This window comes from Irregularibacter muris, assembly GCF_024622505.1.
Classification (GTDB): domain Bacteria; phylum Bacillota; class Clostridia; order Eubacteriales; family Garciellaceae; genus Irregularibacter; species Irregularibacter muris.
The window spans coordinates 1-57671 of sequence record NZ_JANKAS010000003.1; the positions used below are offsets into that span (position 1 = coordinate 1).

The window sequence follows — 57671 nt, forward strand, 5'->3', positions numbered from 1 at the left end:
GTATAACCTCCTTCGCCACGTAAATATGCATCTACAACTTTCTTTTTAAACTCATAACTGTATACAGCCATAAAAATACCGACCTCCAATCGTTAGATTTTTGGTCTAACTTTTGGGGGTCGGTACAATTAAGAATGCCTTTTTATTCTTTTTCCAACAAATTTATATGCAATGGCTGCCCTAAGAAATTTATTGAAATTATCCTGGAATATTCAATTTATTCATTTTTCTCCACAAAGTAGTGGTACTTATTCTCAGATACTCAGCAGTTTTAGATTTTATTCCATCATTTAGTTTAAGAGCATTTTCGATGATCTCTCTTTCATATTCTTGCAACATTTCTTCCAGTCCATTTTCCTCCACATCCTTGATATTAAAACTCGCCTTTATATTTCTTGGTAAATGCTCTACTCTAATCACTCTTTCATTGCCAATAAGGTTGAAGGATTTTTCAATACAATTCATAAGTTCTCTCACATTTCCAGGCCAACTGTAATTCACTAGAATATGAAGGGCATCCTCTTCTATATCCTCCACAAATTTTCCAAAGGTGATATTCATTCTTTTTATCCCGTTTCTAACAAGCAAGGGGATATCTTCTCGAATATATCTTAGAGAAGGCAGGGGGATGTCCAACACATTGAGGCGGTAGTATAAATCCTGTCTAAATATTCCTTCTTTAACCATTTTATCTAGGTCCTTATTGGAAGCAGAGATTACCCGGATATCTAGGTCAATCTCGTTTTGACTTCCTATCCTTCTTACCTTTCTCTCTTGGAGTACCCTTAGAATTTTCGATTGAAGGTCAAGATGCATTTCGCTAATTTCATCTAAAAATAGAGTTCCCCCATTGGCTTGTTCAAAAACTCCCTGGGTTCCCCCCTTTTTCGCTCCCGTAAAGGCTCCATCTGCATAGCCAAAGAAACTACTTTCCATAAGATTTTCAGGAATTGCTGCACAGTTAATCGCCACAAAGGGTTTATTTCCTCTGTTGCTGGCATTATGAATGGATTGAGCAAAGACTTCCTTGCCTGTGCCCGTTTCTCCTAGAATCAATACATTTGAATTGGATTGGGTGGCAATATGAGCAATTTCCTTTGCTCTTTGGATTTCTCTAGATTTCCCGATAATATCCGAAAAATTATATTTTGCATCCTGATATTTTTTCATTTCGTTCATCAGGCTATGGCTTTTTTCTACATGGTTTTCATTGTTAAACCCAAAACCAAAGCTTTCTCCTAGGGGTATTCGCACGGCACTTGCCCCATCAATATAATTGGATTCTCCAATAATTGGTTTTTGTTTACTCATGGCTTCATTGGCATCTTTACTTATGGTGCCAATGAATTTATCATTTACTTCTCCATTGGCATTGACTGAGGCTAACCTCTTTCCTTCAAAATCAAATACCACAGCTTCTCCCCCCGCCACTCTGGCGATAAAGGGCAGAGTATCTATAATAGACTTTTTAAGAGAATTCCTGTAGTTCACCCGTTCTACATTACTGCAACACAAAACATAATCTCCTATAGGAATGCACCAGGTCTCTGCTCCATCTTCCAATTGAGACATTCCGTATACCGCTTTTTGCTTCTCTGCGGACTTTTTGGCTAGTTCATAAAAAACTCCTCTAAGATTATGCTTCTCATTTCCTTGAGAATCTATGGTCATTATTCTTTCACCATTTTTATAGGTAAGGGCTGCATATCCAGTGGTGACCCTAGCAATAATAGGAAGAGAACCTAGAAGCATATCTTTTAATTGATCCATCTTTAACATTCCCCCGCTGAAATATAATATTGAGTACTACTATTTGTCTTCTTTTTATTATAACAAAAGGATAGGATTTTGAATACAAACTGTATAACTTGCTGTATAACTTGCTGTATAACTTGCTGTATAACTTGAAACCGATTGTTTTATCCTATGGAAAGTATCATCGTGTTGCTTCTAAGATGGAATTCACAGAAGCTAGGCTAGACTTTTTCTTTATCCTAATAATAAATCCTTGGATAAAGTCAATATCCAAGGATTTATTGTTAGGTTCTCTATTGATTTCCTTAAAAAGTAGGTTCAATTAATCCGTAGTTTCCATCTTTTCTTTTATATATCACATTAATGTCATCGGTTTCTCCGTTAGAGAATACAAAGAAGTTATGTCCTAATAATTCCATTTGAAGAATAGCTTCTTCTACGGGCATTGGTTTCATGGCAAATCTTTTGGTTCTTACAATTTCAGGTTTACTTTCCTTTTCCTTTTCGGAGATAAACTCTGTTGGATCAAATTTAAAAGTACCACTTTTTGTCTTTTTTTCTATTTTTGTTCTATGTTTTCTAATTTGTCTTTCTAATTTCTCTGTTACATTGTCAATCGTTGAGTACATATCATCAGTTGATTCCTCTGCCCTTATGATTGCACCATTGATAGGAATAGTGATTTCTAAAATATGTCTGTTTTTTTCGACGCTAAAGGTAGCAATTACCTCGGTAGAAGGATCAAAATATTTGTTTAACTTTTTGAGTTTCCTTTCTAGCACCTCTCTGATCCCCTCTGTAACGACCATGTTTTTTCCACTAATTGTCATACGCATCTTCAACAACTCCTTTCAATGCCTTTCTATACAATAGTATTCTATCTTCTTCCTCTAAATTCCTTTATGATCTTGTACAAATTTAGAGTCTGTAAATACTGCTTGTATATCCTTTATTATACCCAGGGAAAAGCCTATCAATCATGGGATGAAAAACTTTTTAAATAAACTTATACAAATATCGACAATTTTCTGCCAAGTTGTTATGTGAATAACGTGGATAACTCCATAGTTGTGGACATTTTATCTGTGGATAAAGTGGATAACCCTGTTGATAAGTTGGGAATAGGGTGTTTATTCTGTGGAAAAGATGTTAAAAAGGTGGATAGTCCCTCTCCCTTTTTCTACATTTTTTGCAAGAAAAAAGCGTGTACCCTTACACGCTCTTGCTTACATATGTATTTAGCTGACCTGGTTTTTTCCCCCACACTCGCCAGCTGGAAGGTTAGCTTGGGGGTTACCCTCACCATTCTTCTCTCAGTTTTATTACTGGCTGGTCTTACTTCTAAGCCGCACCATGATCAGTAATTCATTTTGATTACCTTACGTGGATCGTTTCGCCTGCGACTGGCATCGACTTTCAACCACAGACCTAGATACATATGTCTATCCTATTATAAACTTTATTTATTCTTTTTTCAAATTTTTTTCTCATATAAATGGACTAGTATTCTCCTATATTCTATGGTAAGATGAAAACAATAATTGAATAACAATATTTAAGGTGTTCATTTTAAAGAATGAATGAAAAGGGAAAAGGGTGAAAAACCCTTACAGCCCCCGCTACTGTGAGTAGTTATGCCTATATCATACCACTGAAAACCGGGAAGGGATATAGGATAAAAGCTGCAAGTCAGGAGACCTGCCTCAAATATTCATGCTATTCCTTCGGAGGGAAGGATTGGGTACTTTTACATATTTTGTCTCTGAGACCAATCTTTGCTATTGGTCTTTTTCTTTTTAAAAGGCTCTTTTTCCCTGTGGGAAAAAGAGCCTTTTTTCTTCCCCTACAAGAAATAGCCACCTATCTATGGAAAGGAGGATGGCCCAGTACAACTTAAAGTTCTGAATGACTATAAAATTTAGGAGGAAAAAAATGAAACTTTGCAAATCTTGGTTGAAAAAAAGTATTTCTTTGTTAGTTGTTTTAATGATGATGATCTCCATCCTAGCCCCCAGTTTTGTCTTTGCTTCAGAGGGCACAGGGGAAATAATAGAAGAGAATGAAACTCCTATGGAGGGCTTAGAAGAAGAGAACTTAGAAGAAACTGAAGAACCTCTTACTTCTACTCCCATAGAGGAAATGGAAATTAAAGAAGAAGAAAGCACCCCATCACCTATAGATGAAGAAAAAAGCCTAGAAGAAACTAGTGAGGTAAAGGCTATAAAGGAGCAGGAAACGGTTTCCTTGTTCTCAGAAAATTCCACAGAAGACAATGAAGAGCCATCTACTCCCTCTTTAGAAGAAGCATTAAAAAAGACAGTAGACTATTATAAAGCCAATCCTCCCCAATCTCCTAGTGGAGCGTGGGAAACTTATGTTGGCCTATGGGGTGCTGGAGAAAATTTAAATAACACCCCTTGGCCAGAGCAGGCATGGGTATCTACAGATCCTGATTTAAAAGCAAATACTACGAGTAATGATTATATTTATTATGGATATAGTTTATTGGCTCTTGGTAAAGACCCTTCTACAATATGGGGCAGAAATTTATTTGCCGAACTATCCACCCAGCAGAATGATAGTGGACTCTTCTCTACCCCAGGCAAGCATATCTTTGCCATGTTACTCCTAGATGCCGGAGAAAAATTAGGCGCTGATGTAGGAATGTGGAACCAAGAAAATAAAGAAAAAGCCTTAAATAGTTTGTTATCCCAGCAAAAATCAGATGGTACTTTTTCACCTTTTAGCAAGCCTGATTATGTTGGTTGGGCTTTAATAGTTTTATCACAATATCGTGATTATCCAAGGGTAAATGCATCTATAGATAAAGCTTTAGCTTATCTACATAGTATCCAAGATGACAATGGTAGCTTTCCTGACACAGGTGGATGGGGAGCAGGAGAAAACGCAAATTCCCAAGCCTGTGTAATCCAAGGCCTTGTCGCTGTGGGCGAAGATCTACTTAGCCCTCAAAGCCCATGGATTAAAAATGGAAATACCGCATTAGATGCTCTATTGGCATTTCAAAAAGAAGATGGATCCTTTAAATGGAGTAAACAGTCTGATGGAGCTATTGGTATGTCCACCAAACAAGCTCTGGTAGCCCTAGTAGATTTACAAAGTGGAGAGTCCACTTGGAATAGGATAGGAAAAGAAATGTATTTGCCCTCTGTAGGAGAAAAAGATGTGGAAGAATTAATCGCCCAAATCAATGCCTTCCCCTCTCTATCTAGTCTTTCTTTAAAGGACAAGGTACAGGTAATGGGAGCTTATAATCGATATCTACAACTCCCTGAATACTATCAGAATCAAGTTACTAATAAAGATATTTTACTGGCTTCCCGGGAAAAAATAGTCAAAACTGAAAACCTTATTCAATCCATTGAAGAGGCCATCTGGAATCTTCCTGGAGATATAGAGGACATTACCCTGGAACATAAAGAAGCTATCTTAGCCATTATGAAAGACTATGAGTCTTTATCCCCTGAGGATCGAGAGTATGTACAACATTATGCCGAAGTATTAGATGCTAAAAATAAAATAGATGAATTAGAAGAGCAAAAGGCCAAAGAAGAAGAAAAGAAAGATCAGGAAGATCAAGAGGATACAGAAATTCCTAAAACCGAAGGGAAAAATCCTTCCCCTGAAAATCCAAAACCTCAAGATAAGGGTGAGATAGAAGAGTCAGAAAACAAAAGCCCTATTTTGGCTGGTTCAGACAATAACCAAGGCAATACCAAAGGAAATAATCCAAAAACTGGGGATCAATATCTATTCCTTCCCCTATTGTTATTCATTTCATCCTTAGGAACCACTTCCTACTTGGTCTTTCAGAAAAAAAATGCTCTGTCCCAAGATCGTCACTAATTTTTATGTTTTAAATCTCCTAGGGCAAGGGTAACTTGCCTTAGGAGCAATTATAGGAGGGTAGCCATGAAAAACAAACTCTTTATTTTTACTCTTATTGTATTTCTTCTTTTTTCCCTCTTTACGGGTTGTAAAATCCAATCTGTAGAGGAGTATCACAAAGCTGAGGATGCTGTAAGCCAAGAAAATCTTTCAGATACATCGAAAGATTCCTCCAATAGTATAGAAAAGGATACTTCTTCTGCCCAGAAGGAGGATAAACCTTCCTCTAAAACCCAGGATGAATCTTCTAAGGACAAGGCTTCCAAAACAGAAGCTTCTTCAGATAAGAAAACAGCACCAGTAAAATCAATATCTGAAAAAAGTAAAACATCAAATTCCACAAAGAATTCTTCAACAACTCCCTCTTCTTCTAAAGGAAATGGAGATACAACCGACAATAAAAATACCAATACTTCAACCCCAAAACCAACTTCACCCAACAAAAATACATCTAAGCCTTCTACTCCTCCCAAAGAAGACTCTCCGCAATATGTCACTCTAGAGATTCGGGTAGATACTATATTGAAAAACTATGATAAATTAGATCCTGCTTTAAAGAGCGAAAAGTTTGTTCCTTCTAATGGGGTGATTCTAAAGAAAACCAAATTTCCTTTAAAGGAGGGAGAAAGTGTCTTTGATATTTTGGTTAAGGCCACTCGTAAATCTAGAATTCATATGGAATATCAAGGGGCAGACAAAAACCAATATGGTAGTGTCTATATCCAAGGAATCAATAATATCTATGAATTTAGCTGTGGAGACTTAAGTGGATGGATGTACAATGTCAATGGCAGTTATCCTAATATAGGGGCCAGTGTCAAAAAGGTAAAAAATGGTGACCATATTCAATGGAATTATACCTGTGATTTAGGAAGGGATTTATGAGAAGATTGGTAAAAAAATTCATTTCTAAAAAGGAGGGGAAAAAATGAGCGCTTTTGCATCTTATCATCCCATTGTGTTATTTTCCTATTTTACTCTAGTGATTTTATTCTCTATGTTTTATATGCACCCTGTTTATCTAGGCATATCTCTTTTTTCTTCTATCCTCTTTTTAGGAAGTTTAAAGGGGATATCTGCCCTTAAAAAAAGCATATTCTTTTCCATCCCTGTTTTTCTCCTCATTGCCCTTAGTAATCCTCTCTTTAATCATAAAGGGGTTACTCCATTGTTTTATATGAATCATAATCCCATCACTCTAGAAGCCATCCTTTATGGCCTGGGTATGGCGACCATGATCCTGACAGTGCTTTTTTGGTTTGGCTGTTATCATGAGTTCATGACATCGGATAAGTTTATTTGTCTCTTTGGCCCCTTCCTCCCCTCTATGGCCCTTGTTTTATCCATGACTTTACGATTGGTCCCTAAGTTTAAACACCAGATACAGCTCATCACTAACTCTCAAAAAACCTTAGGGATGTATATCACTTCAGGAAGTATCTTAAAACGGGGGAAAAGTGGTATGCGTATCCTGTCCATCTTAATTACCTGGGCTTTAGAAAATGCTATAGATACGGCGGACTCTATGAAGGCTAGGGGATATGGTTTAAAACCCCGTTCTTCCTATTCCCTATTTCGATTTTCCAAAAGAGACGGTCTTTTCTTAGGAATCACCCTTCTCTTGGGAGGCCTCATTATTTTAGGAGAAACCTTAGGTTGTTCTTCTTTTCTCTATTATCCCTATGTCTCTCCCTTAGAGTTTTCTCCCCTCGCCCTATTTTTCTATTTTTGTTATTTTGTACTCATGATATTACCTGTAGTGGTTGAAAGTAAGGAGGAAATGACATGGCGTTTATCCATATCCAAAATTTAAGTTTTTCTTATCCCCTTCAGGCAAAGAAAACCTTAGATGATATTTCCCTTTCTATAGAAGAGGGGGAATTCATTGTTTTATGCGGTAGCACTGGTTGTGGCAAAAGTACTTTATTAAAGCATCTAAAAAAAGATCTCGCTCCCCATGGAGAAAAAACAGGAGAACTCTTTTATCAAGGGATAAATATCCAAGAGATAGATGAAAGAACCTTGGCTTCTGACATTGGATTTGTCATGCAAAATCCTGATCATCAAATTGTCACAGATAAAGTATGGCATGAATTAGCCTTTGGCTTGGAAAACTTGGGTCTACCCTCCTCTATAATTCGCCGAAGGGTAGCTGAAATGGCAAGTTTTTTCGGCATTCAAAATTGGTATAGAAAAAGCACCGCCGATTTATCTGGAGGCCAGAAACAATTATTAAACCTAGCCTCTATCATGGTGATGAACCCTAAGGTTTTGATCTTAGACGAGCCCACCTCCCAGCTAGATCCCATTGCGGCCTCAGAATTTATAAATACTTTAGTGAAAATCAATAAAGAATTATCCCTCACCATTCTTTTGGTGGAGCATCAATTAGAAGAGGTTTTTTCCCATGCGGACAGGGTAGCCCTTCTAGATAAGGGAAAGTTAATAGGTTATGACAAACCCGAAAAAGTGGGAGATATTTTAAAAAGTTCTCAAAACCCTCATCATCCTATGCTTTGGGCTCTTCCCACCCCCATAAGAGTGTATAATGGTCTCCATGGCTCAGATTCCTGTCCCCTAACCCTTCGTCAAGGTAGGGATTGGCTCTCTAAGAATTTTTCCCCTGTCCCGGCTCCTATAGAGATCCAAAAACAAAAGGACTCTTCTAAAGAGGTTGTCCTAGAGTTAAAAGAAGTATGGTTTAGGTACAAAAAAGATCTTCCTGATGTATTGGAAAACCTTTCCTTGAAGGCTTATCAGGGAGAAATTTTGAGTATCTTAGGGGGAAATGGGGTGGGCAAAACCACTGTGCTCGGTCTTTTATCCGGTCTATATCACCCCTATCGGGGAAAGGTTCTCCTAAAGGGGAAAAATATAAAAAAATATGGAGAAAAAAAATTATATCATAGGAATTTGGCCATGCTGCCACAAAACCCTCAGAATATCTTTGTGGAAAATTCTGTAGAAAGAGAATTTAAAGAAATGACCAAAGCAATGAAGTACTCTAAAATAGAGGCCCAGGAAAAAACCCAAAAGATTATTCGACAATTAGGCATTGAAGAACTCCTTTCCAAACACCCCTATGATTTAAGCGGAGGAGAACAACAAAAGGTAGCCTTAGCTAAAATATTATTATTAGAACCTCAAATTCTCCTTTTGGATGAACCTACCAAAGGGATAGACGCCTATTATAAAAGAGAATTTGCAGAGATTTTATTTCAATTAAAATCCCAGGGGGTGACCATTATTATGGTGAGCCACGATATTGAATTTTCTGCCCAATATTCTGATCGCTGTGCTATGGTCTTTGATGGGGATATCGTCTCCCAAGAGGATGTTTTTACCTTCTTTCGAGAAAACCATTTTTATACCACTGCAGCCAATCGAATGGCCAGACATATCTTCCCCCATGTCATTACCTGTGAGGATGTGATTCATTCATGCAAGTCCAATCAAAGAAAAGTCATCTAAATAAAAAAAAATATCAGCTACTCTCTTGGATAATCCTTCTATTGGGTATACCCATTGTGATTCTCCTGGGCGTCAAACTTTTTAATGATAGAAAATATAATCTTATCTCGATTATCATTGCCTTTTTTGCCTGCGTGCCTTTTTTTCTCCAATTTGAAAGGAGAAAACCTAGGGCTCGAGAAGTCATGGTCATTGCTGTGATGTCAGCTATTTCCGTTACAGGGCGATTAATTTTTGCAGTCCTACCAGGATTTAAGCCTGTTACAGCCATCACTGCCATTACGGGAATAGCTTTGGGCCCAGAAACAGGCTTTTTGACTGGAGCCATATCGGCTATAGCTTCTAACATGTTTTTTGGTCAAGGTCCCTGGACTCCTTTTCAAATGCTTTCCTGGGGACTTATGGGGTTTATAGCAGGGATTTTAGGAAAGTTTAATATTATGCAAAATAAAATTATTTTAAGTCTTTATGGCATATTCTCTGGCATACTCTATTCTCTTTTAATGGATATTTGGTTTGTTCTCTCCATAGATGGTTTATTTTCCTGGGACAAATATATCTTCGCCATTGCCTCTGCCCTCCCCTTTATGGTGATTTATGCCCTCTCTAATGTGTTTTTTCTCCTTCTTTTTTCCAGGCCCCTAGGAGAAAAGTTACAAAGGATGAAAACCAAATATGGACTTATGGAATAAAAATAGTAGCAAAGCTGCTTCCGCTAGGGAACCCTTTCCCTTCGACGATGGCAAAAATGCTATTCTCCACCACCCTCCTAATGCGGCAGGGGAGATTCCCCTACAACTCCTTCTTTCCATTCAATAAAACAAGGGATTGCCCTTCTATAAATCATGGAGAAGCAATCCCTTTGCTTATTTTTTTCGTGCATGTACTACAGTTCTAGCCTCTTTAAATTCATAACTACAGGTAGATAGGGTAATGATTTCTTCCTCTCCTGCAAAAGCAATATCCCTATAAAATTTTGCATTGTCTTTTAATTTTTGTATATGAGCTAAAAACTCTTCCTTTGAGGAAAAGGAGGTTTTCAGGTAATCTTCATTTCCGCTGAGGACAGAAATTGCGAAAATTTCATAAGTAGATTTTTCTCCTAGAAGATTTATATCAAACTCTCTATTTTCATCAAAAAAATCCTTGTTTTTATACTGGACCAAATTTTCAAACATAGTTCCATCCTTCATATGATGGCCATAGACAATAAGATTTTGATCCTTGGAAAAATCATTTCTATAGTCCATGAAAATGGAACCGTGAATAGACTTTTTCCCTTCAACATCATGGGTTAAATAAAAATCATTATCCTCTCCCTGGACTATTGGATAATCTATTTTCGTCCCTTCAATCTCTATCCAACCTATAATATTTTGATTTTCCCCTTGGAGTTTTTTAAAGCCTTCTTCCCCTTTTCCTGGAGTATGATAAATTTGAGATAATTCTTGGGCAGTTTGTTTGTTTTGAAAGCTTTTATAAAAATAATTGATTATCATTCCAGAAGAAAATAATAAACCTGCTATAGATAGAATCAATAAACTCTTTCTCACTCTTCCTTCTCCTTTTCATGAAGCCTTTCACCAAAATCCTGCTTTTCTCTATATATTTTTCTGTTTCCTATTCTATCTGCCTTCCTCCTGCAGCTGTAGCAAAATAAACTTCTCCTGCTCCTGCTGTCTTTAGCACTTTTGCACAGGCATTAATGGTTGCTCCCGTAGTATAAACATCATCTATGAGCAATAAGGTTTTCCCCTTTAATAATTGCTCATCACTGACTTTAAAAACTCCTGCAATATTTTTCTGCCGCTCCCACTTGGTCAAGTCGGTTTGATGAGGGGTATCCTTTGTTCTCATTAACCCATTTTTCAATAACTTGATATCTACTATGGATATTATCCCTCGGGCCAGTTCTTCTGCTTGATTGAACCCTCTTTCCTTTAATCGGTTGGGATGTAGGGGAACGGGGATAATAAAATCAATATTATCCTGCCAAGGCATAGTCCCTATCTGTTTGGCCATTTCCCGTCCTACCCATCTTGCCAACTTGATATTTCCCTCATATTTAATTTCCTGAATAATCTTCTTTCCCCCAAAAATATAGGTGAATAAGGATATGCCTTGCTTAAAGTCCTGCTCATAAAAGGTGCAATCGTGGCAAAGACCGGTATCTGCATTTCCCTCTTCCTTACCGCATTTGACGCATCTTTTTTCTCCTATCCAAGGAATTTTCTCCACACAGGGATAGCAAAAGGGCCCCCTTTCAAACAGCAAAAGCTTATGACAAAAAAGACAATATCCATCCCTTGGGAAAATGGTTTCAAGGAAAATATTTTTTAAATAGCGGAAAGTGGCCATGGTCTTCCCCCTTTACAATTCCTGTTCATTCAATAGAAAATTCAACTTATCTCGGATACGTTGACTTAGACCGGTATAGCGTTTATTGATGTGATTATTTTTAATCATATCTAAAAGATATTTTTCCAGTCCTACCAAGACCACCAAGGACTTGGCTCGGGTAACAGCAGTGTAGAGAAGATTTCTAGTCAATAACATAGGAGGACCCCAACTCATGGGCATAACCACCACAGAAAACTCACTTCCTTGGCTTTTGTGCACAGTAACGGCATAGGCCAGCTCTAATTCGTCAAGTTGGTTAAACTCATATTCCACTAGTTTTTCTTCATCGAATATTACCCTTAGTTTTCCCTCCTCTAAATCAATGGATTCTATTATCCCAAAGTCTCCATTAAAAACCCCTTCTCCTTTAAGTTCCTCCCCATCGGCAATGTTTTCCCAACGAATATTATAGTTGTTTTTGATCTGCATGACCTTATCCCCTTCTCGAAAGATAACTTCCCCCATTTGCTTTTGTTTCTTGTTTTTATGGGGTGAATTTAGTTTTTCTTGAAGGCTTTGGTTTAGTTGATGTACCCCCAATATACCTTTTTTCATAGGACTTAGTACCTGAATGTCCTGTAGGGGGTCGAATCCTTTGTATTTAGGTAAGCGTGTACTACATAGATCCACAAGGGTACTTAATACCTCTTCCTTTGTATGAATACGATGAAAAAAGAAATCCTTGTTCTTTACATTGAGTAGGGGGAGTTCTCCCTTGTTGATGTGGTGGGCGTTGACCACAATCATACTTTCCTGGGCCTGACGAAAGATTTCATTTAATTGGACCACCTTTACTACACCACTTTCAATAATATCCTTCAATACATTGCCTGGTCCCACCGAAGGCAGCTGATCTACGTCCCCTACTAGAATAAGCCGGGTGCCCGGCTGAATGGCTTTAAGTAAATGATTCATCAATAAAATATCTACCATGGAAACCTCATCGATAATCACGACGTCGGCTTCTAGGGGTGCCTCTTCATTTTTCTGAAAATATTGATTTTCCTCTTCCTTAGCAAAGCCATATTCCAATAACCTATGGATGGTTTTGGCTTCTCGTCCTGTGGCCTCTGCCATTCTTTTGGCTGCCCTACCCGTTGGGGCTGCCAGCAGCACCTCTTCATCCATTTCTTCGAGAATATCTAAAATACTATTAATTATGGTGGTCTTGCCTGTACCCGGGCCTCCCGTAATCACCAATACCCCTTTATCCATAGACTCCTCTATGGCCTGTCTTTGTCTTGCCGCTAATAGAATATTATTTTTCTTTTCTACCCCATTGATTTTATCCTGTAAATCTATAATATTTTCCTCTGATTCTGTCATGGAGAGAGCGACTATTCTCCAAGCAACCTCCTCTTCGGCACGATAAAAAGCTATGGAATAGTAGACCCTTTCCTCATCTATCATTTCTAGTTTAATATGTCCCTTCATTACCATATCCACTAAATAGTTTTGCACCTCTTCTCTGGGGACTTCTAATAATTTAGCTGCATTGGCAATAAGTTGCTCTTCAGGATAATAGATATGTCCATTATTATGGACTTGGTATAGGGCATATTTCACCCCAGCTGTAATACGATAGTTGGATCTAGGGTCTATTCCCATATTCATCGCTACTTGGTCGGCTATCTTAAAACCAATCCCGATAACATCTTCCGCCATTTTATAGGGATTTTCTTTCAATGTAGCGATGGTTTTTTCTCCGTACTTTTTATAAAGTTTCACTGCATAGCGGGGGGTTACTCCATAATTTTGTAAAAACAACATGACTTCCCGTAGGCCCTGTTGTTCTTCATAGGATAGAATAATTTGTTCGGCTTTCTTTTCTCCAATCCCTTCCACCTCTGTCAAACGATAGGGATGAAATTGAATGATGTCTAAGGTATCCTTTCCGAAGTGCCGTACCATCCTTTTGGCAGTAACCGGCCCAATGCCCTTAATCACCCCTGAAGCTAGGTATTTTTCGATGGATTCTTCTGAGGATGGAATTTCCACATGAAAGGATTCTGCTTTAAATTGCATCCCGTATTCAGGATGAGTAACCCATTTCCCTGAAAGACTTACTTGTTCTCCCTCCTGTAGTTCAGGGAAAAATCCAACCACAGTTACCAATTGTTCTTCCCAATCCATATCCGCAACGGTATAGCCATTATGTTCATTATAATAAATAATCGAAACAATCTGTCCTGTTATTCTTTCTAAGCCGCTCAATCCGAATTCCCCCAAACCTTTGGTTATCCTTTGATTATATCATTACCTTCTAATTATTTACAATTCCTTATATACCTTCACAAGCTTTCCTATAATCTGCTGTAATTCCTCCCTACATACACTTTCCTCTTTATTTGCCCCCGTAGGATAAGTAAATCTAGGCAGAAAACAATCCCTCAGCCAAGTGCCTTGCATCATTTTTCTGTTAATGCTTTGGATATGTTGTAATACGTCTAAATAGCATCCATCTCTAAAGTAAATTCTAGAATATTCCCCCCGCTTTTCAATGGATTTTATCCAAATAAAATTAATATAACCATAGGCTCCATCCTTTTTTAATCTTGGTCTTCTTACCTTCATGGGAATGAAAATTAATTCTGAATGTATGGGATAGGGTAAGATGTTTTTTTGGCCTAATTGTTCTTGAAGGATTTTTTTTAGTGAAAAAATATCTATATAGTTTTCATAGGCTACTTTTTTAATAAAGGTTCTAATATGAATGGATCTATATCTCTTCCTTCCACCCTGAAATAAAATCTTGGTGATATCTCCCCGACCATCTTTATATACAGGGATGGCATATAGGATTTCCTTACTCCCCATTTCTTCCCTTTCCTCTATTATTGTTTCCTGCATAATATCTCCCCTAGACTTTTTATTTTCATCTTATCACGAACATATGTTCTAGTCAAGTTAGGTAGAATTGTACAGATAGGAAAAAAGCCCCTAAGGGCTTTTGCTCAGAAACTCAAGGAGACGGTTCTTCCTTGCTGTTTTAAAGGGCTAGATTATATGAAGGACAAGATGATAGGGATGGTTATGATAGATAAAATATGGCTAACCACTACACATTTTGAGCCAAACAAAGAATCGCCATTAAACTTTTGGGGAAATATTACCGTAGTTATGGCGGAAGGGAGGCTGATGAGCGTGACACAAACCTGGATAAGCAAAGGGTCTTGAGTCAAAAATTTTACTAAGACCATAGTAAGTATAGGTAAAACAACCAACCTATATAAAGAGCCATAGTAAACATCTTTATCCGAAAAAATATCCCTGAAATATATTTGAGCAATTTTATCCCCTACAATCATCATGGCTAAGGGTGATGTAAGGGCTCCCAGCATGCTCATAGGCATAGATAAAAGATAAGGAATTTTAATAGAAAAGATAAATAATATAAAACCGATTATAACGGCTAACACAGCTGGATTTTTGATATGCTTTAGAATGTCTATCTTTTTCTCTTTTTGATCTTCCTTCATAAAGAGCCCCTGACCATAGGTCCATAATAAAATGTGATGGGGAATTAAAAACACTGAAGCATAAAGCACAGCCATTTCTCCATATATCGCCTGAATAAAGGGTAATCCCATAAAGCCGGCATTGGGGAAAATAAAAAAGATATGAAATACATTCTTTTTATTCTCAGGATATTTTTTAAATATACTCTTTGCTAACAGCACAAACAAAAAATGTAAAACAATAGAAATCAATAAAATAAGTAATACTTTTTGAAACATTTCTTTTGAAAAGCTAATTTCAAAGGCAGAAATGATCATAGCAGGTAAAGCAATGTTCACCAGAATATTGGACAACCCTTTTGATATGGTATCATTGATTATCTGCGTCTTTCTTGCTACCATTCCTACTAACATTAATACTCCTAATACTGCTACTTGTGTGATAATAATTCTGTTCATAATTCCTCCAATAAATGTAAATATCCATTTTTCTACATAAGCTTCTTAATTTTGCATCGTATTAATCTATCTTCTCTATTACCCCAAAAATCCTTCTTTAATCCTTCACCCAATCCTTTAACTCCTGATAGACTTTTAGCGTTTCTTCTCTCTGTCTATAATTTACAATGATCTTTCCACTTTTTGTGATGATCACAATATAAGGAGGTTTGTTTTCATAAATAGATAAATTTACCTCCTCCTTATTCTCTAGAGTAAAACTCCCCCTTAGGATATAGCCTAAATCAAATCCGCCTACCTTACCCATTATTTTAGGAATTTCCTCTTGAAGAGTGATTTCTTTTATATTCTCTTTCTTGACATAATTGCTATACATCCCCCCAATAGTTAGGTCTTTCTGGTTCATCTCTATCTGGGGATCTTTCATTGCATATATAAATAATATAGAGACTATTCCTAGCACAAAAATTACAATGCCTAGAATAAATCTTTTTTCTATAGTTTTAGAGGTGGTCTTTTTGCTATGGTCATACTTTTGACTATGAAAAACGAAAAGAACAGCGAGGGGCAAGATAGCCAATAGGGATATGGAAGACAATCCTCTATAACCGTAGTGACTTGTTATGGCTGATATTATCATAAATAGGGCCATGATGAGAAGAAAATTCCCCATTGCTCTACGCAAACCTTGGATATTCACATTTTTCTTTTGTTCTTTCCCCATGGTATTATATCCAGCAATGAGAAAGTCCCATTTTAAATATTTAATCCCTAGGGCTAAAAAGAAAAACAAACCTGCTATACTATATAAAATCCCCATCTTTTCTCTTCTCCCTTTACATGAAGTTTTTATCTACAAATAAATTATACTCTACTACATCTAAATGATATCATATAAAAGTATTTTTAACTTATTTTACTCTGTTTTTCTGAAAGTACTTTCTTTGTCAATTTTTATTATAGAATAAAAGGACCATCATAAAAATAGCTCCAAAAACTGGGGCTATTTTATGATCAGGAACAACTGAGAAAATTCCTCAAGCTGCCCAATTGTATTTTATTTGCGATAAATCCTATTTCTCTCAGGCATTAACCAATATTAAGTCTTTCAATTTCTCTATCAATTAAGTTAATTTCTTCTTCGGATAAGCTCCAATCAAACGTAGCACAGTTTTCATTGGCCTGTTCTGGCGACATTACCCCTGTAAGGGCAGTTCCTACATAGCTTTTTTGGGTGCTCCAATTAATAGATACTTGTGCCACTGGTCTATTATGTTCAGCTGCTATTTTATCAAGGGTTTTTAGAAGTTCCATAATTTTTGAAAACTCTGGTTCTTTAAAGAATGGATAGAATACTAATCTCATATCCTTTGGATCATATTCTGGGCATTTTCGTATGGCCCCTGTTAATATTCCTGCCCCTAAGGATCCATAACTCATCGTAGAAATCCCTTGGGTCTCAGCCCATTGCATAAGTTCCTTATGGCTTTGATTTACCATGGAATAGGGCGGCTGTATAACATCAATTTTAGCATATTTCTGGGCAGCCATAATCAATTCCTTAGGGGAATTGGACATTCCGATAAACCTAATTTTTCCTTTTTCCTTTAACATATTCAGGGCAGCCATTGTTTCCTCAATGGGAGTATTGACATCTGGCCAATGCATCATATAAAAATCAATGTAATCTGTTTGAAGTCTTGTTAGGGATTCTTCCACCTCCCTTTCAATGGAATTATATTTGCAATCCCTAACTGACTTACCACTAAAGTGGTTTATATAAGTGCCAAATTTTGTTGCTAACAAAACCTTATCTCTTCTACCCTTTAATGCTTCTCCTACCACTATTTCTGAATGGCCTTCCCCATAAACTGGTGCCGTATCAATTATATTAATTCCATTATCTAGCATAGCATGAATTGCCGCTACAGATTGTTTTGTATCCACTTCTCCCCAGCCTACACCAGCTGAATTGGCTCCCCCTATTCCCCAGGTTCCAACCGTAAGAGCAGAAACGTCCACACCTGCATTTTTAAAATATTTATATCTCAAATCTATTCCCCCTGTAATGATTTACGATATTTTGCTTCCTCGTAGTGTTTTTTTACTAACTCCTTTAAAAGCCAGTCTTCCTCCTTTAATCCACAATACTTATCTATGGCATTTTCTATACCTTTTTCTTGCACATAGTTTGTTATGTCTATACTTTCTTGATCTTCTTCATCTCTATATAAAAATCCATAAGCTATTCCTCTGGCAAGATAAAATGGTACGATATGATGCTTTATACACATTAAAGCTGGCCCAACAAATCGATTATGGTATGAAAGTTTACCCATTGGATTTGCTGCTACCCGAGAAATAGGATCCTTTAGCTTGGTATTTTTTATATTCAAAATCCCATTAATCCAGTCTTGCCTTTCTTTAGAGCTAAAGTTAAATTCCCTTTGTATGGCTTCTTCTGCCTCATAAAATGCCTCTGTAACACATTTTTGAATATAGGGATCCTTATTACAATCTGCGATAAACTCATATTCCTTAGCCTTTCCCATAAAAGCTGTCATGGTATGTTTCATATTCCCTGTATAAACTTTCCTATAAATTTGAGCATTTGCTTTTTCTACCCTACTAACCGATTCAACTTCAGGAAACTGTCCCTTAAAATGTTCTCTGTCAATTCCTACATATCCCCCAAGTCTTGTGGTTACAGCAAAGGGATCCGCTGCTAGAAGTTCTTTAGGAGAGGGTAATCCTGCCGTTCCTACTAATACTTGGCATATTCCAACATTGTTATGAAAATAATTTAATGCTTCAGCATTTTGTACTAGGTTATTTTCTATCTGCTTATTGAAATATTCCGGTGCCCCCAATGCATTAACACATAATAATACATTTAAGTAGCTCTTTCCTACTGTTACTCTTCTTTTTATAGCTTCAGATATATTCTTGCAGATACTTTCAAATGCTCCTTCATATACACAACAGGCAACCAGATCTATAGTGGTTATTCTTTCAATTAGTTCCTTTGTATCGGAACAGTCCAACACCTCAAAATTGTCCACTATAATACGTTGGGTTTTCTCTTCTCCCACACGCTCAACAAGATATTTCCCTTGTTCCGCCAATTTTTTCATTCTTTCCGCCATAATATCATATATCACAAGCTTATATCCTGATTGATAAAACAAGCTCCCTATAACCCCTCTACCAATATTGCCTGCCCCTATAATAAGTATTGCTTTATCCTGATTTTGCATACCATCCCTCCAGAAACCTTACTATCCGATTATTCCTACCGCAAATAAAGCTGCCCCTACTACAAGGGTCCCAATTAATAAGGGCACAATCTTTATCTTCTTACTTAATAGCCGATATTCTATCCCTACTAAAATTAATGAAAGCATTTTAGGCATAATAGAGTCTAGGGATTGTTGTAAAGCTAGTCCTCCATTTTCAATATCTCCTATAGTGATGGGTGTAGATACACTTACATTAGAAGCAACCATAGCTCCTATAGCCATTAGTCCAACGACTGAACAAGCATAGGATATCTTATCCATTACTCCTGATTTTTCTGACTTAACTAAAAACTCAGAACCCATATTGTATCCATAGTTAAGGCTATAGTACCGTGCTAGAAAGTTAGGAATATTGTACATAAGAAAAAATAGAATTGGTGCAAGTACATTCCCCTGAGCAGCCATTGTAACGACTAAAGAAGTAGCTAATATTCTTAAAGTTGCAGGAAATAATGTATCTCCTATGGCGGATAACGGTCCCATAAGTGCTGTTTTTACTGCACTTATATTGGTTGGATCAAAATCAGGGTCCTCCGCATTCTTTTCTTCCATAGCTACAGACATTCCCAATGCAAATCCTGCAATATTAGGAGTAATATTGAAATACTCCATATGACGTTTCATTGCATCAATACGGTCTTCTTCTTTATCATATATCTTCTCAATAGCAGGAAGCATAGCGTATGTATATCCATTGTGCATTTGTCCTGGATAATCATTTAATCCATTCAGTGGTATGTATCTCCGGAATATTCGTTTTAAATCCTTTTTTGTTATCTTAGAACTCATTATCATCACCTCCGAAAGAATTAACTAATACTGCATTGTCCTCCTTAATGGATGAAAGTATTAAAACAACAATTACTCCTAAAAATGTGATTGCCAATGTTGACATGCCTAAATAAGCAGCTAGCATAAATCCTAGAAAGAAAAAAGGGGCAACTTTTTTATTGATAATCATTTGTAATAATAGTGCAAATCCAATAGCCGGTAATAAATTAGCAGCTGTAGCTAGACCATTAATGACTACCACTGGTAATTTATCAACTATAGCATTCACCGCCGTATATCCTATGGATAATGAAACAAATCCATAGATAAAATAGGGTACAAAACTGACAAACCAACCTCCAAATAAATATGTTCTCGAAACTGCCTTCATATTGCCTTTTTCAATTTGATTACTCATTAAACGGGAGAAGAAAGAAGCCATCAATTTGCATCCTATAAAAATAAAACCACCTAATAAAGCAACTGGTACCGCCAATGCTGTAGCTATTGCAGTTCCACCTTCGGTTAGAATCGCGAATGCTGTACAAATAGCCCCCGCTGAACCATAATCAGGAGATACAGCTGCACCTATAGGAAAAGAACCTATAAACATTAATTCGAGCACGCTACCAATAATGACGCCCTGAGATGCGTCTCCTAAAGCCCATCCTACAGCAGTTGATATAACTATAGGACGGCATATTTGAATATATCCAAGCATAAACTCCATTTTAAATAAACCCAATATTAATGCTACTAATAGGGCTTGCGTTAACATTATTCTCATCTCCCTTTTATTTATCTAAAATTTCATTAGTAACAATGGTTTCTGATTCTGTTGGTACTTGCTGGATAATCATTTTTATGTTATTTTCTAATAGTCTTTTCATACATCCGATATCCTCTTGATTTGCATGGATTGCCTTACTAATGGCTTTAGTTCCCTCTTTTGCTGGCATTACTCCCAGATTTATTTCTTTTATAGAAAGACAACCGGTCAAAAGTCTTTCAGCATCTTGGACGCAGTTAACAACAATGAGCAACTTATATTTATCTGTTACTCCAGAATTTATAGCTTTGATAGAGTCCTCAATAGACTTTATAACTATTTTTACCCCCTGTGGTTTTGACATTCTAATCATCGATTGTCTCATGGGATCTGCTACTACTGCATCATTAGCTACTAAAATGCAGTCAACCCCTAAAGCTCTGGTCCAAGATATGGCTACCTGCCCATGCACAAGCCTGTGATCTACCCTAAGCAGTTTAATCATGATTTCCCTCCCCTTTATTCGTCATTCGATATTTTTATCAAATACCACGCTTACCCTATAGGAACCTGGTACTATAGCAGCTTCAAAGGCTTTTTCTACATCTTCAAGTTGTACTTTCTTTTCCACTAATTGTGATAATTTTATTTTCTTTTGGTTAATGAGTTCTGCTGCTCGTGCAAAATCACAATTATCAGCAGAAAAGGTGCCTATTAACTCCATTTTTCTATAATGAATTAAATTTGAGTCTACATGGAGTTCAGGTGCTGGATAGCCTGCTGCAAACATCAGAACTCTTCCATGAAATCTTTTTAGCATAGCTATCGCTTGATCATTGGCAGATGTTACACCAACAGCAAGAATTACTGCATCTGCACCTTTCCCATTGGTTAATTCCATCACCTTTTCTACAGAATCAACCTTTGATGCGTCAATGACATGAAGCCCCATTTCTTGAGCCGCCTTGATCTTCTTTTCCATTAATTCTGTAATAAACACATTACAACCTTCAGCCTCTGCCACTAATGCATTGATTATGCCCATAGCTCCGGCACCAATAACAACAATATCTTCTCCGGGCTGAACACGAAGCTTGCGTATTCCTTGACATACTGTTCCTACAGGTTCTACAAAGGCTGCTTCTGATGCATCAATTTCCTTATTGATTTTAAATAATGCATGATATTTCTTGATAACATATTCAGAACAACCAAATCCACCATGATAGCCATCCTCAGAAACTTTATTTCTTCCTTCTCCAATAAGTACACATTCACTGGTAAGTCCCTTTTGGCAGGCCTCACATTTACCGCACATGTCATAACCTATGCCGACATAATCTCCAATCTGAAAATCAGGCACCTTACTTCCCTTGTCAACTATAACACCTGCAAACTCATGTCCCCATGCCATTGGAAAATTTAAATTCTTTCTAGCCCCTGACCATAATCCATAGTCAGCAGTACAAATATTGCAAGCCAGATTTTTAATAAGAACTTCTTCATCCTTTAACTCCGGTACCTTTCTTTCATGTATCTTTACCACCTTTTCCTGTTCAATAACTGCAAATCGAGTACTTTCTATTTTTCGGGGCAAAATTATCTTCCTTTCTTTATTTTATATAATGTAATCCTTAAGTAATGTCCAAGTATTTTCATAAACCTTAGCTGGTTCCTTAAAATATTTACTCAAGGTGTATTCCAATGTAAAATGTCCCTTATAATTATTTTTATTAAACTCTTGAAAGTCCTTACCAGGAATACTTTCTCCATCCCCCCAGGCCAAGTGCCCTGGAAATCCCCTCCTATTATCCATATAATGACAATGGTTTACTCTTTCTCCAAAGACATCGAAATATTGCTGAATGCACTCTCCTGCATTTGTTATGGTATCTAAATCAATAGTAACTGTAAAATTCCTTGAGTTAACTTCCTCTATCATTTGTTCCATATCATTGATGGTATTTACTAGTGTGGTACTCTGAGGTGATAAGGTTTCCATAGTAAGATATACACCATACTTTTCCGCAAAATTACATAATGTGCCCACCATTTCTACAGATCTATTCCAAGCCTGCTCTCTAGGTTCAGATAAAAACTGCCATCCTGATGATATGGAAATCTTTGAACATTCTAGCTCGCTTGCAGCTAAAATAGCATTTTGAAAATATGCTCTGGTCCTTTTGATTAATTCAGGGCTCTTTGATGCCATATTGTGAGGCTTTGGACAGGTCTGTTCTGGAGTAATGCAAATTACAGACAGTCCATATTTTTTGAGCATATCCTTTATTGGTTTGGTCTGTTGATAAGAATTATAATCCAGTAGATAATGTGCACCACAGGTCCAAAGATCAATACTTTTGTAACCAATATCACTTATTGTTTTAAAATAATCCTTTAGTTCATAAAACCTGTAGATGTGATTCATTGGAGCTATTTGTTCCAAGTGAACCTGTTTCATGCTATCTACCACCTATTTTCAGAGTTAAATAACTTCATGTATCTCTTTAGTTCTTCTTTATATCCTTCTACTCCCAAAGCTATTGTTTGTTGTAGATTTAACTTCTTGGATGCAAATTCTCCAGTAGCACTTTTATCTAATGCAAATTCTATTGTACCCTTTAGAGCATCTCTTAAAGCCCCTTGCCCGGCCTTGCTTATATCTGTATTTAGATTCACCTTTTGAATTCCTTCTTTTATTGCTCTAGCCAGATTGTCATCGCCAGTCCCTGATCCGCCATGCAATACAAGGGGAATATCTACTTCTTTTTTAATCCTATTTAATAAATCAAAATCAAGATAGGGAGTACCCTTATAGGTTCCATGGGAAGTACCAATAGCAACGGCCAAACAATCTATACCTGTCTCTTCCACATATCTTGCAGCCTCTGAAGGATCCGTAAGACCAGAGTCTCTAGTTGTTTCATATTCTTCCCCCTGTCCAACATGGCCAAGTTCAGCTTCTACCGAAACACCTACGGCATGGGCAATTTTTACTATTTCTTTCACTTCTTTTACATTTTCTTCGTAAGAAAGGGTAGATCTATCGATCATTACAGAACTAAATCCCGCATGAATTGCCTGGATGATGTATTCATAGGGCCCACCATGGTCTAGATTTAGTGCGACGGGAACCTCTGGATATCTTCTTTCATAAAAACGGGCAATATCTGCACATTCATAAATTCCATGGACAGCTGCTACATCTAATATCATCGGCGCCCTTAACTCTATTGCTGCTAAATAAGCTGCCTCTATGGTTTCTCGATTAAATACATTTGGGGCTGCAATGCCATAATTCTCATTTTTTGCCCTTTGTAGCATTTCTGACATTGATATAATCATTTTTTAACTCCTTTCAAATTATAAAATGTTAAGTTCATGGTATTATCATTCTGTCAATTATAAATAAAAGCAAAAAGCGTGCCAATATAGAGTCACGCTTTTTGCTCATAAAAAGATACTGATAAACCTTATAATTCATTAAGGATATCATAGATATAACCTATCTCTGCAATAGGTATTTTGACACTATAAGCTTGTTCTATCCCACTAAAGGACTTTTGTATTAATTCTATGTGCTTTTTTTGACACTCTTGAAATTGCTCTTTATTTGGATACTCTTCTATAGGAGATCTTCGAATTAATCTTTCTATCAAGCATCCTACGTGTATTAATATGCTAATCTTTTTATTATTTGATATTTTCGAATTAGCTAGTATTTCATATTGCCTTAGACACTCTTCAATATGTCCTATAACTTTATCAGTATCTAAAATTGTCAAATTCTCTATTAAACGTCTCAGGGAAAAATTATGAATAATATTATTGTTCAACTCATCAAATTTTTCTTCATTCAGATGAGTAAAAATTCTTGTCATTTTTATTTCTGCATTACCTGATACTAGTTCATCTAAAGCAATATATTCTACTTCCTCTATTGCTGGGTTATCCGTTCCTACAATTCCAATAATCTCATACCCTTGAAATATTGAGTTCTCTTTTCCCATTTTCTTTAATTGATTGTAATCGCAGGAAATAACCTTTATATCTATTCCATCGGGCATACTTTCCTCTAATAAGGATTTAATCTGCTCTGCAGTGCCCATCCCAGTATAACAACAGGTTATAATGGCTCTTTGTTTATTTTTCTTAGGATATATAATTTTATAATCTGTATAATTATAATTTCTTGACTTTTTAATAATCTCTGCCAAGTTCAAGCCATTCTTTATCATTTGACCAGTATTTAAGGCCAATTGTGTGGAAACATTATTGATAATTGCAATAGGTACCTTTATCACAGTTTCAAGGGATTGATATACATTTTTTAAGGATCCTGTATCTACTAAAAGTAATATTCCATTGCTAATATCATTATATTTTATATAATCAATTACCCATTCTATGACATCATCAATAGTCTTATTCAAAGGCATATCTACAGCCTCAAATATATTTTCTTCCAATAGTCTATTTGCAACATTTGCTATACTACTAGCCGTTGCATATCCATGGGCTAAAATAATAGCCCTTGGTCTATTATTGATATTTTTAATATGCAAACGATTAAAATATAGGGCCAAAGGAATTAGACTTTCTTCATTGGGCAAGATATCCATTTTAAAAGATAGCATATCCATTATTCTTTTAGCAATTTGCATTTCTTTGCTATAGTTAGTCCTTACATATTCTATAAATCCCTTGGAAATTTTATTTTTATCCTGGAGTACTACGGGATTATTACTTAAATAGAAAAAATAAGCTACAATTGCATGAAGACTATTCCCTCCAAATTTAACATTATAACTATATTCTGCATAACGAAATGCTTCCTGAACACTATTTACTACATATTTCATTAGCATGCTATCCTTTTCAGAGGTTTGATTATAAATTAAGGTATCTATAGTCTTATTAATGCAAAGGGCCGTTCTTCTTTCAAATTTCTCTTTACTTATCTTATCTTTTTTTAACTTTCTATATGAACTTGAAAGCTGTAGAAATAATTCATCATATATATTTTCTTCCTCTGTTTTTTCTTGAAGGATATCTTGTATTGTTGTATTTGGAGTAATTACTATATCCTTTCGCTTTTTTATTTTACTCTCATTTCTCTCCGCAATCTCCCTCAATATATCTTCTGTTAAATCTGAAAGATTAATCTCTAGAGGATCATTTTCTTTGTGTCTTGCGTAGAGTGCAGCGCATATATACTTTATTGAATTTTGCAACTCCCCTACATTTCCAATGTATTTATGGAATATCAAGGCTTCTATTCCATTCCCTGATATCTTTATATTCCGATCTAATACTTGACTTTCATTAATAAAAAATTGGTAAATAAATTCTAATTTTTCTTGATATCCTCTATCTTCTAAAGAAGGGATATTCACTATAATAGGTATTCTCCTTAAAAATGTCTCTAAAAAATTAGACTCTAAATCCTCCGTGGTGGCCATTATAATTCTAACATCAGCTTTATGCCAAACATCATTTTCACCTATTCTTTTATATATACCTTGATCTAAAAAAATAAATAATTTTTCCTGACTCTCACTATTTAGTCTATGAACTTCATCTAGAAAAAGCATGCCTTCATTTGCTGATTCTATTAAACCTTTTGTCGTAACATGGGCACCTGTAAATGCTCCCTTAACATGTCCGAAGAGAATACTGGATAATAGTTCCGGATTATTAGCATATTGTGCACAGTTTAATGTTATAAAAGGTGAATTTGGCTTTAATATTTCATTTTCTACAGAGAAGCGGTGTATTTGTTTTGCTATATAACTTTTTCCAACCCCTGTTGCTCCATGTAGTAAAATAGTTAAACTTGAATTTGGATAAAATACCGATGTTTTTATTTGCTCTATTGATTTTTTTAAGCTCCCCTTTGCCCCAATCATCCCCAATAACGAATCGTCTAAGCTTTTGCTGGCCTCTACTTCTTTAGTCTTCCCTGCACGATTCTCTGCAAGTAATTCATCAAAACTATTATAGATAAACTTAGATGTCTTAAAAAATTTCTTCTCAAAGGTCTTTCTGTGCACAAAGCATACTGGTCTTGTATTGATTTTAAAGAGTTCGGTACCAATTAATTGATTTAAGTAATGACTTACTGTATTGCGTTTGACATTGTATTTTTTTGCTAATTCTTTCGCCGTACATCCAGTACCCAAGTTTTCAATCTTCATTGAATCTGTAGATTTTTTAATATCTTCCATCAATGACTCTTTAAGCAAATCATATCACCCTTTAAATTTGAATTTGTCTTTAGTCTTTATTATTAATAATGGTTTAACAATTGTCAATAATTCATATTTTCTAAATATAATTAAGGGTATCGTTAAAAATAGGATTATCAGCTAAAATTGAGCATAATTTATACACTATGATACAATTCAAAACATATGGTATTCTTCTTTCACTTTTTTCATATTTAATTTTGACACTAATTTGGCATGTTTTTTGCTTCTTAAAGTGTATTATAAATTCAAAATCATAGCTGAATAGTTTTACGAAAGGTGGTTCTTATGACTAGAAAATTATTAATCGCAACCCATGGAACTTTTGCTGAAGGAATTAAATCTTCATTGGAACTAATTATAGGAAAACAAGATTTCATTCATGTACTATGTGCTTATACTGAGGGAATATCCGAGATAAAAAAGCCAATAAAAAATATAATTTCCTCTTTGAAACCTGATGAGGAAATTATTATTGCAACAGATTTACTGGGAGGAAGCATAAATAATGAATTTATGAATTATATTTCATTCCCCAATGTTCACCTCATATGTGGAGTTAATCTTCCCTTATTATTGGAGATTGTTTTAAATATTCAAAACGAAAATATAGAAAAGCTAATTGGAGATTCTATAAAGATAGCTCAGGAGCAAATTCAATACTGTAATTGTCTTTTGGAGAAAAATAGAGAAATATCTGAAGCTTTTTAGTTCTTATTAAATTAAATTGCAACTGTTAAAATTATTAAAAAATAATACACTTAGGGAGAGGAAGTATTGGTTATTATGTCATAACAAGAATTCCCTGGATATAAATTATTCTACCCAAGGAATTTCTTATTTTGTCAATATTTATTATCTAACTGCCCTATTTCAGCTAAAGAGTTATTTCATGGTCTCAATTACCTTTGCCAGTTGATAAATACTTTGAGTTAAATTGGTGATTTTCCCTTCAAATCTCACCAATAGATAAATGGAAATTACCATAGGAAAACCAAAGTTTCCGATCTGCACCAATAATTCTTCCATTTTTCATCCTCCCTTCTCTATTTTCTCTATATCTTTTTACCTCCCGTCCCACATGAAGCTTATCCCTTGCCCTAATAAAACAGACCTGCTGGTAAAAAGCAGGTCTGTTTTATTGCATTACTCTATCTCAAATTCTTTGACTTCTGTTGTGATAAGCTCTGCTTTAGATTTTTCTACCAAGTCTCCACCGGTAGTGATGAAGATATTGTCCCCTAAAATGCTGTCCATTGCTTCTTTAACTTCTATATCGGTTAGATCATCTCTAGCGTTGTCTACTGCTATTTTGCTGGTTCTTCCCTCTGTGTTTTTAAAGGTCATTTCTAGTCTTAATGTTGCCATAGTTTACCCTCCTTTCTCTTTGAATTTTTCCTAGTCCCTTCTAAAGGTTGATAAGCAATACGTCATCTACTCTGTGGATTTCTTCTAAGGGATAGTTTTGTAACCCTGCTAGCTGATTTGCTACACCATAGATGGATTGATTCTCGCTACTGACCTTTACGTTGGAATAGGTCTTGGTTCGGATGATGTCCTTACCACTTTCATTTACTCCGGTTTTTAACTTTAGTTGCATTCTTGAGCTTACTACATTTGCATCTACTGCCATTTTTCTCACCTCCTCTCTACACTTCATAAATGGAAAAGGAAAGAAAAAGTAACCCATTAAAATTTTAACTTTTGGGAATAGACATAGGGAAAACCTTAAAATCTTAGGTTTTTCACTATGTTCATAGAATGACAAAATAGACTGCTATTTTAAAAAAAGAATTCACAAAATATTATCCTTTCATCATCTTATTTAATTGTGTTAATGCTCTTGCCTTTCGCTTTACTATGGCCTGATAAGATAGATTTTTCTCTCTGGCCAGAGACTTTAGTTTTTTTCCTTCTACATAATAGGCAAGAATCACTTCTCTTTGTTTCAGGGAAAGTAAGCTCATGGCCCTATCTAGGGAATTTCTCTGTTCCTTTTCCTCCATCCTTTCCTCCACTTGCTCTCTATCATCAGATAACAAATCCAAATAGCTTGTATTGTCCTCTCCTAGAGGTTGGTCTAATATCACTACTTCTCTTGTCTTTTTTCTTTCATTGACATAATAATAAAAAACCTGTTTTTGCACATAGGCAGCAAAGGGTACTCCTAAAGACTCTTTGTACTCTTTAATCGCTTTGAGGATGACCACTCTCCCCTCCTGTAACCAATCCTCAGTATCTTGGTTTATTCCAAAGTATTTTCTGATACTCTTCACCAGTAAAGGATGAAATAATTGTACTAATTCTTCCTTAGCTCCTCCATTCCCCCTTTGGGCTTTTCGTACAAGATGTTCAATATTTTGTTGTTCAATCATTTTATCACCCCACATTTTTGTGAGGCCGGCCCTTTTCCCCTGCAGGTATGGTTAAGTATAAGCTTTTAAGGGCAATGGGGATATGTTGAACTAAGGGAAAGTATCTGGAGACTTAACCATAGTTTGTGAAAAATGAAGTGACTAAGGGCTAGAACTGAAGAAAGAACAATAGGGTTTTAGGGAAAAGTTAATCTATCCTAAAACTTTAATATAGCAAAAAGGACAAAAAAAGTAAAAATTTAAAGACTCCATCTTATATAAGATGGAGTCTTTAAATTTGATCAAAGGATAGACTGGAAAATACTTTATATCCTATTTACTCTAGTTTTTACAGCTGCCTCCCTTACCGCTTTTGATATATGATCAACTACTCTTTTATCAAAAACATCGGGAATGACATAGTCTTCTTTTAATTCTTCCTGGGAAATGAGATTGGCTATGGCATAGGCAGCCGCTAACTTCATTTCTTGGTTGATTTCCTTTGCCCTGATGTCTAATGCCCCTCTAAATATTCCCGGAAAAGCCAATACATTGTTAATTTGGTTGGCAAAATCAGAGCGTCCAGAGCCTACCACTTTGGCACCAGCCTTTATCGCTAAATCAGGCATAATTTCTGGTATAGGATTTGCCATGGCAAAGACAATGGGATCTTTGTTCATGGATTTAATCATATCCTCTGTAACAATATTGCCTACAGACACTCCAATAAATACATCAACACCTACTAGGGCATCCTTGAGGTTTCCCCTTTTCTGATCTTTATTGGTTATCTTTGCAATTTCATTTTTATATTTATTGTGGGAATAATCTTCATAAAGGATCCCCTCTTTTCCACAAACCAGAATATTTTGTACCCCAAGGTTTAAAAGCATTTTTACAATGGCAATTCCTGCTGAGCCATCACCACTGACAACTACTTTTATGTCTTCAATCTTTTTATTAACAATTTTTAGTGCATTAATTAATCCTGCAGAAACCACAATTGCTGTACCATGCTGGTCGTCATGGAAAACAGGAATATCTAATTCCTTGTTTAATCTTTCCTCAATTTCAAAACATCTAGGGGCACTAATATCCTCAAGGTTGATTCCGCCAAAAGTAGGTGCAATGAGTTTTACTGCCTTTACAATTTCCTCTACCTCATTGGTAGCTAAACAAATGGGAAAAGCATTGACATCGGCAAACTCTTTAAAAAGAATTGACTTTCCTTCCATTACTGGCATAGCTGCCTCTGGTCCAATATCCCCTAAACCAAGTACAGCGCTTCCATCGGTCACCACTGCCACAAGATTTCCCTTTGTGGTATACTTATACGCATCCTTTTGATCCTCATATATTTTTCTGCAAGGTTCAGCTACCCCAGGAGTATAGGCTATACTTAAATCCTCTCTATTTTCTACTTTAATCTTAGAAGTGACTTCTATTTTCCCTTGATTTTCTTCATGCATGATTAAACTTTTTTCTGAAAAATCCATGGTAACACCTGCCCTTAGAAAGTAAATGACAATTTTTATGTCCTTTGAATATTCTCCCTGTGATGTCTAAAGTTTCACTTTGTTTTAACCGTCATAATGGTATCCTCTATTGGATTGATTTCTCCTTCTTTTATTTCAATGGCTTTCATCTCTTGATAATTGGTGATGAGAACAGGGATAATTAAAGATTTTGCCTTTTCTTTTAATATCTCTCTATCAAAGGTAACTAAAGGATCTCCAATCTTTACTTTATCTTGAGCCTTAACATGAACTTCAAAACCTTCACCCTTTAAATCTACTGTATCTAAACCAATATGAATAAGAATTTCCACATTGTTCTCGGTTTTTAATCCCAAGGCATGTTTAGTAGGAAAGACCTCAATGACTTCTCCATCAATAGGAGATAGTACTTTGTTTTCTTTAGGATCAATAGCCACGCCGTCTCCCACCATTTTCTGTGCAAAAACTGGATCATCTACATCTTCTATTTTTATTAGTTTTCCCTTTATAGGAGCTTTAATTTCTAACTTTTTATTTGATTTCTTTAAAATCCCAAACATTGTTTGACCTCCTATTCATTTATATTGCTTACCTGCTTTTTGGTCATAATTTCTCTATGCCACTGAAAGACGTTTTAAAAAAATTGGCTATTGGGTAACCCCTCGGCAGATTATATTTAAAAACATCATTTTAAGCAGAGCCTCTTTAATACACTATTGAATATCTTGCTTTACTCCCTTTACATAAGTATCCAATAAATTCCACTCATCGTCAATAATAATAACATCTGCATCCTTACCTGCCTCTATAGAACCCTTGTAGCTATCTACTCCAAGATATTTTGCAGGATTTTCTGAAGTCATTTTTACAATATCACTTACAGAAGCTTTTACATTCTTAACCACATTTTGTATCGACCCTAAATAACTAAGTTCTACATCCTTTACATTGTCATACTCATATTTATTGATGATTTCTTCTCTGCCATCATCATAAACACATTTTAGAGAATCTTCACCATAGGGACTAAATGTACATTTGCGAATATAGTGATAAAAAGGCTCCTTAACCTGGGCCAATCCAGTACAGTCAGTAGATAAAATAATTTTTTCTGGACCCTTTAGTCTATAGACTATGGCAAAGGCCTCTGGCTTTACCGTCATCCCTGTCTGTTTACTAAATTCAGCATACATATCCTCAAAATACATAGCCGCCCCAACTACCCCTAATCTTCTATGATGAAATCCTCTCATGCCACTGAAGGTATGAGTAAAGCCACCTACCCCCAAATCCTTTACTCTTGCAATGTCCTCAAATTCTGCAGCACTATGACCTATAGAAACCTGAATTCCTTTTTCATGGAGATAAGTAATTACTCTATCTGCATTGGGCAACTCTGGGGCAAGGGTCATTAGTTTTACATTTCCTTCACCGGCACTTTCCAACAAGCTTTCTGTAATTTCTATGGAAGGATCTATACAATATTCTTCTTTTTGCATTCCTTTGTATTCTTTATTGATAAAGGGACCTTCAAGATGAATGCCCAATACTTGGGAGCCCTTTTCTGGTATCCATTCTTCCATAAATTCTCTAGCATCACTGGCTTGTTTCTTTAACTTCTCTACTGCATTTGTTGCTGTACTTGCTAAGTAGGAAGTTACCCCTACTTTGACAAGTCCTTTAGACATATTCTGAAGGGCTTTTTTATCCCCTTGGAACTTAAAGGAACCCGTTGCCCATCCATGAATATGCATATCAATAAAACCTGGTATGATAATCCCATTGGTATAATCCACCACATCTTCTTTTTCATCAACTTCTTGAACAATGCCCTTGATTTTTCCATGTTCAATATTTAAATACCCTTTTTGAAAGCCCTCAGGTGTATAAATATTTTCAGAGTATAAAAACATATAATTTCCCTCCCCTGTTTATATTATAGAAATATCGTGACTATCTTTTTCTGTCCTAGTGCAAAGACCAATAGTCTTTATTGGCTTCTAGTAAATCATCTAATACAGCCTTTGCTTTTTCAGGATTAACAATGGTTCGATTTAAGGTTAAAGCCTGTAGTGCTTTTGTATAATCTTCTTCCAGATAGGCTTCTACTGTTAATTTCTCATAAGCATATTGTCCTTCAATAAGTCCCTTGTAGAAGGTGCCAATCTTTCCTATCCGATAAGGCTCTGCCCCATTTTGAGTCAATGCCGCGACTACTTCCACCATAGCATCGTCAGGTAAGTTATTGATGACGCCTTCATTTCTCATAATAATGACATATAATTGCTTTAAATCATAGGCAATAGATTCAGCTACCTCCACCATCATATTTCCATGTACAGCTCCACTTAAAAAAGGAATATTTTCTAAAGATTGTTGCTCTCTTGCCTGCTTGCAGATATCTAATATTTTCTTTTCTCTACCAACTAAAGCCTCATCAGAACGTGTAAAGTTTGGATCACTCTCGGCTACAATTTCCTCTGGAAAAAGATAATATTGGAGATAGGTATTGGGTAAATATTCTGGGAAGAAGGATAGAATTTTATTTACATTTTTATAGGTATTTAACCATGAAGCTTCTCTTTGCTCTGCATTATATGGTTTAAAGTCATTTCCTTGCATAAGGTATGATTTTAACTTTGGTAACAAGTCTTCTCCTGTTGGCTTATGGTATAGGTGGGTAAACCAACCAAAGTGATTCAATCCAAAATATCTTGGCTCAATATCATACATATCTACATTCAATACTTTTCCAAAGGATTTAATCATAGAATAGGGCTGGTCACAAATGTTTAATATTCTTTTATCCTCTGGAAACACCTTATCTAAAGCTACAGCTACGATGGCAGCTGGATTGGTATAATTTAAAATCCATGCATCCGGTGCATACTCTCTAATCTTTTTCACCATATGAATCATAGCCCCTATAGATCTCATTCCATAGGCAAATCCTCCTGGACCACAGGTTTCCTGCCCAACCAAACCATGTTTCAGAGGAATCTTTTCATCTAAGGATCTCATCTCAAGATTTCCTGCCCGCATATTGCAAAGGACAAATTCTGTGTCTATATAGGCTTCGTCCTCATTGTCTGTGAATAAAACCTCTACCCCTGGATAGTACTCCTTCATGGTGAGTTCTATATAATTTCTCATGGAATTCATTCTCTCCATGTTGATATCAAATAAAGTTAGCTTTTTTAATGGGAACCTGTCTTTATATTCAATAAGGCTTCCAATCAAAGCAGGAATACGAGTACTCCCACTTCCAACGATTGTTATCCCTAATTTTCTTCGCTTCATAACATTACCCCTCTCTGCATATTTATATATGAAATTAAGATTTGTACTAAAGCATGCAAACCTACTCTTGAGATTAGATCATTGTATTTGGTTTCCACTTGATGTGCAAAACAATACATCTTATGATTGGCGATGCGTTGTAGGCTATTGTTGGAAAAAGCCACTAAAGCAATAACATCTATTCCTTTTGCCCTAGCTCTTTTGGCAATATTTTTTATAATTTCAGTTTCCCCCGATAGAGAAATGGTTAATAGAGTTTCATCCGGTGTTAGACTATCCCCTAAGGCTCCAATGAGGTTTTGATCATCAATAAATATAGAACGTACTCCTAGCATTGCCAGTCTAGAACTTAATAAATTCCCTATGGGCTTTGAAGCTCCTCTTGCCATAATGTAAACTACCTTTGACTTCAATAACCTATTCGCAATAGACTTTACATTATCTTCCCTTTGAAGAGACAAGGTTTTGCTTACTTCATCATGAATAGAGCTCAATATATCATCATAGGAAAAATCTTGAATACTTTTTTCTTTATTCTGTATATGTTGTTTAAAATAATATCTCAGCTCACTATAGCCATCAAAACCAAGTTTCTTGGATAAATTAATGATGGAAGTTTTTGAAACATACATACGTTCAGCAAGTTCATTGGCTGTTAAATGCAATATTTCTTTTGGATTCTTCATCAAAAATTCAATAATTTTTTTCTCCAAATCTGTTAGCTCTTCATAGTTTTCTGTCAACCTGCTTAAATCCATTTTTCACCTTTCCCTTCTCAAAATTGTAAATTCCTCTACTGCATATCTAGTTCCTCTCCTATTTGATCAAATACGTTGGAATATCCTTTTTCAATAGGTAAATTCATCTGGTTATACTCCTCCACTTGCAGGTCTTAAGTTCATGGTACCATAAGAAAATAGCTTTTTAAGCATTTCAGCCCCTTTAAGACTATATACAAGAGATTTTCCGTTGGTAAATTTTTTCGACCAAAGTATATCCATTACTTAATAAATAAAAATCCCCAAGATTCCCGATAAAACCAATACAATAATAGGGTTCACCTTCTTGATGGCTACCAAAAGAAAAACCACAATAGCAATAATTATGCCATAGACATCGATTATGGCTTCTTCCACCAATAATAGAGCTGCTGAAGCAATCAATGCTAAAACCGCAGGTCGGATACCCCCTAGGGCATTTTGAATGGTTTGGTTTTGTTGAAATTTTAAAAATAAATGAACTAAGATTAAAACAATAATAAATGAGGGTAGCACTACTCCTAAAGTGGCAAGGGCTGAACCAAGAATCCCTCCTAATTCATGTCCTACAAAGGTTGCCATGTTAATAGCAATAGGTCCAGGGGTCATTTCTGCTATGGCCACAATATCCAAAAATTCTCCTTTGGTCAGCCAGCCATGAGCACTTGTAACTTCCTCTTGAATGAGAGAAAGCATAGCGTATCCTCCCCCAAATCCAAAGGAGCCAATTTTAAAAAATGTGAAAAATAAGTCTACGAAAGTACTGATCATTTTCTTTCCCCCTGTCTTACTGTTGAATGGGTTGAAATGAAAATTCCTAAAGCTGCTGATCCTAAAATTAATACTATAGGATGAATATCTAAAAATATAATCGCCAGTAAACTAAATATAGAGATAATGATTCCTGCCATAGAAAATTTTGAGGATTTCACTAGCTTATACACCGCTGCCGCAATTAGGGCAACCACCGCTGGCCTGACACCCTTAAAAATACTATCTACAACAGAATATTCTCTAAAATTTCTAAAAAACATTGCAATGATTAGAATAATGGTAAAGGATGGAATAACTGCTCCTAATGTAGCCATAATAGATCCCTTTACTCCTCCAACCTTATACCCTAGAAACACCGCACTATTAACGGCAATAGGACCAGGAGCAGATTGAATCACTGCAAACATATCCATAAATTCTTTATCGGTAAGCCATTTTTTCTTGTCTACAATTTGCTCTTGAATAAGGGGTACCATAGCATAACCTCCCCCTATGGTAAAAGCACCTATTTTTAAATAAATAAAGAAAAGTTCCCATATTTTTTTCATATTTTTATTGCATCCCTTCCCTTTGGTTTTGAATCTTGTAAGTCAGGTAGGCTGGGTTTAAAATCATGATTTTAAACCCAGCCTACCGCCTATTTATCTAATATTTTGCTTGACGCCCTTTACATAAGTGTCAATTAAATTCCATTCATCATCTATGACAATAACATCTGCATCTTTACCTGCTTCTATAGAGCCCTTATAGTGATCTATTCCTATATATTTCGCAGGATTTTCCGAGGCCATTTTGACAATGTCCCTAATGGAGGCTTTTACATTCTTTACTACATTTTTTACTGAGCCTAAATAGCTAAGTTCTATATCCTTTACCTGCTCATAATTATTTTTATCCATAATTTCTTCCCGTCCATCATCATAGATAAGCTTTACATCACTACCAAAGGGAGTAAATGTGCACTTGCGAATATAGTGATAAAAAGGCTCCTTGACCTGGGCTAATCCAGTACAGTCGGTAGATAAAATAATCTTCTCCGGACCCTTTAGTCTATAGACTATGGCAAAGGCCTCTGGCTTTACCGTCATCCCTGTCTGTTTACTAAATTCAGCATACATATCCTCAAAATACATAGCCGCACCAACTACCCCTAGTCTCCTATGATGAAATCCTCTCATGCCACTAAAGGTATGGGTAAAGCCACCTACCCCCAAATCCTTTACTCTTGCAATGTCCTCAAATTCTGCAGCACTATGACCTATAGAAACCTGAATTCCTTTTTCATGGAGATAAGTAATTACTCTATCTGCATTGGGCAACTCTGGGGCAAGGGTCATTAGTTTTACATTTCCTTCACCGGCACTTTCCAACAAGCTTTCTGTAATTTCTATGGAAGGATCTATACAATATTCTTCTTTTTGCATTCCTTTGTATTCTTTATTGATAAAGGGACCTTCTAGATGGACACCGATGACTTGGGAGCCCTTAGTCGGCTCCCAATTTTCTATGAATTTTCTTGTATCCTCTAATTGCCCCTTCAATGTATCTACAGCATCTGTGCCTGTTGTTGCTAAGTAGGAAGTTACCCCTACCTTGACGAGGTCCTTGGACATGTTTTTTACCGCTTCTTTGTTTCCATTTAACCACAGAGAGCCTGTTGCCCAGCCATGCATATGAATATCGATAAAACCAGGTATGATAATCCCATTGGCATAATCCACAACATCCTCTGCATCAACTTCTTGAAATATACCCATTATTTTTCCATCGTGAATATTTAAATACCCTTTTTGAAATCCTTCAGGAGTATAAATATTTTCTGAGTATAGGAACATCTCATTCCCTCCCATTTTTTTATTTCTATGCAGCTGGGCGACAAAATCTCGCCCCTCTATTTTATATAAACTTCTATTGGATTGTATTTTATCCTCTTTTTAAACAGCCTTATCGCTGGCTAAAAAATCATCTACTGCATTTCTTACAAACTCAACATTGGGTCCAAATACCACGTGGATATGATTTTTCGTTGGGAAAAATACTCCTGAAGTTCCAGACTCTTTTATCTTGTCCGTATCCACTAGCTTGTAATCTTTCAAGTCTACTCTTAGTCTAGTGACACAGTTTTCTACATAAAGAACATTTGATTTTCCACCTAAAGCTTCCACAACAATTTTAGCCACTTCATCATATCGTTTTTCTTTTAGTAATGTATTATCTCCTACTGTCTCCTCTTCTCTACCTGGGGTTGCAACATTCCATTTCTTAATGGCCCACATAAATACAAAATAGGTAGCAATAGCCAGTGGAATCCCTACAATCAATAGGTTATACCATTTGGTATTTTCATAAAGAAGACCAAAAATGGCAAAGTCGAAAATAGTTCCTCGAATATACCCTACTGCCGTTCCCATTAAATGTAGGGCAACAGCTCCTATTGCATTTAATAATACGTAAATTCCATATAATACAGGTGAAATAAATAAGAAAGAGAATTCAAGGGGCTCTGTTACATTGCCTAAAAAGGGTGTTAATACCATAGTTAAGATAAGACCTTTAGTATAAGGTTTATTTTCAGCATAGGCTGATCTATACATTGCAAAACCAACAGCTGGAATCATAAATAAAGTTAATAACATTTGATTTTGAGCCATGAATCTTGTTAACTCAGGTAAAATATTCCAAGCTTCGTGATTTGGTCCCAATTCAAATAAAATCTTGTTCATTGTGGGAATGACTCCTACAAACTTTTCCCCATCTATCATATAGGTCCCCCCTGCTTCACTAAAGCGTATCAAGGAATTCCACACATGGTGAAGTCCAAAGGGAATCAATATTCGATTCATTATCCTAAAAATAAACGTTCCAAAGGGTCCACTAATCAAAATGAAAGATAATGCGATTAAAGCTTTGGTAATATATTGCCAAAAGAATGGAAGAATCAATCCAACAACGATACTGATTCCAGTGGAGATAATAGGAACAGATTTTTTCCCACTGAAAAATGCAAGGGCCAAGGGAAACTGCAAATTATAAAAACGATCTGTAACTAAGGCTCCAATAATCCCACTGATGATTCCGCCTAAAGCTTCCAATCTTATGGTTTGTATTCCCAGTACTATACCCTGACCTACTTGACCCATAACCTCTGGGTCTGCCAGATTACCTGTCGCCGATAACCAAACATTAATACTTGCATTTAATACCAGATAAGAAATAATAGCGGAGAATACCGCAATCCCCTTGTCTTTTTTGGACAAACCGTAGGCTACACCCATGGCAAATAAAACAGGAATATTGCTAAAGATGATATCTGCGATCCCCTTTAAACTATTTAAAATAAGTTGCAAAGTTGCATTTCCTAAAAAAGGTAATCGTTCAATCATATAACTTTGTGTTAATGCTCCGGTAAGACCTAGTACCATTCCTACTGGTGCCATTACAGCGATTGGTAATAGTAAGGTTCTACCAAATCTCTGAATTTCTTCACTTGCTCTTTTTCTAAATGACATATTTCCACCCCTTTTTAAATTTATTTTGTTCTGATTATTCTACAAATATCCCTGAAAACTACTATAACCTGGGTGGCGAAGAGTGTAATTGATTACAGCATACAATAAAAAAAATAGATATGAAAAGAGTTGTAAATTCTTTGTAGAATCATCCTATTAAAATGATATCACAGAATAAACCCTTTTTTGATCATTCCAGATCTGAAAGGACCAAGTACAAGGTGATTTTCCGCTGGTAAGTTTTTGTGACTAAAGTAAGCTTATAGAAGATAAAGGCTTAAACATTCATCAAGATATAGGATAAACACGAAAAGGATTCTTAGTTTTTCTAAACTAAGAATCCTTTTATTGAAGTCACAATATGTCACCTCTTATAATATCTATGCACCTAATCCTTCTTTTCTTAACATCTCTGCTCTATCGGTCCTTTCCCAAGGGAGGTCTACATCGGTTCTCCCAAAGTGTCCATAGGCCGCTGTTTGACGATAAATGGGCTTTCTTAAGTCAAGCTCTTTAATAATACCAGCAGGCCGTAGATCAAAATGTTTTCTAATCAATTCTACAATTTTATCTTCACTAATTTTAGCTGTACCAAAGGTCTCTACAAAGACAGAAACAGGTTGGGCTACCCCAATGGCATAGGCTAATTCTACTTCACATTTATCGGCTAAACCTGCTGCTACAATATTTTTAGCTACATAGCGAGCTGCATAGGCTCCAGATCGATCTACTTTGGTTGGATCCTTTCCCGAGAAGGCTCCCCCTCCATGACGACCGTAGCCACCATAGGTATCTACGATAATTTTTCGACCAGTAAGTCCTGCATCCCCCTGAGGACCACCTATAACAAAGCGTCCAGTAGGATTGATAAAGTACCGAGTTTTTTCATCTAATAATTCTGTAGGTACCACCGGCTTAATCACATGCTCTATCATATCTTTTTCGATAGTTTTTCCTTCTACCTTGGCATTGTGTTGGGTAGAAATAACAATAGTATCTATTCTAACAGGCTTGTCGTCTTCATATTCAACAGTTACTTGAGTTTTTCCATCGGGACGTAAATATTTTAAAGTTCCATTTTTTCTTATTTCGGTTAATCTAAAGGCTAGTTTATGAGCCAATGAAATAGGTAAAGGCATTAATTCTGGGGTTTCATTGGTAGCGAAACCAAACATCATTCCTTGATCTCCTGCACCTATAGCCTCTATTTCCTCATCATTCATTTGCCCTTCCTTAGCTTCTAAGGCTTTATCCACTCCCATGGCAATATCAGCCGATTGCTCATCAATAGCTGTCAATACTCCACAGGTATCTCCATCAAAACCGTATTTTGCTCTGGTATATCCAATATCCTTTATAGTTTGTCTCACAATTTTTGGGATGTCTGCATAACAATTGGTGGTGATTTCTCCAGCCACTAATACCAAACCAGTAGTCACTGAAGTTTCACAGGCTACTCTTGCATTAGGGTCTTTTTCTAATATAGCATCTAAGATAGAATCAGAAATTTGGTCACAAATTTTGTCTGGATGTCCTTCAGTAACTGATTCTGACGTAAATAATTTTCTCACCATAAATAAACCTCCTTTATCCTTAGTAAAAAATAGCAGCAAAGCTGCTTCCGCTAGGAATAGGAAACCCTAGATTCCTCTGGGCAATGGCAAAATCCTCCATTCTAGAGCCCCCTCCTGACTACCATAGGGGAAATAACCCCTCCCTTTTTATTTCATAGGAAGTTTTGCTTTCCTACTGAATAAAAAAAGAAAAACCCCTTCTGGTCAGAAGAGGTTATTTTTAGTAGGCAACTAACTCATCTTGCAGAATTTCTTCTGTAGGAATTGGCACCGTGCACAATGCTGGTTGCCGGGTTTCATAGGGCCCATTCCCTCCACCTCTCTTGATAAGTTTTCCATATTCAGCTCGTTTTTAATCATAGCATAGTTGATTTTTTGTGTCAATAGAAGTATATGCATTTTTTTGTGACTTGTAAACCCTGATTTTACTATGGTTATAGTGATTGGGGTAGGCGCTGAATAAATATTTACACCATCAAAGTCGCATGATAGGAAAGCAAGAGAATAATCATTCCTGCGACTATTGTACCCGCAAAACATGTTAATAATGCATCTTTAAAGGGGATTCTCAAAAGAGCTGCCACCGCACTTCCTGTCCAGACTCCTGTCCCCGGTAAAGGTATTGCCACCAATAAAAATAATCCCCATAATTTATAGGTTTCGAGCTTTTTGGACTTTTTGATAGTGCGCCTTGTAATCCAATGGGCTATAGTGGAAAACCCCCTTTTTTTCTTTAAATAACTCAATACCGAGGGTAAAAACCATAATATAAAGGGTGCAGGTAGTATGCTCCCCAAAACAGATAGGATAAAAGCATGAAAATAGCCCATATCCAGTACAAATATTCCATAGGGCAAGGATGCCCTGAGTTCTAACAAAGGGGTAGCCGCCATTAAGAATACCATGAGTTCACTTTTTAGTAGTCTCAATAAAACCCTCACTAGACCCTTTCCCCCCTTTTTTTCTCTCTAAACTTTTATTATACTTTTCTTTAAAATGTATTTTCCTTGGGGAAAACTCCCCATTGTTCTATAGATATGATCGGTGAGTAATAATAATACGCATATTCCCATTAAATGGTCCCATAAAGGATGTCTTTAATGTGTTTAAAATTATTCTTAATATATTACTACAAATATACATGATTAAATACGTGTATACTATACGTTGCATTTTAATCAAACTTGTTATAAGATAGTATGCAGAATGCAAAATGAGCCGGAGGTGACAAACCCAGTGAGCTTTGTTTTATAAATGAAATGTTTGTTGGACATTTGGTGTAATTTGCCAAGTACCAAACTTTCTTAAAATCTAAGTGTGCAGTAGACACTTTTTTTATTTTTATCATTGTTTATTATTAATTTTGGAGGGAAATATGAATTGAATATGCTTGTAAAAATTGGTATAGTATTAATGGTAGGAATCATGGGTGGTAGGGTGGCGAGATTTTTCAAGCTTCCTAATGTAACAGGGTATTTGGTAGCGGGGCTTCTTATTGGTCCTTCTTTTTTTAAATTGATTGGAGAAGCTGACATAGAGTCTATGGGATTTGTCAATGAATTGGCTTTAGCTACCATAGCCTTTAGTATAGGTAGTGAATTTTTATTAGAAGATATGTTAAAAGTTGGAAAGTCTATTGTCGTGATTACTCTAGCTGAAGCCACTGGTGCTTTATTGGTGGTATTTTCTATCATGTTTTTCTTATTTAAACAGAACTTTATATTTAGTATGGTAGTCGCAAGCATGTCTGCTGCAACTGCACCAGCAGCAACCATTATGGTTATCAACCAATTTAGGGCCCATGGGCCCCTGACCCGAACCATTTTGCCTGTTGTTGCTCTAGACGATGTAATAGGAATTATATTTTTCGGTGTGGCTATGTCTATGGCCAAAATATCCGCGGGTACTGCTGAGCATTCCCTGTGGCAAATAGTTAGCCGACCAGTGATAGAAATTGTCGGTTCTGTCCTATTGGGTTTTGTTTTTGGGGCTCTACTAAGCTTTATAGGTAAAAATGCTAGAAATAAAGAAGAATTATTAGCATCTATTCTGGCCATTATTATAAGTGCGTCGGGATTAGCCAATTTATTAGGGCTATCTCCCCTACTAACCTGCATCATGATTGGTGCGACTTTGGTCAATCTAATGCATAACTCTAATCGTATATTTTCTATTGCTGAAGGTTTTGTTCCCCCTGTATATTTAATGTTCTTTACCTTAGCCGGTGCTAGTTTAGATATAAAAATATTGTCTACAGTAGGACTTTTAGGAATTGCTTATATCTTTGCACGGGCTGGTGGTAAGATGCTGGGAGCATGGTTAGGAGCCAAGGCTATGGATGCCGATGAAGTTGTAGTAAAATATTTGGGGCTTACTTTACTTCCCCAGGGTGGTGTCTCCATTGGTCTATCCATTATCGTAAAACAAGAGCTCCCTCAATATAGTGTACCGATTATCACGATCATTATGTTTAGTGTACTCATCTATGAATTAGTTGGGCCCATTTTGTCAAAAATAGCAATAGAAAAGGCTGGAGAAATTAACGGATTGGAGAAGACCAAAAAACAAAAGAAGAAAAAGAATGAAAATAAAAAAGAAAAGTTGGTGTACAACTAAAATTAAATATGTGGAAAGCAGGTGGAAATAATGCAAGCCTTATTCATCGTTTTAAACCACGTGGATCATATGGATGATATTTTAGAAAAATTTTTGGAGATTGGAATAACCGGCGCTACTATTTTAGATAGCCAAGGTATGGGGAGTGCCATCGCTCAAAATCACAGTTATGGTCCCTTATTTGGTTCCATGAAAAAATTCTTAAATAATTCCAGGCCCTTTAATAAAACAATTTTCACCCTAATAGACAACGACGAGCTTTTGGATAAAGCCATGGCCGCTACTAAAGAAATCTTGGGAGACATGACTCAGCCAGGAGTAGGGCTGATGTTTAGTGTAGCCGTTGGCAAGGTAGAAGGCCTTAGACCATTCAATACCTCCTATTAGAATAAAATTTTAAAAGTAATCTATTGATAAAAAACCCTTCTTTATGGTTTACCTGATTAACCATAAAGAAGGGTTTTTGAGTAAAATATTATTTTTCTACTGCCTCGGACTAGTTGAATTCCGATTTGCCCATGTTTCAAGACTAATTCTTCATTCAACTAGCCCAAGGCTTTACTTTACTCTTTACTCCTCACTTTTCAATATCTCCTCTGCTCCCTCTAACTTGGATAAACGTTTTATCAAATCTTGTTCCCTTTGGTATTCCTCTATGTCTATTAACACATATTTGCCTCTTCCATTTTTGGTAAGAAAAACGGGGTCACCAGCCTTACAATCTTTTATCACACTATTATAGTTTCTCAAATCGGATACCGGCTTAATATTCGGCATATCTCCACCCCAATCTCTAAATTTGATCTCATTATATGTTAATATTAATCAAAAAACAACGTTTAATTCTTCTACTCTTTCTACATAATCTACTAACCATTTCCTTCCTTCATTACAAGAAAGCGACTATCGCCACTCTAGTGAAATATACTTTTTCCATAACTCTTTTATAGAATAATGTAGCTATCTTTGGAAAAAATATAAAGTATTGAACTTAGGAGGGAAAAAAATGACTGAAGAGAGAAAATCTACCCTTGTAATTATTGGAGGCGGGGAAGATAAACAAGCGGATAAGAAAATCTTGAAGGAGATTGTCCTTTTATCAGGAGAGGATAGAGCAAGGATAGGAGTGATTGCCACTGCTTCTAAATATAATGATGAATTAGGCCAAGAATACGAAGATTTATTTTATGACCTAGGAGTCAAAGAAGTAAATACAATCCCCGTAATGGATAGAAAGCAGTCCAATAATCGACATAGATTAGACAAAATTTTAGATTATGATTGTCTCTTTTTTACTGGAGGAGATCAATTAAGAATTTCCAGTATTATTGGTGGCACCTATTTTCATCGAATACTCCATAAATTTTGGGAGGAAAAAAAGGTTATTGCTGGTACCAGTGCGGGAGCTTCCATGATGAGTGAAGTAATGATTGTAGAAGGAGACGATGAAGAAGCCCCTCGTAAATGTACCATTGGACTGGCCCCTGGTATGGGACTTATCGAAAATGTCATTATAGACCAACATTTTAACCAACGAGGGAGAATAGGAAGACTTCTTACAGGAGTCGCCCAAAACCCTCATATTCTAGGAATTGGCATTGATGAAGATACCGCTATTGTCGTGGAGGATAATCTCTCCTTTTATGTTGTAGGCAAAGGGGTAGCTACCATCATCGATGGTAGAAATATAGAGTACACCAATATCACCGAACAACACCCCGATGAATCTCTGGCTCTGACTAATGTTACCCTTCACATACTTCCTGAAAATTTTGGGTATGATTTAATAGACAAGAGGGCAATAATCAAGAAAAAATAATAAATTGATGATAGTTTTATGGAGGAGATATTTTTGAAAATCCAAAATCTAATGATTTATAATGGACGAAATGTATATAGTCATAAACCCTGTATTCGGGCCGATGTTCATCTAGAAGAATATACCGATATACCCACCTGTGATATTCCAAATTTTAATAATTTATTGTTAGAATACATTCCCACCCTAAGTGAACATAAATGTTGTCGAGGCTATCGGGGGGGATTTGTAGATAGATTATACGAGGGTACCTACCTAGCCCATGTGGTAGAACATGTCTGCATCGAGATTCAAAATATTTTAGGCTACGATGTAGCCTTTGGTAAAGCAAGGCAAACAGAACATGAGGATGTATATTCCATTATTTTTGAATATCAAAATAGATCTATTGCTGAAGAAATTGTATATCTTTCTGTAGAATTAGCCAATAAATTGTGTAGAGGCGTCAAATATATTAAATTCCAAGAAAAAATTCATAAACTGAAGGATATGGCCATTAAACAAGGTTTAGGCCCCAGTACTTTAGCCATAAAGACCGAAGCTCAAAATCGAGGAATTCCAGTATTGCACCTGGGTAGTGGAAGCCTACTTCAGCTAGGATATGGTTGCTATGGCAAAAGGGTACAAGCTTCTATTACAGAGAATACGGGTTGTATCCCTGTGGATATTGCCTGTGACAAAGACCTAACCAAGGAACTATTGAGCATAGCGGGTATCCCTGTGCCCTGGGGATATACCGCTAAACATTTGGAGGACATTTTAGATTATGCTGACCGCATAGGATTTCCCGTCGTCATAAAACCTACCCATGGCAACCAAGGTAAGGGAGTATCCTTGGATTTAACTGAAAAAGATCAAATCATTAAAGCCTTCCATATTGCCAAGAATTATTGTGAATCTGTCCTAATAGAGAAATTTATTGAAGGAAAGCATTACCGAATATTGGTGGTAAATGGTCAAATGGTGGCTGCTGCCCAACGTATAGCAGCTCATGTAGTGGGCAATGGAAAAAATACCCTAAGGGAATTAATTGAAATAGAAAATCAAAATCCCTTACGAGGAGAAGGACATGAAAAACCCCTAACAAAAATAAAGATAGATCCTGTCATGGAACTTTTATTAAAGAAGAAAAACATATATTTAGATGAGGTCCCTCGTGAAGATGAAGTGGTCTATCTCCGGGAAAACGATAACCTTAGTACTGGGGGGATTGCCATAGATGTTACCAATCAAATCCATCCCCAAAATGCAGAAATTGCTATTAATGCAGCCAATATTATTGGATTGGATGTGGCCGGTGTAGATATTACTACAAAAGATATTCGTTCTCCTATGGTAACAGATCATGGTGCAGTTATAGAGGTAAATGCAGCTCCTGGTATTAGAATGCATCATTACCCTACCCAAGGAAGACAAAGAAATGTGGCCAAATATATTGTGGACTCTCTTTTCCCCCAAGATCATCCCTGCAGCATTCCCATTGTTTCTGTTACAGGAACCAACGGAAAAACCACTACCACCCGTATCATTGGAAGAATATTAAGAGAAAAGGGCTTAAAAGTTGGGATGACCACAACCGATGGAATTTATATTGATGATACATGCATCATGAAGGGAGATACTACTGGGGCGTTAAGTGCCCAAGCAGTATTGATGGATAAGCGGGTAGAGGTGGCTGTGTTTGAAACTGCCCGAGGAGGACTTATTAAAAAAGGCTTGGGCTATGATCTAGCAGATGTAGGCATAGTGACCAATATTAGTGAAGACCATTTAGGGATTGATAACATTAATACCCTAGAACAATTGGCCCATGTAAAAGCCTTGGTAGTGGAAGCTGTAAGGAAAACCGGTTATGCCGTATTAAATGCCGATGATCCCTATTGTGTTGAAATAGGTAAAAACCTTTCCAGCCATATCATTTACTTCTCGGCTGATGAAAATAATCTTTTTCTCAGAGAGCATATGAAGGCTGGAGGTAAGGCCGTCTATCTAAAAAATAATACCCTCTGTATATTTGATAGTCAAAACCAGCAAGAGTTAATATGCTTAACAGAAGTCCCCGCTACTCTAGGTGGATTGCTCTACTACAATATTAAAAATTGTTTAGCTGCTGTTGCAGGGACCTATGCCCTTGGAGTCGAACCCTCAATAATTTCAAAGGGCCTCCAACATTTTAATAACGGCTCAAAGGACAATCCCGGTCGCTTTGAACTATATGATATAAACGAATTTAAAGTGATTGTGGATTATGCTCATAATATTGAGGGCTATCGGGAAGTTATTTCGGTATTAAAAAAAATGAATTACAATCGGTTAATTGGTGTAATTGGTGTACCTGGCGATCGTTCTGAAACCAGTACAGTAAAAATTGGACAGCTCTGTGGAGAGAACTTCCACCATGTCATCATTAAAGAGGACCAAGAAAAACGGCGCTTAAACCGTGGTGAAGTTTCTAAATTTCTCAAAAATGGTTGCCAAATTGCCAATATAAATAAAGAAAATGTAGAAGTAGAATTTTGCGAAAAAAAAGCCCTACAAAAAGCCATGCTTATGGCTCAAAAAGGCGACATCGTTATTGCTTTCTATGAAGATTATGACAGTATGATAAAAACTATTGAAGAAACAAAAAGTTTATTGGGGAATCAAAAAGAAACAAGCTTAATGAATAATGCCTAATTAAAAGCTTAATCAAACAAGGCAAACTTCCCTATTTCACAAAAAAGATTGTGGCCCCCACAATCTTTTTTGTTGCTTTGCCTCCAATAATGCTATAATATACCTTGCATCGAGGGACACTACATATAAAGTTATATAGCTATCCATACAAAATTATTTTTAAAGGAGATTCGTATGTTAGAACAATTAGGATTACAGGACAATCTAATAAATGGATTGAAAAAAATAGGTATTCACCAGCCTACAGATATTCAAGAAAAAACTATTCCCTTGGGATTAGAAAATAAAGATATTATTGGACAATCAGAGACGGGCAGTGGCAAGACCTTTGCCTATCTCTTACCCCTATTTCAAAAAATTGACTTTACTAAAAAAGAAACCCAAGGCATTATCCTTGCACCTACCCATGAATTAGTTATGCAGATAGATGGACAAATCAAGCTGTTAGCTCAAAAGGCTGATATTCCCATAACTTCTGCTACCATCATAGGGGATGTCAGTGTAAAAAGACAAATTGAAAGACTAAAAGAAAAGCCTCATATTATTGTAGGCTCTGTGGGAAGAGTTCTTGATCTTATAGACAAAAGAAAAATTAAGGCCCATACAGTAAAAACCATTATCATTGATGAAGGAGACAGACTTTTAGATCAAAGTAGTCTTCCTACTGTTAAAGGCATCATCAAAAGTACCCTAAAGGAACGGCAACTTATGGTCTTTTCAGCTACCATAAGTAAAAAAGCCTTAGAAGCAGCTAAAGCCTTAATGAAAGATCCTATCGTGGTGATATCGGAAGAAAAAAGCCAAGTCAATCCTAACATTACCCACCTTTACTTCTCTGTAGAACAAAGAGATAAGGTCAATATGATGAGAAAACTCGCCGCAGCCATCCGACCTAAGAAAGCCATTATTTTTATCAACAAAAGTGACCAATTGGAAATGGTGGCCACAAAGCTACAATATCATCATCTAAATGCCTGTGCAATACACGGTACCACTACAAAAATGGAGCGTAAGAATGCTTTAGAAGGATTTAGACAGGGCAAATACCAATTCCTTGTGGCCTCAGATGTAGCCGCCCGAGGCTTAGACATTCAAGGGGTAACCCATATTTTCAATCTAGACCTTCCCCTAGATACAAAACAATATCTTCATCGAGTAGGTCGGACAGGCAGAATGGGACAGGCAGGGACAGCGATTTCCCTCGTTACCCAACGAGAGATATCCTTTTTAAAAAATTATGAGAAGGATTATAACATTACATTTACCCAAAAATTTCTGTATAAGGGGAAAATAATAGATAAATAAGACTGACTTTACTTTGTCATTCTATGTTAAGATTCCTTATAAGATAACAAACATGGGATGACAAATAAACTTTTTCAGTAGACTCTACCTACCTCTTTGTTCCTATAACAACTAAAAAAGCCCGTTCTTTATATAAAGAACGGGCTATGTATTGACAATAAATGGTCGAGGTGGAGGGATTCGAACCCCCGGCCCCATGGTCCCAAACCATGTGCGCTACCAAACTGCGCTACACCTCGATTGCTACTTCATTATAGCACCCTGTTAATCCTATGTCAATAGGTGTTTTTACAATTTGTTTTACCCAAATAAATAAAGGATTTATTCTATATTAATATACTTATCTAAAATCTCTTTGGCCTTTTCAAATTCTTTTTGGTCTAATTCCCTCTCGAGAATATGTTGTATTCTATCTATCTCATCCTCTGTCAATCCACCTTTTACCATTCCATTAATATGGATTATACTTACCTGATTGATGTTTTTCATCAATCCATATAAGGCTATTTTATCTTTTATCCCTAATTCTTTAGTTTTTTCCTTGAGATAATTATAGGTGAAAACAGTTTCTTGCTCTTTTGGTGATGAAAACTTTTTTTTCTCCTTTTCCCTCCTGGCCAATTCCTCTTTGGTATATAAATCTGTCTTTTCATGGTTTGTATTTTTGTGGTCATTTTGTGCTTGCTGATTATCTTCATTTTGAGGTTTCGAATCTGTCTCTGGCTGGACTTCCTCCTGGGAAGATTGTTCTACAGAATCATCGGGAGGATCAATAGTTTCTTCGCTATCTTTTTCACTTTTTTGTTTTTCCCCTGTATCTTTACTGTCTTGCTTTGGTATGCTTTCCTCTAGAAATGGATAATACTCTATAATGTCAATTTTCTCTTCCTCTGCCATCCTCGAATCTTCAACAATCATAAAGCTCAATTGAAGATTTACTGAAAATAAAGTGATGGTAATTACCAATAAATAAAGTAAAATCTTCCTTTTCTTCAAAACATCACCCCCCTAATATTATTATGGGGGTTTTTATCAGGCTTTATACTTTTTATTTTTTATCATTTATCCTAATCCCTTTGTCATACTGCCCTTGCCAGTCTTTTGTAAAGTCTGCCTATAATTTTTTATAGATAGGGAAGCAACACAATAGATTAATCTATCGTGTTGCTTCCCTATCTATATATCATAAATGCATGTTTTCAAATTCATTATTCTAGAATATCATTTTGCTTATAGTCTTGGATTTGTTTTCGAATCCTTTCTATTCGTTGGGCATAGCTCATTTCATCCTTCTGATGAAATAGAGCGGATGTACCTAAAACAAAAATATCTGGTAAATTCTTTTTCATTTTACCTATTGTCTCTACATTAATATTTCCATCTACCTCAATTAATGGTTTGTGTTTCCTATTTGATAAAATATCAGATAATGTTTCTAATTTTCTCAATACAGATGAGTTAAAGCTCTGACCAGAGAAACCAGGATTTACAGTCATCATTAATATCCTATCAATCTCACTTAAATAAGGAATTACTTCTTCTATCTTGGTCTCAGGATTTAACGCTATTGAGGGCTTTATTCCATAATGTCGTATTTTTTTAATATTTCCCATTACATCCTCTGATACTTCTATATGGAATGATATATATTTCGGTTTGATTGGAGCAAACATTTGGATATATTTCATAGGATTAATGGTGGCAAGATGTATGTCTATGGGAATTGTTGTTGCATTTTTTACATCATTAATCCATTCTGGGCCTAAAGCCAAATTATTTACATATATGCCATCCATAACATCGCAGTGCAGCATGTCACATCCAGCTTCCTCCAACTTAATTAGCTCTTGGCCTATATTGAGCTGATTTCCACACATTATTGAAGCTGCAATATATGTCATAGATTTACTCCTTTTTTGATTAAAACTTCTTTATTGTTTTATTATTTAATCAAGTGATCGAGAATTCTCTCCCATTTTTAAAGGGTAGAGATATATCCCCTTGTGAAAATCTTAATGGCTCTCCTTACATTCTCCTGCATGGCTTCAGTTACCATTTCTGAAGCCTCATCCATAAATAGGGTCTCATGGGTTTTATTATTAACATACTGCTTCAATGCCTCTCCACCTGCTTTATTCATATAAGTAAAATAATTGATCTTACATATCCCATTACCGATAGCTTTCAAATAATCTTCTCGAGAAACTCCTGATCCACCATGCATGACAAAGGGAATATCAATTTTTTTCTTAATTCTAATAATACGATCTAAATCTAAAACTGGTTCCTTGACATAGATACCATGAACTGTACCAAATGCAATTGCTAAGCAATCCACATTGGTTTCTTCAACAAATTTTTTAGCTAGATCGGGGTCTGTATAAATATCCTCTAAGTTATCATAGTCCTCTTGTGAATCTACTCCTCTTCCTTCACCACCACCAATGGAGGATGTAAAAACATGACCTAATTCTGCTTCTACTGAAACACCAGCAGCATGTGCAATCTTAACAATTTCTTTTGTTTCTATCACATTGGTTGTAAAATCTTTAGAGGAAGCATCATACATAATGGAGGTAAACCCAAGGCGAATTGCTTGCATACATACATCAAAGGAGGAACCATGATCTAAATGCACTGCTACAGGTATTTTAGCCCTCCTAGCATAATCTAGCATAATAGGACCTATTTCTTGTAGGCTGATTAAATTATTATGGGCCTGGGCATGTTGTAAAATAACAGGAACTCTCATTTCCTCAGCTGCTCCGATCACAGCTCTAATTGATTCCAAATTGGGAACATTAAAAGCTCCCACAGCATAACCTTTTTCCTTGGCATCCCCTAGCAATTCTTTTAATGTGATTAACATTATTCTTTCACCTCATTTATAGTATAGTTTCTCATTGCCTTCCCTGAAAATAGAAATATCTTTAAAATCTAATAACAACCCTATATTTATCCCCTTTAATAGAGGAGTCAAATGCTTTTACAATATCCTTCAAATCATAAACCTCACTAATAAATGGTTTTACATCCACTATTCCTTCACTCATCATTTTCGTAGCTTTCATAAAATCTTTACTATTTGAATTTGCCGTTCCCAAAATCTGAGTGGCTTTTTTGTGGAGTGTATCTGGGCTAAATGCAACTGGGTTATCAGGGTAAAAAGAAGAATAAAGGACTAGCTTTGCCGTATTCCCTAATGCGTCTATACCTTCTTGAACAACCGAATCTATGGGCGTTGTATTAAATACAGCTTGAGCACCAATTCCATCTGTTACTTTCATAACCACTTTTTTAAGCTCTTCTTTGGAGGGATTAATGGTATAGTGGGCACCCAATTTTTTAGCCAGAGCGGTTCTTTCTTCATTCATATCAGAAGCTATGACAATAGCACCTCTTTTAAGGGCAAGATTGATATGGAGTTGCCCCATAATGCCACACCCTATGACAACAACCGTATCCCCAAATTGTATATCTGCTGTTTCAACACTATGAATTACTGCAGATAAAGGTTCGGTTAGAGCTGCTTCTTCGGGTGAAATATTTTTATATTTAAATAAATGTTTTGGATCGGCCAACATATATTGTGTAAGTCCTCCCATACCCTTATAAGGTAAGCCTTCTAAATGTTTACTATGATCAAAGTGCAAGCAGTTCTGTTCATTTCCAGTCTTGCAATGATAACAGTTTCCACAGGATCCAAATGTTCCATGAACTACTTTATCCCCTATGGCCCAAGCTCTTTTATCTACTTTATCACCGATATCTACTATTTTACCGGCTATTTCATGCCCACCGATAAATGGAAAATCTACCTCCTTAACCCCTGTATATACTCTCTGTTCCCAAGTACAAAGTGCACAAGCTTCTACACGAATTAAAATCTTATTCTCTGGTACCTCTGGATATGGTGCATCCTCAATAACTAACTTTTTTACACCGTGGAAAACAGCAGTTTTCATTGTTTTCATTCATACAACTTCCCTTCATAAAATTTTTGAAATCCTAGAACTCTAAGGTATACCCTAAGAAAATAGGGTAAAGGGAATATACCTAATAATTAAGCATATTCCCTTTTTCTATGATCAATAAATACGATTAAAAAAGACCTACTAGCCCACCTAGAGCACCTATTGCTATTAAAATAGTACAGTAGTAGACTTAAATTGTTTGTTTTTGAGTAAATATAGCGTGCCTAAGGTTATTGTCAATGGAAGAAGATTTAATAATAACTTATCTAATATATCTGCCTGAAGATTGAGCTGGACCTCTCCAATCTTTATCACTAGTGGGCTTGATACTGATACAAAACTTGCCGATAATGCACCTAATACCATTGCTCCCATTGCTGAAGCACCTGTAATAACTGTTCTCAACAAATCACCATTAAGGACACTTTGAATTCCGCTTTGTCCCAACTCATATCCCTTCATCCACATAAAATAAGCAATAGGTAGCATAATCCCAAACATAAGTAATGTATAAATTAATGGCCCCATCAAGTTTCCTTGAATCCCTAAGCTAATTCCAAAAGCTAATAATATAGGCGTAAGAGTTCCTTGCCATAATGTATCTCCTATCCCAGCAAAAGGACCCATTAATCCTGTTTTTATACCATTTATTACATCATCTGTTATAGGGGCTCCATTGGCCCTTTCTTCCTCCATGGCTATTACCATTCCATTAATTATTCCACCAAAATGAGGTTCTGTATTGTAAAATAACATATGTCTTTTTATGCAGGCTTTATATTCCTCTGGTTCATCCCCATATAACTTTTTAATGACATGAGACATGGATTGCACTACACCAGTGGCTTCCAGTCTTTCATAATTGTAATTTGCATGGGAGAAAAATGTCCATTTCCAAAAAGCTTTAACAACATCCCGTTTTGTGAGTTTCTTCTCTTTACTATTCATATTACTCATGATTTAATGCCGCTCCTTTCCCTATAGATAATTTGGTATAGAAATAGGCGAAAATTGCTGCAAAAATTGCTACAACTATGACATCTAGTTTTAAGTATACGGATAATAAGAATCCAAATAGAAAGAATGCAAGGGTTCCTTCCCTATTAATCGCTCTAAGGTTCATGGCAATACCTAAGGCTGGTAATATTCCCCCAATTACACTCAGAATATGCAATGGTTTTCCAGCTAGGGCATCCACCGCCGATTTTACAATATCCACTCCAAAGTAAGCCCCAATGGTCACAGGTATTACACATAATAAAAACATTACTATTTGTGGGGGTACAATATGCAGAAATGATATTTTGTCTAAATCCCCTTCTTCAGCAGCTTTATCACACATATGCACAAAAGCTACGTCAATAGTCATATGGGCAACCCAAATCATCGTTCCTAATAAACCCAATGGTATGGCTAGGGTTACTGCGACAGATGGTTCTACTCCTGCTGCTAAGGCTAATGCTGTTCCCAGGGCACCAGCTAATCCAGGATCTACTGGAACTGTTCCCCCTGCAGATATAAATGCAATATAAGGCAAATTAATTGTGGCCCCTATGATACATCCTTGAACTGGATCCCCTAAGATAAAGCCTACAATAGTACCCGCTACTAAGGGCTTATAAAGCACACTTACGCTACCTAAGGCGGTAAGCCAGGGTGTACCAACTGTACCTAAATAATAGACAATACCTATTAAAAAGGCTTGAAAAAAGTTAATTGTCATATCAGACTCTCCCCTCTTTATGATTTTATAATAATTTATCTACTAATATTTCTTTATTGTCAGGTATTATTTGTATAGCTACTTTCACGCCCTTATCTAAAATCCTCTTCATTGTTTCTTTCTCTTCAGAAGATGCTGAAATATTTTTGTAAAACTTCTTCCTGCCAGGTTTAGCTCCCATTCCTCCAATGTTTAGACTTCCAATGTCCACTCCCTTTTCTATTAGTTCATAAATGGTTTCTGGTCTCTTGACCAAGATAATGACTCTATCCTTATCTCTTAATTTACTTGTCAATAAATTTACTGCACCTTCAATATCACATATATCTAATTTAATCCCTGGAGGTATGGCCATCTCCAATACTGTTTTCATAAATGAATCCTTTGCAACCTCTTCATCGATTATTGTGATTCTATTCGCACTGGTATAATTTAACCAAGCTGTCATTACTTGCCCATGGATTAATCTATCATCTATTCTCGCCAATACAATCTCACCCATTTTGTCTCCCCCTTAATCATTTTTAATTGCTAATTCTTTATACAGGCTTCTTACGCCCTGCTGACCGGCTTCTATACACTTTTCAGATAATTCTTCTAAATTAAGACTGTTTCTTAAGGCAAAAGCCTCCAATAACATTGGCATATTTACTCCTGTAATGCATTCAAATTTCTTTGTTCTCATATTAGATACTGTTACATTTGAGGGGCTTCCTCCGAAAACATCAACAAAAACCACTACTCCCTGACCCTCATCTAATTTCTCAATACTGTCTTTTATTTGATTATTTAGTTCATCTATGCTGTCTCCATAATGTAAACCCAATGTAATAACATCATTCTGCTGACCCATGATTAATTCTGCACTCCTCAGAATAGACTTTGCAAAATCTCCATGGGTTACTATTAGGATACCAACCATAGCTCCCCTTCTTTCTATAGTTATTAATAAATACAAGCGTTATTTGCTAATAAAATCTCTACCAGGATTTTAAATCATTATATCGCCTGCTTCTTAAATCCATCTTATGAATCTTTGTTCTTGCCCTATTCAATTTAGTAGATGCCAATGAATTAAGTCATATCCATCCCTCCTCCTAATAAAACTTTTTAGTCATTAATGAAAACCTTTATCTTATCTTCTTTATAAAGCAATCATTATGCCAATATTCAGTGTCATTTTTTTTAAAAGTGCAATCCTATCCCTACGGGTTAGCAATACACATAAAAATAATCCGTGTTCTAAATATTTAGAACACGGATTATTTTTATGTGTGTAAAGGTTTTTAATTTTATATGTGAATACTAAAGTGTGTGTCAAATATTTCTATAATGTGTGCTAATTCTGTTTTGGGAATACAGACACCAAATGTTTCCTCCACCAATACAAAATGACTACTCACTTTGCTAAGCATCTCTTTTCTATTTTCATTAAAATGTGCCATATATTTATAGGGCAATACTTCATTCTTTATTACCCTCTCAATCATACATGAACAATGAAATAAAAACTTCACTAAGATATCGTTATCTAGCTTTTCATCCATATCTTTAAGAATTGCACATAGCACGTTTCTTAAGGTTTTAAAAGTCTTTTGAGGATTCAGAAATATCAACGTATTATCAAGTATATTAATCAGGTTTGTTTCAAAATAATCAAATGGATTGTCTATTTTCTTTTCTTTTTCATCTACTTTCATGCAACCATGCCAACTTTTTATTTCTTCTACCAATTCATCTAGACTAATATTGGGCATCATTGCTTTCCTCGTTGCTTCAATGACCATTGGTGTGCTAACTCTATCTATACTTTTAGCCCGTATATTATATTTTTCAGTTATGATATGTGAAAAGCTTGTAAGGGAACCCATATCTACAAGGATCAAAACTCCTTTCCCCATATCTAGTTCTTTTACTCTTTGAATAGCAATTTCTAATATTGCCTCTACGTTTTGTTCTAAAGGCATGTCGATTGCCTTAGCATGATCAACACCTAGTAAAGTATTTGCAACACTTACCATACTACTTGCAGTATTTTTGCCATGGGCTATGACTAAAACACCTATATTAGGGTTATCTTTAGTCGTTCTTATTGCATAAAGTAGCATGGCTATAAATGCTGCTTCATCATCAGGAATTTTGATGCTTAACTTTTTTTCCAATACATTTTTTATTTTTTGAGCGGCTTTAAATTCTTGAGGGTGATCATGGGCAATCTTAAATCTATTTGGATGAGAGACAAAATTCCCCATACTAAGTCTTTCGTAAAGGTTATTGATATGAAGAGCTAAACCGTACAATGTCTTTTCATTAATAAATTCTCCGAAAATATCTTCTACACTATGTAATGCGTACTCCACAGCTTGGAAAATATTTTTGCCTACAATATTGGATACCACTTCATTTTTAATAAGTACATTTTTAGGTCGAATACTTTCATAAGCGTTTTGAAGGTATTTTTCCAATTGATTAACAACAATACTCTTCACTTTATTTTCTTCATAACCCTTGTTAGAATACTTATACCAATTGTTTACAATGCATTCATAATAATCTATATTATATTTTTGGTTATCTATAATCCTTGTCTTAGAATTTTTAAATTTCTCATCTGTTCCATCAATAAATACATCATTATTTAATTCTAATATAGGATTTTTCAATAATAATTGTCTGTTCTCTCGTATCTTGAAAAGCCCTTCCTGTACTCCCGCAGAAAGATGGGATAATTTCACATCCATCCATTTTCCTCTTGTGGACATATGATCCAAAAAGGCTTTAGCACATATTAATTGTATATCCCCTTTAAGTTGCCCTATATTGCCTATACAATGATAAAACATAAAGGCTCGAAAGACTTCTTTGGTTACTCTCAGAGGGGTTTGTACTCTTCTTGATTCATCCCAAAAAAATTGTAGAATAAAATCTATTCTTTCTTTTATTGAGCGATTTTCCAAACTTGGTATTTCAATAGTGACAGGAATTCTTCTCAAAAATGTATCTAACATAGTTGATTTGGGGTCTTCTGTAGTGGCAGATATAATTAGCACTTGAGAATGTCTTATATTTTTAGTTTCCCCCAATCTACGATACATTCCTTTATCCATTAATATGAATAACATTTCTTGCCCTTTAGGAGGTAACCTATGAACCTCATCCAAAAATAGTATACCTCCGTCAGCTTGTTCAACTAAGCCACTTTTATCTTTTTCAGCACCCGTAAAAGCCCCTTTAATATGCCCAAATAGTTGGGA

At 36.0% G+C, this 57671-nt stretch carries 55 protein-coding genes, 1 tRNA gene and 2 riboswitches (1 of these 58 running past the window's edge); of the genes, 12 read left to right on the plus strand and 44 right to left on the minus strand.

Features of this window, described 5'->3' with window-relative positions; genetic code table 11:
- Window positions 1-198: 198 nt before the first annotated feature.
- The 3 genes from NSA47_RS04400 to hpf form a co-directional block, all read right to left on the minus strand.
- Window positions 199-1770 carry a sigma-54 interaction domain-containing protein gene (locus NSA47_RS04400; RefSeq protein WP_257529701.1) on the minus strand — a complete coding sequence of 524 codons (1572 nt, stop codon included), beginning with the start codon at window positions 1768-1770 and terminating at the stop codon, window positions 199-201.
- A gap of 166 nt (window positions 1771-1936) precedes the next feature.
- On the minus strand, window positions 1937-2077 hold the full coding sequence (locus NSA47_RS04405) for a hypothetical protein (protein WP_257529702.1): 141 nt from the start codon (window positions 2075-2077) through the stop codon (window positions 1937-1939).
- Window positions 2061-2591 carry a ribosome hibernation-promoting factor, HPF/YfiA family gene (gene hpf, locus NSA47_RS04410; RefSeq protein WP_257529703.1) on the minus strand — a complete coding sequence of 177 codons (531 nt, stop codon included), beginning with the start codon at window positions 2589-2591 and terminating at the stop codon, window positions 2061-2063. The genes NSA47_RS04405 and hpf overlap by 17 nt, the downstream gene beginning before the upstream one ends.
- A gap of 705 nt (window positions 2592-3296) precedes the next feature.
- Window positions 3297-3475, plus strand: a riboswitch (cobalamin riboswitch).
- A gap of 212 nt (window positions 3476-3687) precedes the next feature.
- Here hpf and NSA47_RS04415 point away from each other — a divergent pair.
- The 6 genes from NSA47_RS04415 (at window position 3688) to NSA47_RS04440 (ending at window position 9954) form a co-directional block, all read left to right on the plus strand.
- Window positions 3688-5622, plus strand: coding sequence for a prenyltransferase/squalene oxidase repeat-containing protein (locus NSA47_RS04415; protein WP_257529704.1), 1935 nt, complete (start codon window positions 3688-3690; stop codon window positions 5620-5622).
- Window positions 5623-5688: 66 nt separating this feature from the next.
- A complete protein-coding gene (locus tag NSA47_RS04420; protein ID WP_257529705.1) occupies window positions 5689-6549 on the plus strand; it encodes a DUF4430 domain-containing protein in 861 nt (286 codons plus the stop codon).
- 43 nt (window positions 6550-6592) lie between these two features.
- Complete coding sequence (locus NSA47_RS04425; RefSeq protein WP_257529706.1) at window positions 6593-7477, plus strand: energy-coupling factor transporter transmembrane component T; 885 nt, start codon at window positions 6593-6595, stop codon at window positions 7475-7477.
- Window positions 7450-9135: an ABC transporter ATP-binding protein gene (locus tag NSA47_RS04430; RefSeq protein WP_257529707.1), complete on the plus strand. Its 1686-nt coding sequence runs from the start codon at window positions 7450-7452 to the stop codon at window positions 9133-9135. Before NSA47_RS04425 ends, NSA47_RS04430 begins: the two co-directional genes overlap by 28 nt.
- Window positions 9105-9827 carry an ECF transporter S component gene (locus NSA47_RS04435; RefSeq protein ID WP_257529708.1) on the plus strand — a complete coding sequence of 241 codons (723 nt, stop codon included), beginning with the start codon at window positions 9105-9107 and terminating at the stop codon, window positions 9825-9827. The genes NSA47_RS04430 and NSA47_RS04435 overlap by 31 nt, the downstream gene beginning before the upstream one ends.
- Window positions 9811-9954 carry a hypothetical protein gene (locus tag NSA47_RS04440; protein WP_257529709.1) on the plus strand — a complete coding sequence of 48 codons (144 nt, stop codon included), beginning with the start codon at window positions 9811-9813 and terminating at the stop codon, window positions 9952-9954. Before NSA47_RS04435 ends, NSA47_RS04440 begins: the two co-directional genes overlap by 17 nt.
- 47 nt (window positions 9955-10001) lie before the next feature.
- Here NSA47_RS04440 and srtB read toward each other — a convergent pair whose 3' ends face one another.
- The 15 genes from srtB to NSA47_RS04515 all read right to left on the minus strand — a co-directional run bounded on the left by srtB (window position 10002) and on the right by NSA47_RS04515 (window position 26536).
- Complete coding sequence (gene srtB, locus NSA47_RS04445; RefSeq protein WP_257529710.1) at window positions 10002-10688, minus strand: class B sortase; 687 nt, start codon at window positions 10686-10688, stop codon at window positions 10002-10004.
- 67 nt (window positions 10689-10755) lie between these two features.
- Window positions 10756-11493, minus strand: coding sequence for a ComF family protein (locus tag NSA47_RS04450; RefSeq protein WP_257529711.1), 738 nt, complete (start codon window positions 11491-11493; stop codon window positions 10756-10758).
- Window positions 11494-11505: 12 nt separating this feature from the next.
- On the minus strand, window positions 11506-13749 hold the full coding sequence (recD2, locus tag NSA47_RS04455; protein ID WP_257529712.1) for an SF1B family DNA helicase RecD2: 2244 nt from the start codon (window positions 13747-13749) through the stop codon (window positions 11506-11508).
- A gap of 57 nt (window positions 13750-13806) precedes the next feature.
- On the minus strand, window positions 13807-14385 hold the full coding sequence (locus NSA47_RS04460) for a hypothetical protein (protein ID WP_257529713.1): 579 nt from the start codon (window positions 14383-14385) through the stop codon (window positions 13807-13809).
- A 152-nt stretch (window positions 14386-14537) separates the two neighbouring features.
- Window positions 14538-15452 carry an AEC family transporter gene (locus tag NSA47_RS04465; RefSeq protein ID WP_257529714.1) on the minus strand — a complete coding sequence of 305 codons (915 nt, stop codon included), beginning with the start codon at window positions 15450-15452 and terminating at the stop codon, window positions 14538-14540.
- A gap of 97 nt (window positions 15453-15549) precedes the next feature.
- The gene (locus tag NSA47_RS04470) at window positions 15550-16272 is read right to left on the minus strand and encodes a DUF3784 domain-containing protein (protein ID WP_257529715.1); all 723 of its coding nucleotides are present in this window, start codon (window positions 16270-16272) and stop codon (window positions 15550-15552) included.
- 269 nt (window positions 16273-16541) lie between these two features.
- The gene (locus NSA47_RS04475; protein WP_257529716.1) at window positions 16542-17504 is read right to left on the minus strand and encodes an aldo/keto reductase; all 963 of its coding nucleotides are present in this window, start codon (window positions 17502-17504) and stop codon (window positions 16542-16544) included.
- A 2-nt stretch (window positions 17505-17506) separates the two neighbouring features.
- Window positions 17507-18709: a mannitol dehydrogenase family protein gene (locus NSA47_RS04480; RefSeq protein ID WP_257529717.1), complete on the minus strand. Its 1203-nt coding sequence runs from the start codon at window positions 18707-18709 to the stop codon at window positions 17507-17509.
- Between the two features lie 21 nt (window positions 18710-18730).
- Window positions 18731-19540 carry a PTS system mannose/fructose/sorbose family transporter subunit IID gene (locus NSA47_RS04485; protein ID WP_257529718.1) on the minus strand — a complete coding sequence of 270 codons (810 nt, stop codon included), beginning with the start codon at window positions 19538-19540 and terminating at the stop codon, window positions 18731-18733.
- Complete coding sequence (locus NSA47_RS04490) at window positions 19530-20300, minus strand: PTS mannose/fructose/sorbose/N-acetylgalactosamine transporter subunit IIC (protein WP_257529719.1); 771 nt, start codon at window positions 20298-20300, stop codon at window positions 19530-19532. Before NSA47_RS04490 ends, NSA47_RS04485 begins: the two co-directional genes overlap by 11 nt.
- 16 nt (window positions 20301-20316) lie before the next feature.
- Entirely contained in the window at window positions 20317-20796 is a 480-nt protein-coding gene (locus NSA47_RS04495; protein WP_257529720.1) for a PTS sugar transporter subunit IIB, read from the minus strand.
- Window positions 20797-20817: 21 nt separating this feature from the next.
- Window positions 20818-21888, minus strand: coding sequence for a zinc-dependent alcohol dehydrogenase (locus NSA47_RS04500; RefSeq protein ID WP_257529721.1), 1071 nt, complete (start codon window positions 21886-21888; stop codon window positions 20818-20820).
- 21 nt (window positions 21889-21909) lie between these two features.
- Complete coding sequence (locus NSA47_RS04505) at window positions 21910-22752, minus strand: sugar phosphate isomerase/epimerase family protein (RefSeq protein ID WP_257529722.1); 843 nt, start codon at window positions 22750-22752, stop codon at window positions 21910-21912.
- A 5-nt stretch (window positions 22753-22757) separates the two neighbouring features.
- Window positions 22758-23636, minus strand: a complete 879-nt coding sequence (locus tag NSA47_RS04510; RefSeq protein ID WP_257529723.1) for a class II fructose-bisphosphate aldolase — start codon at window positions 23634-23636, stop codon at window positions 22758-22760.
- Between the two features lie 128 nt (window positions 23637-23764).
- The gene (locus tag NSA47_RS04515) at window positions 23765-26536 is read right to left on the minus strand and encodes a sigma 54-interacting transcriptional regulator (RefSeq protein ID WP_257529724.1); all 2772 of its coding nucleotides are present in this window, start codon (window positions 26534-26536) and stop codon (window positions 23765-23767) included.
- Between the two features lie 291 nt (window positions 26537-26827).
- On the opposite strand from NSA47_RS04515, the gene NSA47_RS04520 reads away from it, so the two are divergent.
- Entirely contained in the window at window positions 26828-27250 is a 423-nt protein-coding gene (locus NSA47_RS04520) for a PTS sugar transporter subunit IIA (RefSeq protein WP_257529725.1), read from the plus strand.
- A gap of 174 nt (window positions 27251-27424) precedes the next feature.
- Here NSA47_RS04520 and NSA47_RS04525 read toward each other — a convergent pair whose 3' ends face one another.
- The 15 genes from NSA47_RS04525 to NSA47_RS04595 all read right to left on the minus strand — a co-directional run bounded on the left by NSA47_RS04525 (window position 27425) and on the right by NSA47_RS04595 (window position 41233).
- Window positions 27425-27568, minus strand: a complete 144-nt coding sequence (locus tag NSA47_RS04525; RefSeq protein WP_257529726.1) for a YvrJ family protein — start codon at window positions 27566-27568, stop codon at window positions 27425-27427.
- A gap of 117 nt (window positions 27569-27685) precedes the next feature.
- Window positions 27686-27907 carry a DUF2922 domain-containing protein gene (locus NSA47_RS04530; protein ID WP_257529727.1) on the minus strand — a complete coding sequence of 74 codons (222 nt, stop codon included), beginning with the start codon at window positions 27905-27907 and terminating at the stop codon, window positions 27686-27688.
- Window positions 27908-27947: 40 nt separating this feature from the next.
- Complete coding sequence (locus NSA47_RS04535; protein WP_257529728.1) at window positions 27948-28172, minus strand: DUF1659 domain-containing protein; 225 nt, start codon at window positions 28170-28172, stop codon at window positions 27948-27950.
- Between the two features lie 172 nt (window positions 28173-28344).
- Entirely contained in the window at window positions 28345-28914 is a 570-nt protein-coding gene (locus tag NSA47_RS04540) for an RNA polymerase sigma factor (RefSeq protein WP_257529729.1), read from the minus strand.
- 305 nt (window positions 28915-29219) lie between these two features.
- Window positions 29220-30389 (minus strand): NAD(P)-dependent malic enzyme, encoded by a 1170-nt coding sequence (locus tag NSA47_RS04545; RefSeq protein WP_257529730.1) that lies wholly within the window; start codon window positions 30387-30389, stop codon window positions 29220-29222.
- 74 nt (window positions 30390-30463) lie between these two features.
- Window positions 30464-30949: a PTS sugar transporter subunit IIA gene (locus tag NSA47_RS04550; protein ID WP_257529731.1), complete on the minus strand. Its 486-nt coding sequence runs from the start codon at window positions 30947-30949 to the stop codon at window positions 30464-30466.
- Between the two features lie 153 nt (window positions 30950-31102).
- A complete protein-coding gene (nagA, locus tag NSA47_RS04555; protein WP_257529732.1) occupies window positions 31103-32302 on the minus strand; it encodes an N-acetylglucosamine-6-phosphate deacetylase in 1200 nt (399 codons plus the stop codon).
- A 55-nt stretch (window positions 32303-32357) separates the two neighbouring features.
- On the minus strand, window positions 32358-33689 hold the full coding sequence (locus NSA47_RS04560) for a family 4 glycosyl hydrolase (RefSeq protein ID WP_257529733.1): 1332 nt from the start codon (window positions 33687-33689) through the stop codon (window positions 32358-32360).
- Window positions 33686-34447, minus strand: coding sequence for a MurR/RpiR family transcriptional regulator (locus NSA47_RS04565; protein WP_257529734.1), 762 nt, complete (start codon window positions 34445-34447; stop codon window positions 33686-33688). The genes NSA47_RS04560 and NSA47_RS04565 overlap by 4 nt, the downstream gene beginning before the upstream one ends.
- 246 nt (window positions 34448-34693) lie before the next feature.
- Window positions 34694-35218 (minus strand): chromate transporter, encoded by a 525-nt coding sequence (locus NSA47_RS04570; protein ID WP_306811108.1) that lies wholly within the window; start codon window positions 35216-35218, stop codon window positions 34694-34696.
- Complete coding sequence (locus NSA47_RS04575; protein WP_257529735.1) at window positions 35215-35769, minus strand: chromate transporter; 555 nt, start codon at window positions 35767-35769, stop codon at window positions 35215-35217. Before NSA47_RS04575 ends, NSA47_RS04570 begins: the two co-directional genes overlap by 4 nt.
- A gap of 93 nt (window positions 35770-35862) precedes the next feature.
- Window positions 35863-37056, minus strand: coding sequence for an N-acetylglucosamine-6-phosphate deacetylase (gene nagA, locus NSA47_RS04580; RefSeq protein ID WP_257529736.1), 1194 nt, complete (start codon window positions 37054-37056; stop codon window positions 35863-35865).
- 99 nt (window positions 37057-37155) lie between these two features.
- A complete protein-coding gene (locus NSA47_RS04585; protein WP_257529737.1) occupies window positions 37156-38730 on the minus strand; it encodes a PTS transporter subunit EIIC in 1575 nt (524 codons plus the stop codon).
- Window positions 38731-39110: 380 nt separating this feature from the next.
- On the minus strand, window positions 39111-40304 hold the full coding sequence (metK, locus tag NSA47_RS04590; protein ID WP_257529738.1) for a methionine adenosyltransferase: 1194 nt from the start codon (window positions 40302-40304) through the stop codon (window positions 39111-39113).
- A gap of 233 nt (window positions 40305-40537) precedes the next feature.
- Window positions 40538-40637, minus strand: a riboswitch (SAM riboswitch).
- A 134-nt stretch (window positions 40638-40771) separates the two neighbouring features.
- Window positions 40772-41233: a COG2426 family protein gene (locus NSA47_RS04595; protein ID WP_257529739.1), complete on the minus strand. Its 462-nt coding sequence runs from the start codon at window positions 41231-41233 to the stop codon at window positions 40772-40774.
- Between the two features lie 457 nt (window positions 41234-41690).
- Between NSA47_RS04595 and NSA47_RS04600 the strand changes: the two genes are divergently transcribed.
- On the plus strand, window positions 41691-42920 hold the full coding sequence (locus tag NSA47_RS04600; protein WP_257529940.1) for a cation:proton antiporter: 1230 nt from the start codon (window positions 41691-41693) through the stop codon (window positions 42918-42920).
- Window positions 42921-42950: 30 nt separating this feature from the next.
- Window positions 42951-43307 (plus strand): hypothetical protein, encoded by a 357-nt coding sequence (locus NSA47_RS04605; RefSeq protein WP_257529740.1) that lies wholly within the window; start codon window positions 42951-42953, stop codon window positions 43305-43307.
- Between the two features lie 183 nt (window positions 43308-43490).
- Here the strand turns inward: NSA47_RS04605 and NSA47_RS04610 are convergent, their stop codons facing one another.
- A complete protein-coding gene (locus tag NSA47_RS04610; protein WP_257529741.1) occupies window positions 43491-43697 on the minus strand; it encodes a type II toxin-antitoxin system Phd/YefM family antitoxin in 207 nt (68 codons plus the stop codon).
- Between the two features lie 229 nt (window positions 43698-43926).
- Between NSA47_RS04610 and NSA47_RS04615 the strand changes: the two genes are divergently transcribed.
- The 3 genes from NSA47_RS04615 to NSA47_RS04625 all read left to right on the plus strand — a co-directional run bounded on the left by NSA47_RS04615 (window position 43927) and on the right by NSA47_RS04625 (window position 48720).
- Entirely contained in the window at window positions 43927-44739 is an 813-nt protein-coding gene (locus NSA47_RS04615) for a cyanophycinase (protein WP_257529742.1), read from the plus strand.
- 33 nt (window positions 44740-44772) lie between these two features.
- A complete protein-coding gene (gene cphA / locus NSA47_RS04620) occupies window positions 44773-47415 on the plus strand; it encodes a cyanophycin synthetase (protein WP_257529743.1) in 2643 nt (880 codons plus the stop codon).
- 174 nt (window positions 47416-47589) lie between these two features.
- A complete protein-coding gene (locus NSA47_RS04625; RefSeq protein WP_257529744.1) occupies window positions 47590-48720 on the plus strand; it encodes a DEAD/DEAH box helicase in 1131 nt (376 codons plus the stop codon).
- Window positions 48721-48882: 162 nt separating this feature from the next.
- On the opposite strand, the gene NSA47_RS04630 is transcribed toward NSA47_RS04625, so the two are convergent.
- From NSA47_RS04630 to NSA47_RS04675, 10 genes are all read right to left on the minus strand, one after another.
- A tRNA-Pro gene (locus tag NSA47_RS04630) sits at window positions 48883-48959 on the minus strand.
- 82 nt (window positions 48960-49041) lie between these two features.
- Window positions 49042-49716, minus strand: a complete 675-nt coding sequence (locus NSA47_RS04635; RefSeq protein ID WP_257529745.1) for a hypothetical protein — start codon at window positions 49714-49716, stop codon at window positions 49042-49044.
- A 212-nt stretch (window positions 49717-49928) separates the two neighbouring features.
- Window positions 49929-50621 carry a ribulose-phosphate 3-epimerase gene (locus tag NSA47_RS04640; protein ID WP_257529746.1) on the minus strand — a complete coding sequence of 231 codons (693 nt, stop codon included), beginning with the start codon at window positions 50619-50621 and terminating at the stop codon, window positions 49929-49931.
- 77 nt (window positions 50622-50698) lie between these two features.
- A complete protein-coding gene (locus NSA47_RS04645; RefSeq protein ID WP_257529747.1) occupies window positions 50699-51589 on the minus strand; it encodes a class II fructose-bisphosphate aldolase in 891 nt (296 codons plus the stop codon).
- A 61-nt stretch (window positions 51590-51650) separates the two neighbouring features.
- A complete protein-coding gene (locus NSA47_RS04650) occupies window positions 51651-52694 on the minus strand; it encodes a zinc-dependent alcohol dehydrogenase (RefSeq protein ID WP_257529748.1) in 1044 nt (347 codons plus the stop codon).
- Between the two features lie 168 nt (window positions 52695-52862).
- Window positions 52863-53642, minus strand: coding sequence for a PTS system mannose/fructose/sorbose family transporter subunit IID (locus NSA47_RS04655; protein ID WP_257529749.1), 780 nt, complete (start codon window positions 53640-53642; stop codon window positions 52863-52865).
- A gap of 1 nt (window position 53643) precedes the next feature.
- The gene (locus tag NSA47_RS04660) at window positions 53644-54417 is read right to left on the minus strand and encodes a PTS mannose/fructose/sorbose/N-acetylgalactosamine transporter subunit IIC (protein WP_257529750.1); all 774 of its coding nucleotides are present in this window, start codon (window positions 54415-54417) and stop codon (window positions 53644-53646) included.
- A gap of 25 nt (window positions 54418-54442) precedes the next feature.
- Window positions 54443-54919 (minus strand): PTS sugar transporter subunit IIB, encoded by a 477-nt coding sequence (locus NSA47_RS04665; protein WP_257529751.1) that lies wholly within the window; start codon window positions 54917-54919, stop codon window positions 54443-54445.
- Window positions 54920-54931: 12 nt separating this feature from the next.
- A complete protein-coding gene (locus tag NSA47_RS04670) occupies window positions 54932-55339 on the minus strand; it encodes a PTS sugar transporter subunit IIA (protein WP_257529752.1) in 408 nt (135 codons plus the stop codon).
- A gap of 370 nt (window positions 55340-55709) precedes the next feature.
- Window positions 55710-57671: the 3' portion of a sigma-54-dependent transcriptional regulator gene (locus NSA47_RS04675; protein WP_257529753.1), read on the minus strand. The gene runs 684 nt beyond the window's last position; the window shows 1962 of its 2646 coding nt (coding positions 685-2646); its start codon lies off the right edge, out of view; the stop codon is at window positions 55710-55712.

Bases quoted from the DNA above. Each gene is read 5' to 3' on its own strand.
- NSA47_RS04615 (WP_257529742.1), top strand. From the start codon at position 43,927: ATGACTGAAGAGAGAAAATCTACCCTTGTAATTATTGGAGGCGGGGAA.
- nagA (WP_257529732.1), bottom strand. From the start codon at position 32,302: ATGTTTTTATACTCTGAAAATATTTATACACCTGAGGGCTTTCAAAAA.
- NSA47_RS04415 (WP_257529704.1), top strand. From the start codon at position 3,688: ATGAAACTTTGCAAATCTTGGTTGAAAAAAAGTATTTCTTTGTTAGTT.
- NSA47_RS04535 (WP_257529728.1), bottom strand. From the start codon at position 28,172: ATGGCAGTAGATGCAAATGTAGTAAGCTCAAGAATGCAACTAAAGTTA.
- NSA47_RS04575 (WP_257529735.1), bottom strand. From the start codon at position 35,769: ATGAAAAAAATATGGGAACTTTTCTTTATTTATTTAAAAATAGGTGCT.
- NSA47_RS04400 (WP_257529701.1), bottom strand. From the start codon at position 1,770: ATGGATCAATTAAAAGATATGCTTCTAGGTTCTCTTCCTATTATTGCT.
- NSA47_RS04435 (WP_257529708.1), top strand. From the start codon at position 9,105: ATGCAAGTCCAATCAAAGAAAAGTCATCTAAATAAAAAAAAATATCAG.
- NSA47_RS04610 (WP_257529741.1), bottom strand. From the start codon at position 43,697: ATGCCGAATATTAAGCCGGTATCCGATTTGAGAAACTATAATAGTGTG.
- NSA47_RS04510 (WP_257529723.1), bottom strand. From the start codon at position 23,636: ATGATTATATCAATGTCAGAAATGCTACAAAGGGCAAAAAATGAGAAT.
- NSA47_RS04655 (WP_257529749.1), bottom strand. From the start codon at position 53,642: ATGAATAGTAAAGAGAAGAAACTCACAAAACGGGATGTTGTTAAAGCT.
- NSA47_RS04470 (WP_257529715.1), bottom strand. From the start codon at position 16,272: ATGGGGATTTTATATAGTATAGCAGGTTTGTTTTTCTTTTTAGCCCTA.
- NSA47_RS04540 (WP_257529729.1), bottom strand. From the start codon at position 28,914: ATGATTGAACAACAAAATATTGAACATCTTGTACGAAAAGCCCAAAGG.
- NSA47_RS04450 (WP_257529711.1), bottom strand. From the start codon at position 11,493: ATGGCCACTTTCCGCTATTTAAAAAATATTTTCCTTGAAACCATTTTC.
- nagA (WP_257529736.1), bottom strand. From the start codon at position 37,056: ATGTTCCTATACTCAGAAAATATTTATACTCCTGAAGGATTTCAAAAA.
- NSA47_RS04550 (WP_257529731.1), bottom strand. From the start codon at position 30,949: ATGTTTGGGATTTTAAAGAAATCAAATAAAAAGTTAGAAATTAAAGCT.
- NSA47_RS04485 (WP_257529718.1), bottom strand. From the start codon at position 19,540: ATGAGTTCTAAGATAACAAAAAAGGATTTAAAACGAATATTCCGGAGA.
- NSA47_RS04560 (WP_257529733.1), bottom strand. From the start codon at position 33,689: ATGAAGCGAAGAAAATTAGGGATAACAATCGTTGGAAGTGGGAGTACT.
- NSA47_RS04545 (WP_257529730.1), bottom strand. From the start codon at position 30,389: ATGGATTTTTCAGAAAAAAGTTTAATCATGCATGAAGAAAATCAAGGG.
- metK (WP_257529738.1), bottom strand. From the start codon at position 40,304: ATGGTGAGAAAATTATTTACGTCAGAATCAGTTACTGAAGGACATCCA.
- NSA47_RS04670 (WP_257529752.1), bottom strand. From the start codon at position 55,339: ATGGTTGGTATCCTAATAGTAACCCATGGAGATTTTGCAAAGTCTATT.
- NSA47_RS04520 (WP_257529725.1), top strand. From the start codon at position 26,828: ATGACTAGAAAATTATTAATCGCAACCCATGGAACTTTTGCTGAAGGA.
- NSA47_RS04420 (WP_257529705.1), top strand. From the start codon at position 5,689: ATGAAAAACAAACTCTTTATTTTTACTCTTATTGTATTTCTTCTTTTT.
- NSA47_RS04490 (WP_257529719.1), bottom strand. From the start codon at position 20,300: ATGTTAACGCAAGCCCTATTAGTAGCATTAATATTGGGTTTATTTAAA.
- NSA47_RS04600 (WP_257529940.1), top strand. From the start codon at position 41,691: ATGCTTGTAAAAATTGGTATAGTATTAATGGTAGGAATCATGGGTGGT.
- NSA47_RS04430 (WP_257529707.1), top strand. From the start codon at position 7,450: ATGGCGTTTATCCATATCCAAAATTTAAGTTTTTCTTATCCCCTTCAG.
- NSA47_RS04605 (WP_257529740.1), top strand. From the start codon at position 42,951: ATGCAAGCCTTATTCATCGTTTTAAACCACGTGGATCATATGGATGAT.
- NSA47_RS04570 (WP_306811108.1), bottom strand. From the start codon at position 35,218: ATGATCAGTACTTTCGTAGACTTATTTTTCACATTTTTTAAAATTGGC.
- NSA47_RS04460 (WP_257529713.1), bottom strand. From the start codon at position 14,385: ATGCAGGAAACAATAATAGAGGAAAGGGAAGAAATGGGGAGTAAGGAA.
- NSA47_RS04660 (WP_257529750.1), bottom strand. From the start codon at position 54,417: ATGACAATTAACTTTTTTCAAGCCTTTTTAATAGGTATTGTCTATTAT.
- NSA47_RS04640 (WP_257529746.1), bottom strand. From the start codon at position 50,621: ATGACATATATTGCAGCTTCAATAATGTGTGGAAATCAGCTCAATATA.
- NSA47_RS04565 (WP_257529734.1), bottom strand. From the start codon at position 34,447: ATGGATTTAAGCAGGTTGACAGAAAACTATGAAGAGCTAACAGATTTG.
- NSA47_RS04650 (WP_257529748.1), bottom strand. From the start codon at position 52,694: ATGAAAACAATGAAAACTGCTGTTTTCCACGGTGTAAAAAAGTTAGTT.
- NSA47_RS04525 (WP_257529726.1), bottom strand. From the start codon at position 27,568: ATGGAAGAATTATTGGTGCAGATCGGAAACTTTGGTTTTCCTATGGTA.
- NSA47_RS04585 (WP_257529737.1), bottom strand. From the start codon at position 38,730: ATGTCATTTAGAAAAAGAGCAAGTGAAGAAATTCAGAGATTTGGTAGA.
- NSA47_RS04425 (WP_257529706.1), top strand. From the start codon at position 6,593: ATGAGCGCTTTTGCATCTTATCATCCCATTGTGTTATTTTCCTATTTT.
- NSA47_RS04625 (WP_257529744.1), top strand. From the start codon at position 47,590: ATGTTAGAACAATTAGGATTACAGGACAATCTAATAAATGGATTGAAA.
- NSA47_RS04480 (WP_257529717.1), bottom strand. From the start codon at position 18,709: ATGCAAAATCAGGATAAAGCAATACTTATTATAGGGGCAGGCAATATT.
- NSA47_RS04440 (WP_257529709.1), top strand. From the start codon at position 9,811: ATGGACTTATGGAATAAAAATAGTAGCAAAGCTGCTTCCGCTAGGGAA.
- hpf (WP_257529703.1), bottom strand. From the start codon at position 2,591: ATGCGTATGACAATTAGTGGAAAAAACATGGTCGTTACAGAGGGGATC.
- NSA47_RS04495 (WP_257529720.1), bottom strand. From the start codon at position 20,796: ATGATTAAACTGCTTAGGGTAGATCACAGGCTTGTGCATGGGCAGGTA.
- NSA47_RS04665 (WP_257529751.1), bottom strand. From the start codon at position 54,919: ATGGGTGAGATTGTATTGGCGAGAATAGATGATAGATTAATCCATGGG.
- NSA47_RS04505 (WP_257529722.1), bottom strand. From the start codon at position 22,752: ATGAAACAGGTTCACTTGGAACAAATAGCTCCAATGAATCACATCTAC.
- NSA47_RS04530 (WP_257529727.1), bottom strand. From the start codon at position 27,907: ATGGCAACATTAAGACTAGAAATGACCTTTAAAAACACAGAGGGAAGA.
- NSA47_RS04465 (WP_257529714.1), bottom strand. From the start codon at position 15,452: ATGAACAGAATTATTATCACACAAGTAGCAGTATTAGGAGTATTAATG.
- NSA47_RS04645 (WP_257529747.1), bottom strand. From the start codon at position 51,589: ATGTTAATCACATTAAAAGAATTGCTAGGGGATGCCAAGGAAAAAGGT.